This window comes from Sulfitobacter sp. TMED3, from assembly GCF_002167505.1.
In the GTDB taxonomy this organism is placed as follows: Bacteria; Pseudomonadota; Alphaproteobacteria; order Rhodobacterales; family Rhodobacteraceae; genus Sulfitobacter; species Sulfitobacter pontiacus.
Genome location: NZ_NHBI01000012.1, coordinates 1 through 57,671 on the forward strand (window position 1 = coordinate 1; position 57,671 = coordinate 57,671).

Annotated in this window: 49 protein-coding genes (1 of these 49 running past the window's edge); 25 read left to right on the forward strand and 24 right to left on the reverse strand. The window is 61.1% G+C overall.

Features of this window, described 5'->3' with window-relative positions:
* The coding region (locus tag CBB63_RS04150; RefSeq protein WP_286698254.1) for an aldehyde dehydrogenase family protein at positions 1 to 1,024 on the reverse strand (1,024 nt) is incomplete at its 3' end.
* 71 nt (positions 1,025 to 1,095) lie between these two features.
* Positions 1,096 to 1,842, reverse strand: coding sequence for an SDR family NAD(P)-dependent oxidoreductase (locus CBB63_RS04155; RefSeq protein WP_005848946.1), 747 nt, complete (start codon positions 1,840 to 1,842; stop codon positions 1,096 to 1,098).
* Positions 1,843 to 2,213: 371 nt separating this feature from the next.
* Between CBB63_RS04155 and CBB63_RS04160 the strand changes: the two genes are divergently transcribed.
* Positions 2,214 to 2,561 (forward strand): cupin domain-containing protein, encoded by a 348-nt coding sequence (locus CBB63_RS04160; protein WP_286698255.1) that lies wholly within the window; start codon positions 2,214 to 2,216, stop codon positions 2,559 to 2,561.
* A gap of 4 nt (positions 2,562 to 2,565) precedes the next feature.
* Here the strand turns inward: CBB63_RS04160 and CBB63_RS04165 are convergent, their stop codons facing one another.
* The 5 genes from CBB63_RS04165 to CBB63_RS04185 all read right to left on the reverse strand — a co-directional run bounded on the left by CBB63_RS04165 (position 2,566) and on the right by CBB63_RS04185 (position 6,940).
* Positions 2,566 to 3,309 carry a FadR/GntR family transcriptional regulator gene (locus CBB63_RS04165; RefSeq protein WP_286698256.1) on the reverse strand — a complete coding sequence of 248 codons (744 nt, stop codon included), beginning with the start codon at positions 3,307 to 3,309 and terminating at the stop codon, positions 2,566 to 2,568.
* A complete protein-coding gene (locus tag CBB63_RS04170; RefSeq protein WP_286698257.1) occupies positions 3,285 to 4,001 on the reverse strand; it encodes a ribonuclease activity regulator RraA in 717 nt (238 codons plus the stop codon). The genes CBB63_RS04165 and CBB63_RS04170 overlap by 25 nt, the downstream gene beginning before the upstream one ends.
* A 58-nt stretch (positions 4,002 to 4,059) precedes the next feature.
* Positions 4,060 to 5,340 carry a TRAP transporter large permease gene (locus CBB63_RS04175; protein ID WP_286698258.1) on the reverse strand — a complete coding sequence of 427 codons (1,281 nt, stop codon included), beginning with the start codon at positions 5,338 to 5,340 and terminating at the stop codon, positions 4,060 to 4,062.
* A gap of 2 nt (positions 5,341 to 5,342) precedes the next feature.
* Positions 5,343 to 5,852 (reverse strand): TRAP transporter small permease, encoded by a 510-nt coding sequence (locus CBB63_RS04180; protein ID WP_502695855.1) that lies wholly within the window; start codon positions 5,850 to 5,852, stop codon positions 5,343 to 5,345.
* A 92-nt stretch (positions 5,853 to 5,944) separates the two neighbouring features.
* Positions 5,945 to 6,940, reverse strand: a complete 996-nt coding sequence (locus CBB63_RS04185) for a TRAP transporter substrate-binding protein (protein WP_286698260.1) — start codon at positions 6,938 to 6,940, stop codon at positions 5,945 to 5,947.
* Positions 6,941 to 7,179: 239 nt separating this feature from the next.
* Here CBB63_RS04185 and CBB63_RS04190 point away from each other — a divergent pair, with 239 nt between their 5' ends.
* The 3 genes from CBB63_RS04190 (at position 7,180) to sorU (ending at position 9,955) form a co-directional block, all read left to right on the forward strand.
* A complete protein-coding gene (locus tag CBB63_RS04190) occupies positions 7,180 to 7,716 on the forward strand; it encodes a redoxin domain-containing protein (RefSeq protein WP_009824388.1) in 537 nt (178 codons plus the stop codon).
* 267 nt (positions 7,717 to 7,983) lie between these two features.
* The gene (sorT, locus tag CBB63_RS04195) at positions 7,984 to 9,168 is read left to right on the forward strand and encodes a SorT family sulfite dehydrogenase catalytic subunit (RefSeq protein ID WP_114865674.1); all 1,185 of its coding nucleotides are present in this window, start codon (positions 7,984 to 7,986) and stop codon (positions 9,166 to 9,168) included.
* 55 nt (positions 9,169 to 9,223) lie between these two features.
* The gene (gene sorU / locus CBB63_RS04200) at positions 9,224 to 9,955 is read left to right on the forward strand and encodes a SorU family sulfite dehydrogenase c-type cytochrome subunit (RefSeq protein WP_286698261.1); all 732 of its coding nucleotides are present in this window, start codon (positions 9,224 to 9,226) and stop codon (positions 9,953 to 9,955) included.
* A 1-nt stretch (position 9,956) separates the two neighbouring features.
* On the opposite strand, the gene CBB63_RS04205 is transcribed toward sorU, so the two are convergent.
* The 10 genes from CBB63_RS04205 to CBB63_RS04250 all read right to left on the reverse strand — a co-directional run bounded on the left by CBB63_RS04205 (position 9,957) and on the right by CBB63_RS04250 (position 22,229).
* Positions 9,957 to 10,697, reverse strand: coding sequence for a hypothetical protein (locus CBB63_RS04205; protein ID WP_286698262.1), 741 nt, complete (start codon positions 10,695 to 10,697; stop codon positions 9,957 to 9,959).
* Positions 10,694 to 11,197: an RNA polymerase sigma factor gene (locus CBB63_RS04210; RefSeq protein WP_286698263.1), complete on the reverse strand. Its 504-nt coding sequence runs from the start codon at positions 11,195 to 11,197 to the stop codon at positions 10,694 to 10,696. Before CBB63_RS04210 ends, CBB63_RS04205 begins: the two co-directional genes overlap by 4 nt.
* Before the next feature lie 333 nt (positions 11,198 to 11,530).
* Positions 11,531 to 11,896, reverse strand: a complete 366-nt coding sequence (locus tag CBB63_RS04215; protein WP_005848967.1) for a response regulator — start codon at positions 11,894 to 11,896, stop codon at positions 11,531 to 11,533.
* A 9-nt stretch (positions 11,897 to 11,905) separates the two neighbouring features.
* Positions 11,906 to 13,558 carry a PAS domain-containing sensor histidine kinase gene (locus tag CBB63_RS04220; RefSeq protein ID WP_009824382.1) on the reverse strand — a complete coding sequence of 551 codons (1,653 nt, stop codon included), beginning with the start codon at positions 13,556 to 13,558 and terminating at the stop codon, positions 11,906 to 11,908.
* A 135-nt stretch (positions 13,559 to 13,693) separates the two neighbouring features.
* Positions 13,694 to 16,870: a CHASE domain-containing protein gene (locus CBB63_RS04225; protein WP_286698264.1), complete on the reverse strand. Its 3,177-nt coding sequence runs from the start codon at positions 16,868 to 16,870 to the stop codon at positions 13,694 to 13,696.
* Between the two features lie 207 nt (positions 16,871 to 17,077).
* Positions 17,078 to 18,340, reverse strand: a complete 1,263-nt coding sequence (locus CBB63_RS04230; RefSeq protein WP_286698265.1) for a glycerate kinase type-2 family protein — start codon at positions 18,338 to 18,340, stop codon at positions 17,078 to 17,080.
* Positions 18,341 to 18,398: 58 nt separating this feature from the next.
* A complete protein-coding gene (locus CBB63_RS04235; protein WP_286698266.1) occupies positions 18,399 to 19,376 on the reverse strand; it encodes an NAD(P)H-dependent flavin oxidoreductase in 978 nt (325 codons plus the stop codon).
* A gap of 101 nt (positions 19,377 to 19,477) precedes the next feature.
* Positions 19,478 to 20,638 (reverse strand): acetyl-CoA C-acetyltransferase, encoded by a 1,161-nt coding sequence (locus tag CBB63_RS04240; protein WP_286698267.1) that lies wholly within the window; start codon positions 20,636 to 20,638, stop codon positions 19,478 to 19,480.
* A 24-nt stretch (positions 20,639 to 20,662) separates the two neighbouring features.
* The gene (locus tag CBB63_RS04245; protein WP_286698268.1) at positions 20,663 to 21,424 is read right to left on the reverse strand and encodes an SDR family NAD(P)-dependent oxidoreductase; all 762 of its coding nucleotides are present in this window, start codon (positions 21,422 to 21,424) and stop codon (positions 20,663 to 20,665) included.
* Between the two features lie 124 nt (positions 21,425 to 21,548).
* A complete protein-coding gene (locus tag CBB63_RS04250) occupies positions 21,549 to 22,229 on the reverse strand; it encodes a DnaA N-terminal domain-containing protein (RefSeq protein WP_286698269.1) in 681 nt (226 codons plus the stop codon).
* 504 nt (positions 22,230 to 22,733) lie between these two features.
* On the opposite strand from CBB63_RS04250, the gene CBB63_RS04255 reads away from it, so the two are divergent.
* The 4 genes from CBB63_RS04255 (at position 22,734) to CBB63_RS04270 (ending at position 25,868) form a co-directional block, all read left to right on the forward strand.
* Positions 22,734 to 24,035, forward strand: coding sequence for an AAA family ATPase (locus CBB63_RS04255; RefSeq protein ID WP_286698270.1), 1,302 nt, complete (start codon positions 22,734 to 22,736; stop codon positions 24,033 to 24,035).
* Positions 24,035 to 25,180, forward strand: coding sequence for a ParB/RepB/Spo0J family partition protein (locus CBB63_RS04260; protein WP_286698271.1), 1,146 nt, complete (start codon positions 24,035 to 24,037; stop codon positions 25,178 to 25,180). The genes CBB63_RS04255 and CBB63_RS04260 overlap by 1 nt, the downstream gene beginning before the upstream one ends.
* 164 nt (positions 25,181 to 25,344) lie before the next feature.
* Positions 25,345 to 25,566 carry a type II toxin-antitoxin system CcdA family antitoxin gene (locus CBB63_RS04265; protein ID WP_286698272.1) on the forward strand — a complete coding sequence of 74 codons (222 nt, stop codon included), beginning with the start codon at positions 25,345 to 25,347 and terminating at the stop codon, positions 25,564 to 25,566.
* 8 nt (positions 25,567 to 25,574) lie between these two features.
* The gene (locus CBB63_RS04270) at positions 25,575 to 25,868 is read left to right on the forward strand and encodes a CcdB family protein (RefSeq protein ID WP_009824373.1); all 294 of its coding nucleotides are present in this window, start codon (positions 25,575 to 25,577) and stop codon (positions 25,866 to 25,868) included.
* A 13-nt stretch (positions 25,869 to 25,881) separates the two neighbouring features.
* Here CBB63_RS04270 and CBB63_RS04275 read toward each other — a convergent pair whose 3' ends face one another.
* The gene (locus tag CBB63_RS04275; protein WP_286698273.1) at positions 25,882 to 26,517 is read right to left on the reverse strand and encodes a glutathione S-transferase family protein; all 636 of its coding nucleotides are present in this window, start codon (positions 26,515 to 26,517) and stop codon (positions 25,882 to 25,884) included.
* 96 nt (positions 26,518 to 26,613) lie between these two features.
* On the opposite strand from CBB63_RS04275, the gene CBB63_RS04280 reads away from it, so the two are divergent.
* Entirely contained in the window at positions 26,614 to 27,363 is a 750-nt protein-coding gene (locus CBB63_RS04280) for an SDR family oxidoreductase (protein ID WP_286698274.1), read from the forward strand.
* Positions 27,364 to 27,434: 71 nt separating this feature from the next.
* Here the strand turns inward: CBB63_RS04280 and CBB63_RS04285 are convergent, their stop codons facing one another.
* Positions 27,435 to 29,120 (reverse strand): thiamine pyrophosphate-binding protein, encoded by a 1,686-nt coding sequence (locus CBB63_RS04285; RefSeq protein ID WP_286698275.1) that lies wholly within the window; start codon positions 29,118 to 29,120, stop codon positions 27,435 to 27,437.
* Between the two features lie 284 nt (positions 29,121 to 29,404).
* Between CBB63_RS04285 and CBB63_RS04290 the strand changes: the two genes are divergently transcribed.
* The 12 genes from CBB63_RS04290 (at position 29,405) to CBB63_RS04345 (ending at position 46,963) form a co-directional block, all read left to right on the forward strand.
* Positions 29,405 to 30,943 (forward strand): AfsR/SARP family transcriptional regulator, encoded by a 1,539-nt coding sequence (locus tag CBB63_RS04290; RefSeq protein WP_286698300.1) that lies wholly within the window; start codon positions 29,405 to 29,407, stop codon positions 30,941 to 30,943.
* Positions 30,944 to 31,627: 684 nt separating this feature from the next.
* A complete protein-coding gene (locus CBB63_RS04295; protein WP_502695856.1) occupies positions 31,628 to 35,860 on the forward strand; it encodes a cytochrome P450 in 4,233 nt (1,410 codons plus the stop codon).
* 193 nt (positions 35,861 to 36,053) lie between these two features.
* On the forward strand, positions 36,054 to 37,046 hold the full coding sequence (locus CBB63_RS04300; protein WP_254655097.1) for a transferrin-binding protein-like solute binding protein: 993 nt from the start codon (positions 36,054 to 36,056) through the stop codon (positions 37,044 to 37,046).
* 164 nt (positions 37,047 to 37,210) lie between these two features.
* A complete protein-coding gene (locus CBB63_RS04305) occupies positions 37,211 to 38,491 on the forward strand; it encodes a surface lipoprotein assembly modifier (protein ID WP_286698277.1) in 1,281 nt (426 codons plus the stop codon).
* Between the two features lie 220 nt (positions 38,492 to 38,711).
* The gene (locus CBB63_RS04310; RefSeq protein WP_286698278.1) at positions 38,712 to 40,199 is read left to right on the forward strand and encodes an aldehyde dehydrogenase family protein; all 1,488 of its coding nucleotides are present in this window, start codon (positions 38,712 to 38,714) and stop codon (positions 40,197 to 40,199) included.
* Between the two features lie 30 nt (positions 40,200 to 40,229).
* Positions 40,230 to 41,111 (forward strand): NAD(P)-dependent oxidoreductase, encoded by an 882-nt coding sequence (locus CBB63_RS04315; RefSeq protein ID WP_286698279.1) that lies wholly within the window; start codon positions 40,230 to 40,232, stop codon positions 41,109 to 41,111.
* An 88-nt stretch (positions 41,112 to 41,199) separates the two neighbouring features.
* Entirely contained in the window at positions 41,200 to 42,180 is a 981-nt protein-coding gene (locus tag CBB63_RS04320) for a TRAP transporter substrate-binding protein (protein ID WP_286698280.1), read from the forward strand.
* A 52-nt stretch (positions 42,181 to 42,232) separates the two neighbouring features.
* Positions 42,233 to 42,754 (forward strand): TRAP transporter small permease, encoded by a 522-nt coding sequence (locus CBB63_RS04325; RefSeq protein ID WP_286698281.1) that lies wholly within the window; start codon positions 42,233 to 42,235, stop codon positions 42,752 to 42,754.
* A complete protein-coding gene (locus CBB63_RS04330) occupies positions 42,747 to 44,030 on the forward strand; it encodes a TRAP transporter large permease (protein ID WP_286698282.1) in 1,284 nt (427 codons plus the stop codon). The genes CBB63_RS04325 and CBB63_RS04330 overlap by 8 nt, the downstream gene beginning before the upstream one ends.
* A gap of 162 nt (positions 44,031 to 44,192) precedes the next feature.
* On the forward strand, positions 44,193 to 44,828 hold the full coding sequence (locus CBB63_RS04335; RefSeq protein WP_286698301.1) for a sigma-70 family RNA polymerase sigma factor: 636 nt from the start codon (positions 44,193 to 44,195) through the stop codon (positions 44,826 to 44,828).
* A gap of 871 nt (positions 44,829 to 45,699) precedes the next feature.
* Positions 45,700 to 46,278 carry a flagellar hook-length control protein FliK gene (locus CBB63_RS04340; protein ID WP_286698283.1) on the forward strand — a complete coding sequence of 193 codons (579 nt, stop codon included), beginning with the start codon at positions 45,700 to 45,702 and terminating at the stop codon, positions 46,276 to 46,278.
* 13 nt (positions 46,279 to 46,291) lie between these two features.
* Complete coding sequence (locus CBB63_RS04345) at positions 46,292 to 46,963, forward strand: flagellar hook assembly protein FlgD (RefSeq protein ID WP_286698284.1); 672 nt, start codon at positions 46,292 to 46,294, stop codon at positions 46,961 to 46,963.
* A gap of 479 nt (positions 46,964 to 47,442) precedes the next feature.
* On the opposite strand, the gene CBB63_RS04355 is transcribed toward CBB63_RS04345, so the two are convergent.
* The 4 genes from CBB63_RS04355 to CBB63_RS04370 form a co-directional block, all read right to left on the reverse strand.
* On the reverse strand, positions 47,443 to 48,180 hold the full coding sequence (locus tag CBB63_RS04355) for a flagellar basal body L-ring protein FlgH (RefSeq protein WP_286698286.1): 738 nt from the start codon (positions 48,178 to 48,180) through the stop codon (positions 47,443 to 47,445).
* Positions 48,177 to 48,860 carry a flagellar basal body P-ring formation chaperone FlgA gene (gene flgA, locus CBB63_RS04360; RefSeq protein ID WP_286698287.1) on the reverse strand — a complete coding sequence of 228 codons (684 nt, stop codon included), beginning with the start codon at positions 48,858 to 48,860 and terminating at the stop codon, positions 48,177 to 48,179. Before flgA ends, CBB63_RS04355 begins: the two co-directional genes overlap by 4 nt.
* A 12-nt stretch (positions 48,861 to 48,872) precedes the next feature.
* Positions 48,873 to 49,658, reverse strand: a complete 786-nt coding sequence (gene flgG / locus CBB63_RS04365; protein WP_286698288.1) for a flagellar basal-body rod protein FlgG — start codon at positions 49,656 to 49,658, stop codon at positions 48,873 to 48,875.
* 21 nt (positions 49,659 to 49,679) lie between these two features.
* The gene (locus CBB63_RS04370; protein ID WP_502695854.1) at positions 49,680 to 50,549 is read right to left on the reverse strand and encodes a flagellar hook-basal body complex protein; all 870 of its coding nucleotides are present in this window, start codon (positions 50,547 to 50,549) and stop codon (positions 49,680 to 49,682) included.
* Positions 50,550 to 52,476: 1,927 nt separating this feature from the next.
* On the opposite strand from CBB63_RS04370, the gene CBB63_RS04380 reads away from it, so the two are divergent.
* The 3 genes from CBB63_RS04380 to CBB63_RS04390 all read left to right on the forward strand — a co-directional run bounded on the left by CBB63_RS04380 (position 52,477) and on the right by CBB63_RS04390 (position 56,313).
* On the forward strand, positions 52,477 to 53,778 hold the full coding sequence (locus CBB63_RS04380) for a flagellar hook protein FlgE (RefSeq protein ID WP_009824353.1): 1,302 nt from the start codon (positions 52,477 to 52,479) through the stop codon (positions 53,776 to 53,778).
* Between the two features lie 26 nt (positions 53,779 to 53,804).
* Positions 53,805 to 55,223: a flagellar hook-associated protein FlgK gene (flgK, locus tag CBB63_RS04385; protein ID WP_286698291.1), complete on the forward strand. Its 1,419-nt coding sequence runs from the start codon at positions 53,805 to 53,807 to the stop codon at positions 55,221 to 55,223.
* A 10-nt stretch (positions 55,224 to 55,233) separates the two neighbouring features.
* Entirely contained in the window at positions 55,234 to 56,313 is a 1,080-nt protein-coding gene (locus tag CBB63_RS04390; protein WP_286698292.1) for a flagellin N-terminal helical domain-containing protein, read from the forward strand.
* Here CBB63_RS04390 and CBB63_RS04395 read toward each other — a convergent pair whose 3' ends face one another.
* Positions 56,314 to 57,018, reverse strand: coding sequence for a response regulator transcription factor (locus tag CBB63_RS04395; protein WP_286698293.1), 705 nt, complete (start codon positions 57,016 to 57,018; stop codon positions 56,314 to 56,316).
* A gap of 174 nt (positions 57,019 to 57,192) precedes the next feature.
* On the opposite strand from CBB63_RS04395, the gene CBB63_RS04400 reads away from it, so the two are divergent.
* On the forward strand, positions 57,193 to 57,671 hold the beginning of the coding sequence (locus CBB63_RS04400; protein WP_009824349.1) for a flagellar basal body P-ring protein FlgI. Its footprint extends 679 nt past the window's final position; only the first 479 of its 1,158 coding nucleotides appear in the window; the start codon lies at positions 57,193 to 57,195; the stop codon falls past the right edge of the window.

Consider the following 57,671-nt stretch of genomic DNA (forward strand, 5'->3'; position numbering starts at 1 on the left):
CGAAATAGGCATCGGCGATCCCCGCCGTTAGCGTTGTTTGGGCAGGGCTTTCGTGCAACGCGGCGACCGCGGCATCGCGGAAGGCATCGGCACCGGGACCGTCGGTGATCACCACCACGCCCGGGTTCGTGCAGAACTGCCCTGCCCCCATCGTCAGCGACGCGGCCCACCCCGCGCCGATCTCTGCGCCACGGGCGGAGGCTGCGGCGGGCAGGACAAAGACCGGATTGATCGACCCCAGCTCGCCAAAAAACGGAATGGGTTCGGGCCGCTGCGCGCATAGATCAAACAGCGCGCGTCCGCCGCGCAGTGATCCGGTAAAGCCGACGGCCTTGATCAACGGATGCTGCACCAGCGCCTGCCCGACCTCTAGCCCGCCCCCCTGGATCAACGAGAATACTCCCGCGGGCATGTCGCAAGCTGTAATGGCGGCGGCAATCGCTGCGGCCACGACCTCTGCCGTGCCGGGGTGCGCGTGGTGCCCCCTGACAACCACCGGACAGCCCGCCGCCAAAGCCGACGCCGTATCCCCGCCTGCCGTCGAGAAAGCGAGCGGGAAGTTCGACGCCCCGAAGACCGCAACAGGACCAATCGGGCGCTGGATCATCCGCAAATCGGATCGCGGCAAAGGCGTGCGATCCGGCAAGGCCGCATCATGGCGCGCGTCCAGAAANCTGCCTTCAAGGATATGCGTCGCGAACATGCGCAGCTGACCGGATGTGCGCCCNGTTTCACCGCGCAAACGCGCGTCNGGCAGGCCGGTTTCCTGGGTGCCNATCAGGGCCAATGTGTCGATACGGGCGTCAACCTCGTCCGCGATCGCATTCAGGAAGGCCGCGCGATCCTGCGCAGTGGTGGCGCTGTAGGCGTCAAACGCATCCTCGGCAGCCTGCGCGGCGCGGTCTACCAGATCAACGGTGCCGGCGGCGAAAATCCGTGGCTCCCCGTCGGCGGGGTCGGATGAAAATTGTTCTGCCGCGCCGGTCCATTCGCCTGCGATCAGGTGTTTGCCCATCAGTTCCATGCTGCGCTTCCTTTAGCTTCTGTCAAAAATCCGGCGGCCACGTGCATCCGCAGCCGCCGGTCGTGTCGTTGTCAGGAAAACAGCATGCCGCCGTTGATATCGACGTTGGCACCTGTGATGAACGCCGCATCATCCGAGGCAAGGAACACCGCCAGCTTTGCCACATCTTCCGAAGTCCCCTCGCGTTTCACGGGCGAGACATTGGCCACATGGGTGCGCACTTCGGGTTTGGTAAAGATGTTGTGGAAATCGGTATCGATCATCCCCGGACAAAGCGAATTCACGCGGATTTTCGGACCAAGCTCTTTCGCCAGACCCCGCGTCAGCGTCATCAGCGCCCCCTTGGATGCGCCGTAAGCCGAGGCACCGGGCCCGCCGCCATCGCGACCGGCCTGCGACGCGAGCCCGACAATCGACGACCCTTCGGTCATATGGGGCAGACATTCACGCACCATCAGCACAAAGGATGTCAGGTTCACGTCCATGACCGACTGCCAGTGATCCAGCGTCATCTCCGACATGGTGACCCGCGCGACCAGCCCGCCCGTGACGTGGACCAGCGTATCGACCTGTCCGAATTCCTTGACGGTCTTTTCTACCAACGCGGCAACATCGGCCTCTTTGGTCATATCGCCCTGCAGCGCGAAGGCATTGCCGCCCGCCGCCTTGATTTCGGCGACGGCGCTGTCGGCCCCTTCAGAGCTTGCCATATAGTTGATCGCCACATTCGCGCCCCGCGCCGCGAGCTCAAGCACGCAGGCGCGGCCGATATCGCGGCCACCGCCGGTTACAATTGCGGTTTTCCCTTTGAGGTCCATGATCGTCTCCTGAATATAAAATTCTGCGGAGGAACCTGACCGAGCAGTGCTCTCCGCGTCTCCCTTCGATGCACAATGGGGTTCAAGGGCGGCGATGCACGCCCAACAACTGCATTATCCGTCCCCTTGCTTAGGGCAAACCTCAGGGCGCGACAATACAAATTATTACAAATATNGAGATTGGTAAGTCGAGAAGGTNTTTGACCCCAGCGGAAAAGNCCGAAAAAACAGTAGAATATNCGTNNTATCANGCACAAAACNCGATGAAAATCGCTGCGGNCTACGGCANNCCTCTCACCCAAATCTGTTGACAACATCCAATAATAGTTACAAATTATTACATCTGATTAAAGCCGGGGGGAGGCATACCAATGGACACCACAGNAGACGCATCACAGGGTTGGATGACCTCGGGCCCCGGCGCGCAGCGGCGCATCTTGTGTCAGGACAAAGCGCTGATGATGGTAGAGTTCANGTTCGAAAAGGACGGCGTCGGCGTGCCCCATTCGCATCCCCATGTGCAGACGACCTTCGTGTCCTCTGGCCAGTTCGAATTCACCGTTGGGGGCGACACGCAGATCCTGAACCCCGGCGATGCGTTGATCATCCCGTCGAACGTCGAACANTCCTGCCTGTGCTTGCANGCGGGGAAACTGCTCGACAGTTTTGCACCGCGGCGGGATGATTTCATGGCGGCCCACGGGCTACCGCTNGAGTAAGCGGTTAGCCTTCGAACACACGGTTCTTTGCATTCTCGACATGGGCGCGCATGGCGGCGCGGGCTTCGGCCTGATCCCGCGCGATGATCGCGGCGAGGATGCGGCGGTGTTCTTGCTGGACAAGCTCCATCCGCTCGCGCGGTTTGCTGAGCGACAGGTTCCGCGTCAGGTTNAGGCCNGTCAGGATGTTCGACTTCATCGAGGTGCGCGCAGTTGCGAAATACTGGTTGCCGGACGCCTCGCAGATCGCCTGATGAAAGGCCTCGTCTGCTTCGACGCCCAACTCCCCTTCGCGAATNCAGCGGTCCAGNTCCTTGAAATGCGCGCGCAGCTTGGCCAGATCNGCNTCNGTATGNCGCACGGCGGCAAGGAACGCCGCCTCCCCCTCGATCGCGGCGCGGAATTCGAAGGTGCGCTGGATATCGGCGATGGACCCCACGGGCGCAAAGGTCAGCACCGCCGTATCGGGGCGGCGCTGCACGAATGACCCTGACCCCTGCCGCGACACGACCACGCCGTCTTCGCGCAGCTGCTTGAGCGCCTGACGCAGCACCGGCCGGGACACCTCCAGCATCTCGCTCATGGCGTGTTCCGTCGGNAGCTTATCCCCGACGGCNGTCTCCCCGCTGGAAATCATCGCGAGGATTTTCTCGTAAGCGTGATCCGCGAGCGTGCGTTCCTTGGCGGGCTTGCCCATGGCGGAACGGCTCGCATCTGCGCCTGCTACCGGTTGTTTTGTTCCCGCCATGCTTTGAATTCGTCCTTCGTTGCCGGATCTGTCGGTGGGTAAAGCCCAAAAATCGAAGCACCATTTTGCACCATTTCCAGAACGAAGTCTTCGAAAACGGTCATCTCTTCGGTTTCTGACGCTATTTCTGCCACCAGATGCTTGGGGATGCAAACGACGCCTTCATTGTCGCCCACGATAATATCACCCGGAAAGACGGAAACACCGCCACATGCGATAGGNTCATTGATCGCGACGGCGTGGTGTTTGGTCAGGTTTGTCGGCGCACTGGGGCGGGTGTGATAGGCGGGCATCTCGAGCGCCGAAATCTCGGGCGTGTCGCGGAACCCCCCGTCGGTGACGATCCCCTTGCAGCCGCGCTTCATCAATCGGGTGGCCAGAATACACCCCGCCGANGCCGCCGTTGAATCGCGCCGCGAGTCGATCATGAAGACGGACCCGGGGGGGCATTCCTCTACGCCCTTGCGCTGCGGGTTGGCACGATCCGCGAAAGACTCTAGCCCGTCCAGATCCTCGCGCGCGGGAATATAGCGCAGGGTNTAGGCCGGCCCGACCATATTCGGNCCGGGGTTCATACGGTACGGCCCCTGAATAAAGACGTTACGAAAGCCGCGCTTGAACAATGCGGTGGTCAGCGTTGCCGTGCTGACATGCATGAGCTTTTCAAGGAGTTCTGGCGTCGGTTCAGTCATGGTGAANACTTTCTANTATGGTATTTCGGGCGTTTTGAAAGGCGTGNAAAAGGTCGGCTCATTCNAGCAATGAGGGTAGGAACAGCGACACCGCAGGGACATATGTGACCAGCAAGAGCGCCATCAGAATGGCCAGGTAGAAGGGCCATATGGTCCTGAGCGTTTCCTCGATCTTGACCCTGCCGACGGCACAGCCCACGAACAGACAGGTGCCAACGGGGGGCGTGCACAGACCAAGCCCGAGGTTGACCAGCAGCATGATCCCGAACTGGGTGGGGTCCATGCCAAGATCGCGTACAATGGGCAGGAAGATCGGGGTGCAGATCAGGATCAGCGCGGCCATATCCATGATCATCCCCAGCACCAGCAGCATGATGTTGATCATCAGCAGAACGGCGATCTTTTCTTCCGAGATGCCAAGCATGAAGCTGCTCAGCTTTTCGGGCACCTGATACAGCGCCAGAAGATAGGCNAATGAACTGGCAAAACCGATCAGCACCATGACCATCGCGGTTGTGCGCACGGCAGAGACGACGGCGGTCTTGAACCCGTTCCAGTCAAGGCTGCGATAGACGAAATAGGTCAGCAGCAGCGCATAGATCGCGCCGAAGGCACCGGATTCAGTCACNGTGAANATACCCGACAGCACCCCGCCTACGATAATNACAGCCGTCACCAGACCCGGCAGCGCATGCAGCGATGCAACGCCGACCGCACGCCAGCCGGGGAAGGGTTCCGCCGGATAGTTGCGTTTGATCGCAATGACATAGGCCGCCACCGCAAGGCACAGACACATCAGCATGCCGGGCACCACCCCCGCGAGGAACAGCTTCGAGATCGAGATCCCCCCGCCTGCGGCCACCGCAAAGATAATCATGTTGTGGCTGGGCGGGATGACGATGCCTGCAATCGATGATGTAACGGTCACGTTCACCGCGTAATCGGAATGATAGCCCCGTTCCTTCATGACAGGGATCAGAATAGACCCGAGCGCCGAGATATCAGCCACAGCCGATCCCGAAATCCCGCCGAACAACATGCTGGAAAAGATGTTCACCGATGCCAGACCGCCGCGCACGTGACCCACAAGGGCCGAGGCGAACTTGACCAGACGCATGGCGATACCGCCGTGCAGCATCAGCTCGCCTGCGAAAACGAAGAACGGGATCGCCAGCAGCGAGAAGACAGAGATGCCGGAAACCGACCGTTGAAAGGTGATCAGCAGCGGAAAACCTTCGTACCAAAAGGCGGTCAGGGCTGCGATACCCATTGCAAAGGCGACGGGGATACCGATCACGACGGAGACACCGAAAATGCCAAGAAGGATTGTCAGACCCATGATTAAAACAGACCTTTTTCATGATAGGGGATACCGCGCAGAAGACAGGCGATCCGAAACACCGCGCGCAGTCCGGCAAATANAAAGACAAGCCCGCCGCACATCGCAGCCGACAAGGACCGGAANCTNTCNGGGATGTTCAGCATGGGGAGCATTGTGCTCCACCCGAATTTCACCAGTTCAATACTTGCGACCAGCATGATCAGGCCAAAACCGGCAAGGACGATATCAATGACGAGCTTCAGGAAATTACTGACCCGCCAGCCCATCATGTCGCGNAANAGCGTCACCCCGAGATGNGTGTTNTCNTGGATCCCGACCGCCGCGCCCAGATAGGTCACATAGCAGATCAGCAAAAGCGCCAGCTGTTCGACCCATGTCGGTGTGACGTTCAAGACATAGCGCCCGAACACCAGCCAGCCAAAGGTCGCGATCAGCACGACGATGGCGATAGAGGCCGCGAGCATGCAAAGAAAACTCAGCCCGTCGAGCGCACGCTCGGTATGCTTCATCCAGAGGGGTGCGTGTTCCACGGCCCTATTCCTTTGTGAGAGAAGGGGTGCGCCCCGTTGCAACNGGGCGCANGATTGTCCNGCCGCGCTGATCAGTCAGCGTTNCGGAACAGATTGACGAGATCCGTCATCTCTGGATTGGCCGCCAGATANTTTTCGTANACNGGCACCATCGCTTCCTGGAACGCCGATTTGTCGGCGATCTCGTTCACTTCGACGCCACCGTCCATGATGATCTTCATCGACGCCGCCTCGCGTTCGCCCCANAGNTTNCGCTGCAGATCGGTGGAGTTTTTACCNGCGGTTTTCACGATTTCCTGCTGNTCTGGTGTCAGACCGTCAAAGGTCTTNTTGCTCATGCACAGNCATTCGGGAATGATCAGGTGCTGGGTCAACGAATAGTATTTCGCGACCTCGAAGTGGCTGGTGGATTCATAGGAGGGCGGGTTGTTCTCTGCCCCGTCCACAACGCCGGTCTTGATCGATTGGTAGACTTCCGCAAAAGCCATCGGGGTGGCGTTGCCGCCCATGGATTCGATCATGCCGACGAACAGGTCGTTGTTCATCACGCGCACTTTCATGCCTTGCACGTCTTCGGGCGTATTGATCGGCTTGACCGAGTTATAGAAAGACCGCGCGCCGGCGTCATAGTAGCCAAGGGCGACGATCCCCTTTTCCTCTAGCGCTTTCCCAAGTGCGGCCCCGGGTTCGCCGTCCATCAGCTCATACATCTGTGGCACGCTTTTGAANACGAAGGGCAAGGACACGACGTTGGTNGCAGGCACGGCCTGACCCATCGGCCCAAGGCTGAAGACGCCAAAATCCATGATCCCGAGACGCAGCTGTTCAATCGCATCGGGCTGCGAGCCCAGAACGCCAGCGTGGAACACCTTGCCCTTGATCTCGCCCCCTGTCTTTTCGGTAACCTCTTCCATGAAGGCTTCCATACCGTGCGATACGGGGTAATCCTCGACGTGGATATTCCAGCCGCGCCAGTCCTTTGCCTGCGCCGTTACCGGCATGACAGCCAGCGTCGATGCCGCGGCAATCGCAAAGGCACCACGGGTGATGATTTTATTCAGTTTCATATTTGTTTCCTCCCAAAGACAAATTATTGCAAAAGTGATCACATGACTTACAAATATTTACAAGTACTATTTTTCGAGTTTTAATGGGGACGTGCCTGACCCTGTCGTTTTGATCTTCACTGCGCCGACCCAAATATTTAGATTTTAAAAGGGATTAAGGTCTGCGAAGAGACGACTAAGGCGACGGAAATTTCGCCCCTGCTGCACGGGCGGGTCAACACATAGGAAGAGGTAGATACATGACAAATTCGCATTCCAACCAGACAACCAAACTACAGGCGGGCACCGCCTTCCCCGTGTTCGAGGTGCCTAAATTCGGCGGCGGCACCATGACGGTGGGCGGCGCGACCGACGGCTGGACACTGCTTATCGTATACCGTGGCAAGCATTGCGGACGCTGCAAGACCTACCTGGGCAAGCTGGAACACAGCTATGCAAAGTGGGAAGACGCGGGTTTTGCGGTGAAATGCGTCTCGGCCGACCCGCTGGAGAAAGTCAGCGATGATGTCGCGCGCTTCGGGTGGACCTTCGACATCGGCTACGACCTGCAAGAGAGTGACATGCGCGCCATGGGGCTTTACGTCAGCGACCCGCTGTCTTCGCAGGAAACCGACCGTCGCTTTGCAGAGCCCGGTATTTTCTGCCTGCGCCCCGACGGTACGACGCAGATCATAGCCATCTCTAACGGCCCGGCGGCGCGCCCCGATCTGGATGAACTTCTCGACGGGATGATATTCACGATCAACAACGACAAACCTGTCCGCGGGAACGCCTAAACCCGACCTGATCCTACCAACCGCAAGACAGCCAAAAGGAGCACCCCGATACAACACAACGCCTCCCGCTACGCGACAGACCCGGGTTCAGCCAAACCGCTGGATACAGCGGGCCTGCGCGAACGGGCACCGATCCAGCGGGTGCTCGCAAACTTTATCAAAAGTTATTTTGTCACGCGGGAATAAACCGCACCCCTCGGACGTCACTTGGTCATAGAGCCTTTGCCCACCATGCAGAGCAAAGGCCCGGAACCACGGGAGGAAGACATGAAAGTCATTGAAAACGTTAAGCGTCGGCACTTTTTGATCGGATCGGCAGGCACGATGGCAGCCGTCGCGGTCGGGGCACCGGCTTTGGCACAATCAGGCGGAGAGCCTTTGCCGGATTACGTCGCCTGGAAAGACGCCGAGGACATGATCGTCCATTCCAAGCAGACGCTCGAGACGAAACGCGCCGCACAGGGGTCAGAGCTGATCACCCCCACAACCGAACTTTACATCCGCAACAACTTGCCCGCCCCCTCGGACAAGATCGTTGCCGATCGCGATGCCTGGGAGGTCGAGATTGACGGTGTTGCAAACCCCGGCAAGATGACCGTCGGTGCGTTGAAAACGCTTGGCGTCGAAACGGTCGTCTGCGTGCTGCAATGCTCGGGCAACGGGCGCGCTTTCTTCGATCACGAGACGAGCGGGTCGCAATGGTCTGTCGGGGCGGCGGGCAATGTCGTGTGGACAGGCGTGCCCGTGCGCGCCGTTATTGACGCAATGGGCGGTGCCGATGCGGATGCCGTGTATCTGACCGGCACCGGCGGAGAGGATATTCCCCAAGGGCTGCCGCCTGAATCGATCCAGGTTGAACGCTCTGTCCCCAAGGCTGCGATGGATCGCGCGATCCTCGCTTGGGAGATGAACGGCGAACCGGTGCCGCTGGCGCACGGTGGCCCCTTGCGGCTGATTGTCCCGGGCTACTACGGGGTCAACAATATCAAGTATCTCAAACGGTTGGCCCTGACGGTCGAGGAATCGCCCAATAAGATCCAGCAGACCGGCTATCGCGTCCGCCCCGTCGGCGAAAAAGGTGATCCCTCGCAACCCTCCATGTACGAGATGTCGGTGAAATCATGGATCACCGGGCCGCTGGTGGATGCCGCAACGGGCAAGGTGCAGATCCACGGCGTCGCCATGGGCGGTGTCAGCGGGCTGGAGAAAGTCGAAGTGTCCACCGACGGCGGGCAGAATTGGGCCGATGCGCAGTTTCTGGGCCCTGACCTGGGCCCCTACGCGTGGCGACCCTTTGTGCTGATCACCGATCTGACGGAAGGCACGCATATGCTGGCCAGCCGGGCAACCAATGCCGCAGGCGACGCCCAGCCAGAGAACTTTCCGCCAAACGAACGCGGTTATGGCAACAACGGATGGCGGGCACATGCCGTCGACGTGACTGTCAGCTGACCCCAAAGACCGGCGGCCTTGGCCGTCGGTCCGACCCTTACCCGGAGACATTGAAATGACCCCATCCCTGACGCCGCGCCTTGGCGGTGCCCTTTTCCTTGCGCTGATCGGCAGCGCAGCAGCAGCCGACGCCTCTCTTGACGCCGGGCGCGCCCTTTTCAACGAGACAGCGCAGCCGCAATGTGCCCTTTGTCACAGCTTGAAAGATGCAGGTGCCGAAGGCGAGATCGGCCCGAACCTTGACGACTTCAAGCCCACCGTCGAACAGGTCCGTGCCGCCGTGACAAGCGGGATCGGCATTATGCCCGGCTTTGCCGAAACGCTGACTGACGCAGAGATCGAAACGATATCGACCTATGTGGCGACGGTCGCGGACGGATCAGACGCCGCGGCCCAAAGCGACGCCAGCGCGCCGACCGAAGACGCCACCGCAGCAGAGCCGGAAACCTCCGGTGCCGAGATTCTGGCGCAAGGCGACCCCGCCGCGGGCGAGAAGGTGTTCAGGAAGTGCAAAGCCTGTCACACGGTCGAAGAAGATGGCCCAAACCGCGTCGGGCCAAATCTTTATGGGATCGTCGGTGCCTCTGTCGCGGCGGTGGACGGGTTCCGCTATTCCGGCGCGCTGACCGACCATGGCGGCGACTGGACACCCGACCGGCTTGCGACTTTCCTCGCCAACCCCCGCAAGGCCGTGCCCGGCACCAAGATGAGCTTTGCCGGGCTGCGCAAGTCGGAAGATCAGGCCGATGTGATCGCCTATCTCGCCAGTTTGTCAGACGCCGACTGACCTAACCGACGCAAGGCCGCGCCGAACGAACCGTCTTTGAAAGTGCTGCCATCGCGCTTTCAGAGGCGCGTTCGCGCGTTTCGAGCCTAAGATAGCGGGCAATGGCATCGAACCGGGTGCGGTCCATCCCCGTCGCGACGATAATATGGCGCTGTTGGTCCCGTGAGCCCCAGCTCGCGATCTGCTTTTCTGACGTGCTCTTACCCTCTGGCAGGGCAAACCCGCCGCGCATGTAGGTCAGGCGACATCCATTCTGGCCCGCATAATGCATGATATCGCCCTCCTCTGCCACGCGGGACGCAACGGCTGTCAGGTTCGCGCCCCCAAGATCCGGCACACCCGCCAGCCCACCCCCCGCCACGGGACGCAGATCGCCAGAGCCTAGATCATAGGTCTGTGCTGCAAGTTCGGTGTGAATGTCGAAAGCCGTAGGGGAGGCGACGAAGCCAGTCCCGAACACCATCGCCAAAGCCACCACTGCGGCGACAGCGCCGCCCCAGAGCCAACGTCGCGGGTGCCGGTTGCTGTTTGCAGCCCTCGTTTGCGGCGTAGCGTCTGGATATTCCAGCACCGGACGCATCAACGCCAAACCGCGCGAAACGCGCCGCACATCCTCAAGCGCCGCAGCCAGCGCGGGTTCGGCTGCCAACCGCGTCTCTAAGGCGCGCATTTCCGACGCGCTCAGCGCGCCATCATGGTAGGCGTTGACCTGTTCCCAGTCTTTGTCGTTCAGCTCGCTCATGTCTTCCGCGTCACTTCCTGTTTTGCCGTTCCGGCCCCATCGACCACGTCCAGCAACGCCCGACGTGCCCGGCTGATCCGGCTCATCACCGTGCCGTTTGGCACATCCATCACTTTCGCCGCCTCGGCGTATTTCAGGCCCATAATGTCCACAAGGCACAGCACCTCGCGGGTCTCGGGCGGCAGCTTCTCGAACGCCAGCCGGATCAATACATCCCGCGCGGTATCCGGTCCGCCTGCTTCATCAGATAGACGTTTCTCCTCCGCCGAATATTCACGGCGCACGCGCCTTTTTCTCAGCTCGTCATAATGCAGGTTGCGAATGACGCGGAACATCCACGGGCGCAATTCCTCCAGCAGTTCGGGTCTGCGATCAGACCGCAACCCCCGCTCCACCGCGTCCTGCACCAGATCCTCTGCCGCGTCGCGCGATTGGCTGATGGCCGTGGCATAGGCCCTCAACTCAGGCAAAAGAATCTCGATAAGGGTACGCTGCGCCATATCAATCCGTACCGCGTTTTCAGACCGGATCAAAGCCAACACAGACCGCTGTCGGCATTCTTCGTGCGGGATCGGGCGTAGCGGTTGCGTCGAGAATATCCGTGATGCTTGCCGGAAAAATCGCAGCCCGCGCGGCTGACTCTGAAACGGTAGTCAGGTGGCTTCACCGGCTGGGTTTAAGCCGTGACGTTATTTAACATAACGTTGATTAAAAATTTCTAACTCGCAGACAATCGTCCCACCCGCATCAACGTGACAGACCGCGAGACCCACAAAACAAAAAAAAACCGCAGCATTTCCGCCGCGGTTTCTTCATCTAACGTCTGACCCTATTCAGGCGATGGCTGCCTTGATCTGGTCGGCGAGCGACATGGGATCAAAGGGTTTGCTGATCACCTCTGTCGCGCCGATGCCGCGCAGTTCTTCCAGTTCGTTCGGCTGCGCACGGGCGGTCATGAAGATCGCGGGCACATTCGCGAAATCCGGATTCTCGCGCAGTTTCTCAAGCGTTTGACGACCGGTCATGCCGGGCATCATCATATCCAGCAAAAACACGTCGGGGATATAGTCCAGCGTCTTTTCAAGCGCCTGTTCGCCGCAATCGCATTGCTCAACCACGAAATCACCCGACAGTTCGAGTGACATTTTGGCGATTTCGCGAATATCGGCGTCGTCTTCTACGTGAAGCAATTTAATCATACGGGACTCTTATCCAACGTTCTCTAGTCTTTCAAAATCATTCTCTGGCCCAGAATGGCGCGTTTTGACAGGTAAAGTGAAGGTGAAAGTTGTCCCCCGCCCTTCTTTACTGACAAAATCGATCGTACCACCCAAACCTTCAACAATTGCTTTACAGATGCTCAGCCCCAAACCGGTACCGCCTTTGGTCGCCCGGTCGGAATTCGCCATATCTGCAAACCGCTGAAAGATCTTATGCTGGTCTTCGGGCGCAATGCCCATACCCTCATCGCGTACAGACACACATACGTTTTCGGGCGTTTTTTCGACGGAGATCTCCACCGTGCCGCCCGGCTTGGAAAACTTCGCAGCATTCGACATCAAGTTGGTTAAAACTTGAATGATACGGTTGGCGTCGGTCTCGATATAGGTGGGCGTATCCACCCCGTGGCATTTGATCTGCAAGCCGAACCGCTGATGCGCGGTCGCATTGGCGCGCAGGGATTCGGCCACCAGTTCTGACAGGTCGGCGGTTTCCAGTTCGAAATCCAGACGCCCGGAGGAGATCTTCTCCATATCCAGAATGTCGTTGATGATCAGCACCAGACGATCGGCATTGCGATGCGCGATCTCCAGCAGGCCCTCGGCCTTGGGCGGCAGCTGCCCCGCGGCTTTCGACAACAGCAGCCCCATCGACCCTTTGATCGAGGTCAAGGGCGACCGAAGTTCGTGGCTGACCATAGAGATAAAATCCGCCTGCAGACGCTCTTGTTCAAGCCGTTCGGTGACGTCGTGCAGCATGATCAGCAGACGCCCGTCGACTGTCCCCTTGTTGAGCCACTTGATCGACCCTTCAAAGTTCGTGCCCGATATCGTTGCGCTGAACGTCATATAGGTGTCGCCGATATCCATCATCCGTAGACAGGCGTCGAGCACATCCTCGCAGCCGCGCTCGGCCGCCATATCGCGCACCGTTTGCCCGTTCTTGGGCCGTGTCGACCAGCCGAACCGCGCCTTGGCGGCAAGGTTCATATAGCGCAACTCAAGGTTGTCTTCGGACACGATCCAGATGTCGTCGCGCAGCTCGTGCAAGGTCATCGCCGTGTCGCGCCGCGCGATCAGCTTGGTGGTAGAGGTGATGTCCGTCCGCGCCGAGATCGACCCGATCCAGCGGCCATTCGCATCCAGCAACGGGGTCACTGTCGTCTGTGTCACGCAGGTGGACCCGTCGCGATTGCGCAGCGTCGTTTCACCCTGCCAGCTTTTGCCCTGCCGCAGCAGATCGCGGATTTCAGTGGCGGTGGTTCTATTGTCCTTGGAATACAGCATCGCGACCGGTTTGCCGATCAGCTCTTGGCGGGTATAGCCGGTTGCCTCTAGCAACAGGTCGTTCACCTCGACCAACAGGTTATCGGTATCGACCACGTTTACCATCGTGTGCATCTTTAGAACACGCAGCTGTTGGGCAACGCTGTCATCAACCGTCGCACGCGCCGGCGTGGCCCGCACATTCGCGGCGATCAGCGGCACCAGACTTGCAATGGCGATGGCCCCGATAACCGGAACGGTTTGCGCCGGTGCGCCCGACAGCAGCGCCGAGGTCGCGGCGTACCACCCCCCAGCCAAGGCCGACCCGGCGGCGAAACCGGTGGCAATATGGCGCTTCTTTCCGTTCCAAGACATATCGCGTCCTTACTTACAAAAAGAAGGCACCATCCCTAGCCAAGCACCCTCTCCATCCCTTGCGCCATCATAGACAAAAGTATCTAGACATTTTTAAGGCGATTTTTAGCAACTTTAGACACAACCATAAGGAGATCAACTCGCTCTTTGTGTCGGACCTACAATACTTTCGATAATGTGGTTCAGATCGGTCTGTGACTTCACCAGATGGGTGCCCACCCGACTATCCCTCGCGCGCGCCGCGTCAGAGGTCAGCCCGACCACCCGCGCCGTTGGCTGAAGCTCAGCGATATCGTCCAGGACGGCAGCGGCGTCGCCATCTGGCACGGTCCAGTCAAGGATGATCACATCCAGCGGCCCCGCGCTCAGCGCATCGTGGACCTCGTTCAGCCGCGTGACGTTTTGCACATCGGCAAAGGGTCTCAGCCCTTCGCGCAGCACCTCTGCAAATTCTTCGTCATCCTCAAGGTGCAACACCCTAAGGTTGTCCTTCGTGCCGTCGATCACTTCGAACGTGCGGGCATCGGGCAGCACGTCATACCCTTCGGCATCGGTGGCCAGCGGGCAGGTGAACCAGAAAATCGTGGTCCCGCTCGGCTTGCTTTCAAAGCCGATGTTGCCGCCCTGACGCCAGACGATCTGTCGCGTGATATTCAGCCCAAGGCCCGTCCCGCCCTTGGCCCGCGTGTCCGATCCATCGGCCTGAGAGAACGCCTGAAAAATCCGGTTCTTGAAATTCTCGGGCACACCGGGGCCGAAGTTCTGAACGTAAACAATCGCCATGTCGCCAATCGTCTCGGCCTTGATCGTGACGTCGGTGCCTTCGGACGAGTACTTGCACGCATTCGACATCAGGTTCGCCAGCACTTGCATCATCCGTGACCAATCGGCGGTTACATTGATGTCGGTGTCGGGCAGATCCATCACCAGTTTGGTGTTATGGGTGACGGCAAAGGGCATCATCTCTTGCACGGCCGAAGAGATGACCTCGTTCAGGCTCATCGGGCTGAGGTCAAAGTCGATCTTGCCCGACGATATCTTTTCGAGGTCGAGAATATCGTTCACGATGGTGGTCAGACGGTCGGCGTTGTTGCGCGCGATCTCGATCAGGCGCAGCGCCGAGGCCGGCATGGTGTCACGCGCCGACATCTCGATCAGGCCAAGCGCCCCCTTGATAGAGGTCAGCGGCGTGCGCAATTCATGGCTGACGGTGGACACGAATTCATTCTTGATCTCATCGATCTTCTTCTGGTCGGTGATATCGTTGACCTGCGCGATAAAGACATAAGCCCCTTCGTTTTTGTCGAAGGTCCATGTGATGTTAAACAGCCCCCACCGCTGGCCGCCGTCCTTGTGCAGGATCGGATGTTCGCCGCGGTAAACCTCGTTCGATCCGCTTTCGGTGAACTTGGTCACGATATCACGCATCAGCTTCACATCGTCCTCGGGGATGATCTGCGCAAGGTTGAACCGGTCGGTCATTACCTTTTGCGAATATCCCGTCAGCTCGCACATCGCGTTGTTCACGCTGGTGAACTGTCCGTTGCTGTTCAGGGTCGCCATGCCAACGGGGGCCGCGTCCAGCACAGTGCGGAATCGCTTCTCGCTCGCCTCAAGCGCGTTGCGGGCGTGACGCAGCGCGGTAATGTCGCTTTGCGTCCCAACCATCCGTATCGCCGACCCGTCGTCGGCGCGGTCCACGACCACGGCATCCGACCGCATCCAGCGCCAGCTTTCGCCGAACTGCATCCGGTATTCGGTCCGCGACCGTTCTGCCTTGCCGGTGATACAATCCTGATCCGCCTCGATCAGACGGGGCAGATCGTCGGGGTGGATACGGCTCAGGAACTCTTCCTGCGTATCCTCGACTTCCGGACCGACATCCATGATCTTGCGCCACGTCGGCGAGACCACCGATGTGCCCGACATCAGGTCGATCTCGAACACGCCAATTTCCGACCCCGCGAGAGCATGGTCATAGCGCTCCTTGATCCCGGCCAGTTCCCCGACGGCCCCGACCTCGACCGACACATCCCGCACAATGGCGGTGATGCGTTGGACGCCATTCAGCGTTTCCCATTCGTTATAATGTAGATCGAGGTGCAGCGTGGATCCGTCCTGTTTGGTGCCCGTGGCGTTATAGCCTGCCTCTGCGGGCAGCCACCCCGCCTCTGTCACGAATTTCGTCAGGGGCAACCCGCCCATCCCGTCTTCATGCTTGTCGAAAATCTCGAGCGCGGCGTGGTTGGCAAACAGGATCTCGCGGCGTTCATCCAGAATGAAGATGCCCACGACACTGTTCTCGATGATCGACCGGTTTTCCTCTTCGCGGGCGCTGATCTGCTGTTCGCGCAGCGCGGCCACCTCGGCCAGAGAATCCCCGCGTTGGCGAATGGCGCGCAGCACCACGATCAGCATCGCGGTCAGGGCAATCCCTGCGATCAACGCAAGCAGCGGCGTGCCACCGGGGAACAACGCCTCGAACAAGGGGGTGCTTTCATATTGGACGGTCCAGGTCCGCCCGAAGAATTCGGTGGTATAGACCTCACTATACTTACCCGCCGCATGTTCGTGATCCTGACTGGCATAGATCAGAGCCTCGGGGTCGGTCGTGTCGCCGTCAAAGACGTGGAAATCATACACATTGTTCTGGTTCGGCGTCAGATCCTGCAACAGGTTGCGGCCGATGAACGGCGCATAGACCCAGCCGCGAAACGTCCCCTCGCGCGGGCCGGAGGCATAGAACAGCGGCCGCAGCAGCAAGAACCCCGGTTCCTTCATCGCGTCCTGCACCAGCAGGATGCGCGGTGTCAGCTGCGGGGTGTTGGTTTCTCGCGCCCGATCCGCCGCCTCGCGCCGCCCTTTTTCAAAGCTGATGTCCAGCCCGACTGCTTCCTTGTTGGGCAGCACGGGCGCGATATATTTGATCACATATTTCTGGTCATGGTTCGTTTCTGGCCTGATCTCGAACCCCGGCGTCCCATTGGCGCGCATATCGCCGACGAAAGCATCCTCGTCCACCTTGGCCACGGGCTCGATAAACCCGATCCCGTTGATGCCGGGCAGGTAGTTTTCTAAATCCAGGCTTTCGACAAAGATCTCGAAATCGTCGTATTCGATATTCTCCGCCGATTGCATCATCCCTGCGGCGCCGTTCAGACTTTGCAGATAGATATTCATCCGACGATCCAGCGCCTGAAGCCCATCCTCGGTGATGCGGGCGAATTCGGCCTTGGCCGCGGCGCGGTTCATCCGCGCGCCTTCAGCGTAGATCCCGAAGGTCACGAGAAGGCAGACAACGACCAAAATCAAATCTAAGCGCTTGAACAAAACTATACTCTCACATTTCGCAAAACTGAAAAGCGCCTAATCGATGAAAGCCACCCGCTGATCATGTTACCGGCATCCCTCACTTATAAGTAGCACCGGTTTCCCTGCCAACGTTAATTATTACTTGCGCACAGGATTAAGACAGAAACCTCAACAGAATCTAAAGACACCCCAACTCAGGGTTGTTAATCATACGGGATGCACAATCATAGCACGGAAGTCGTTGACGTTCGTCAGCGTCGGTCCCGTCACCACCTGACCGCCGATCCGGCCAAAGAAACCGTGGGCGTCATTTACCGCTAACGCCGATTCTGCGTCGAGGCGCGCGGCACCCGCCCGCGCCAATGTGTCGGGCCCGATGATCGCCCCTGCGACCTCTGCCGCGCCGTCGACGCCGTCGGTATCGCAGGCCAACCCCCAGATACCCCCCGCCCCGTTCAGGGCCAGCATCAGCGCCAAGGCATATTCCGCATTCGGTCCACCAACGCCATCCCCGCGCCGCGTGACCGTCAGCTCGCCGCCCGACAGGATAACAATCGGCGCATCGCCGGGGTGGAGACGCGCCTGTTCTTGCAGGGCCAAGGCGGCATGGGCGCGGGCGACCTCGCGGGCCTCGCCCTCTAGGTCATTGCCCAGACGGATCACGCGAAACCCCTCTGCCTCGGCCAAAGCCTGTGCCGCATCCAGCGATTGCTTGGGGGCCGCATAAATCCGGTTCATCACACGCGACAGCCGCGCATCATCCGGCGGCACGACCTGCGACCCCGCAGCCAGCGCCCGCGTGACCGAAGCCGGAACCGCCACGCCCCACTGCGTCAAGATCGCCTGCGCATCGCGCGAGGTGGAGGCATCGCCCACTGTGGGGCCCGACCCGATCATCGCCATATCATCCCCCGGCACATCCGAGATCATCAACGTATGCATCGCCGCCGGATAGGCCGCCGACGCCAGCTGCCCGCCCTTGACCTGCGACAGATGCTTGCGCACCACATTCATCTGCGTGATCGGCGCGCCAGAGGCCAGCAACCCCGCGTTCANCGCCTGTTTCTCGGCCAGCGTNATCTCCCCCAAGGGNGCGGTCAGCAGCGCCGACGCCCCGCCCGAGATCANCGCCAGCACAAAGTCCNCCTCGCCCAAGCCCTGCAGCAGNTNTAGCATCCGCGCGGTTGCGGCCTGTCCGGCGGCATCGGGCACGGGGTGGGCGGCCTCGACAATCTCGATCCCCTGACAGGGGCGGGCGTATCCNTAGCGGGTGATCACCAAACCGTCGCAGGGGCCCCANGCCGCCTCGACCGCCTCGGCCATNCGCGCGCTGGCCTTGCCCGCACCGATCACNACCACACGCCCCGCCGGTTTCGGCGNCAGATGCGCGGCCAGCGATTGCATCGGATCGGCCACGGCNACCGCGCGGTCGAACAAGCGGCGTAAAGTCGTCTCCGGCGCGGTGTGCATGGCNATCCCTATCCCGTCATCAAAAAAGCCGCCCCCGAAGGGACGGCCTGTTTTACACTCACNCGGTCTGATCGAACAGNCNTTTGCGNGCCGCGGCGTATTCTGTCGCCATCCGCTCGACCACCTCGGCGGCGGGGCGCACATCCTTGACCGCNCCGATGCCCTGACCGGCCCCCCANATCTCTTTCCAGCTTTTGGGCTTTTCGCGATCGGCACCGAAGTTCATGTTCGACGGGTCGGACCGTTCAAGGTTGTTCGGNTCCATGCCCTGCGCCTCGATCGAGGCTTTCAGATAGTTGCCCCAAACGCCGGTGAACAAGTCGGAGTACACAATATCCGAAGCCCCCGAATCCGCGATCATCTGCTTGTAGCGTGCGTCGGCATTCGCCTCTTGCGTGGCGATAAACGCCGACCCGGCATAGCCCCCATCCGCGCCCATGGCCTGCGCCGCAAGAATGCTGTCNCCCTTGGCAATCGCCCCCGACAGGAACAGCGGCCCGTTGAACCATTCGCGGATNTCCTGGATCAGCGCCAGCGGCGACAAGGCACCGGCGTGCCCCCCTGCCCCNGCGGCCACNGCGATCAGACCATCGGCCCCTTTTTCAATCGCCTTATGGGCAAAGCGGTTGTTGATGATGTCGTGCAAGACAACACCGCCCGCGCCATGCGCCGCATCGTTCAGCCATTCCTGCGCCCCAAGCGAGGTGATCCACAGCGGCACCTCGTGCTTGACGCAAATCTCTACGTCCCGTTCAAGCCGCGCGTTGGATTTATGCACGATCTGGTTCACCGCATAGGGGGCGGCNGGATTGTCGGGGTTCGCNTGGTTGTGACGGTCCAGCTCTTCCTTGATGCGCGTCAACCAGCGGTCCAGCTCAATCGGTTCGCCTTCCGCTTCGCGTGCGTTCAGCGCTGGAAAGCTGCCCACGATACCGGCCTTGCACTGTGCAATCACCAGATCAGGGTTCGAGATAATGAACAGCGGGCTGCCAATCAGCGGGATACGCAAATTGTCGAAAAGGGCGGGTAGCGTCATCTTGTTCCTCCGGGACGTATTATTTTCCTGCAACTTGTCAGGATGTGCGCGCTTTGGAAATGACGAACGTTGCGTCCGTCACCCCCTTCTTGTGATCGGGACTACAGCGCCTCGATGATGGTGACATTGGCGATGCCGCCGCCTTCGCACATGGTTTGCAACCCGTATCTTTNGCCGCGCGCATGCAGGCTGTGCACCAGCGTCGTCATCAGCCGCGCACCAGANGCCCCCAGAGGATGCCCAAGCGCAATCGCACCGCCATTCACATTCAACTTGGCCGGATCGGCCCCGGTGTGTTTCGCCCANGCCATCGGGATCGGCGCAAAGGCTTCGTTGACCTCGAACAGATCGATGTCNTCGATCTTCATACCGGCCCGCTCCAGCGCGCGGTCGGTGGCGGGCAGCGGTTCCTCCAGCATGATCACCGGATCGCCCGCGGTCACCGTCAGGTTCACGATCCGCGCCTTCGGGGTCAGNTTGTATTTCTTGAGNGCGGCTTCGGACACGACCAACACGCCCGCCGCCCCATCGCAAATCTGCGANGCATTCGCGGCAGAGATCATGCCNTCCGGATCAAGCAGTTTAACAGAGGAAATCCCGTCAAGCGTCGCATCATCGCGGATGCCTTCGTCGCGGGTGTGCATCCCGCCCTCGATGGCCAGCGGAATGATCTCTGCGTCAAAGGCCCCACCATCCCGCGCAGCGGTGGCGCGGCGGTGGCTTTCCAGCGCATAGGCGTCCAGTTCNGCGCGGGNNAACCCGTGCTTTTGCGCGACCATTTCCGCGCCGATGAACTGGCTGAAATTCTTGGTGCCGTAGCGCGCCTCGATCCGGTCGCTGAACGGGCCCTCGCCCAACCCCGCCTTGGCATAAAGNGANACATTCGACCCCATCGNCACCCGTGTCATGCTTTCGACACCCATGGCGACAACCACATCCTGCGTGCCCGACATCACCGCCTGTGCCGCGAATTGCACCGCCTGTTGCGAGCTGCCGCATTGCCGGTCGATGGTGACCGCGGGNACCGATTGCGGCAGGTTCGACGCCAGCACACAGTTGCGCCCGAAGGCAAAGGATTGCTCTCCGCCCTGGCTGACGCANCCGACGATCACGTCATCAATNACCGCGCCGTCGATCCCGGACCGCGCCACCAGCGCGTTCAACACCTCGGCCCCCAGATTGGCAGGGTGCCAGTCGCGCAGCGCGCCGCCACGGCGCCCCCCTGCGGTNCGGGCTGTCTCTACGATATAGGCATGTGCCATAACGCTTTCCCCTCTATTCAGTCTCTATTTCGGTGCCATGCGGATCGCGCCATCAAGGCGGATCGTTTCNCCGTTCAGCATCGGGTTGTCGATAATCGCCCCGACCATCTTGGCGTATTCCGACGGATCGCCCAAACGGCTGGGGAAGGGCACCTGCGCGCCGAGCGAATCCTGNGCCTCCTGCGGCAGNCCCTCCAGCAGCGGNGTGAGNAACAGCCCCGGTGCAATCGTCATCACNCGGATGCCATAGCGCGCCAGCTCGCGGGCGACGGGCANGGTCATGCCNACGATCCCGCCCTTCGATGCCGCATANGCCGCCTGCCCGATCTGNCCGTCAAACGCCGCNACCGATGCCGTNTTGANGATCACGCCGCGNTCCTCGCCCANNGGCTCTGCCTTGTGCAAGGCNGCGGCGAATTTCGACAACACGTTGAACGACCCCAGCAGGTTCACATTCACGACATTGGTAAAGCTTGCCAAGGGCAGCGCCGCGCCGTCACGATCCACGACTTTGGCGGGCGGGCCGATGCCCGCGCAGTTTACCAGAATACGCGCCTTGCCGTGCAGCCCTTCGGCCTCTGCGATCGCGGCCTCTACCGCGCTTTCGTCGGTGACATCAACGCGCAGGAACTTGCCCCCGATGGCGGTGGCTTTTTCCTCGCCCAGTTCAACGTTCATATCAAAGATGGTGACCTTGGCCCCGGCCTGCGCCAGAAACGCTGCCGTGGCCCCGCCCAATCCCGAAGCGCCACCGGTGACGATGGCGGCNTGTCCGTTCAATTGCATGGTATCCTCCCCTTCCCTGCTGACGCAGGGGCAACAGTTTAATTGCGGGGAATGTCGCCTGCGGTTTCGNGGATTACAATGGCAAAGCGTGGGNCNNGCGGTNCCCCCGTTCAGCCGATCCGGTTCAGGCNGTGATCACGACCTCGGACACGTCACTATCTACGGCCTGCAATGCGGCCANNACGCGGGTGGTNAGATGGGTCTGCACATAGGCCCCGTGAAANCGGCTGGGGGCCTGAAGCGTGACACGNCCCCCTGCCCGATCCTGCCGCGTGAGATTATGCAGCCAACTGCCATAGACACCAGCATCTTCGGCATGGAGCACAGCCTGCGCCAACGCCCATTCGCTGCCCCCTTCGACAGGCGGCGTCGGGGCGGTGCCACGCACGGGCAAAGGCACCACCCGCGTCGGTTCCGGCGCGCCCTGCATNCGCAGATCGAAGTCCGGCCCGACCTGCGGCCATTGCGGGCGCGTCTTTTCAAGGATCGCATCAAGGTCGAGCCCGTATTCCGTCACCCGNCCGCGTGCGCCNTGACGTTTGACCACCAGCCAGCCACAGCCGCGCAGCTTTGCCATCTCGCGTTTGACGGTGCGTTCATCNACGGACCAGAGCTGCGCGATCTCGCGCTGACCCACGGCCAGTTCATTNCGCGCCCAGTTGTAGCGCGCCGTTACAAGTGTAATGAAGCGCAGCACCAGACGGTGATCATGTTTCCCGCCGGCAAGGGCATAGGCCCCCAAGGCGGTGATGATATCATACTTGCGCGCGGCGGCGTCACGCCCCACGGGTTTCGGTGAAAGCATAGCTGCTCCGATCTGGCACGGTGTGAATGTGCAGCCTCAGTTCGATCTCTTGATGGATCCTCGGGGCGTAGACAACGTCTTTTCCGCCTCTTCCCTGATTTGCGTCCGGAAACCCGATTCTGTCAAGGATTGGTTTTGCNCCGACCCTCTTTCTTCCCCATTCAAATTTGAAAGTTGAGGTATCANTGGTATAGGGGGTCATGCAGAGCGTCCCCTATTACAGCGTTTTTGTCCCCCAATATGTCGCGGGGCCGATCCTGCTGTCCCCCTATATTTCCGCCCCGGAGCTATAGAGCCGCGCCTATCGCCCGAATCGCGCNGAGGCCCTGTGGTANAAGGGATATTGAAAACCTGTTTATAGAATAAATGTCTTTCCATNAGATGCAAATTCAGCGTAAATCCAAATTGAGTAGTAATTAGCGTTCTCTTTCGGGTTTTCCGGTGCCGCCACNGCGTGCGGGGCGNCGGTTCCCCGCGGGGAACGGGTAGGGAAAAGGACAGCTTATGTTTACCTATGCGGACCTGGCAAAGCTTCAGGCGCAGTCGCTCAAGATGCAGGGGCACATCCGGCATCAGACCTATTCGCCCGAGATGGAAAAGACCCTGCGCCGGTTCTCAAGCTGGGAAGTGGCGGAGCTGATCTTCAAGACCAACCCGTCGACCCTGCGCGGCCGGCTGGCCGCCGACCCGTCCCTGCCCGAGGGGCAGGTGGAAGAGGAAGGCCGCCAGCGCTGGTATNCNCTGGAAGAGATCAACGAGCTGCGNCGCAAGCTGAAGATCAAGAACCGGTCGCTGATGCCGCCNCGCCCTGCGGGCAAGCGGGCGGTGCGTGGGANCGNGATTGCCAACTTCAAGGGCGGCGCTGGCAAATCCACCGTCGCGCTGCATTTCGCCCATGCGGCCGCGCTTGACGGCTACCGCGTGCTGGCCGTGGATTTCGATCCGCAGGCCACGCTCAGCCATTCGATGGGGCTGTCGGATGTCTCGGAAGAGGTCACCGTCTGGGGCATCATGGCCCGCGACCTGATCCGCGAGACTGAGAGGATGAACGCGGTGCAAGGCGGCGCGGAAAGCGGGGCCACCCTGCCCCAACGCAAACTGCCTGCCTCTGTCACCGGCATGGGGCTCAGCGAATTGCGCGCCACCGATTTCATCAAGCCGACCAGCTGGCCCACGATCGACCTGATCCCCAGCTGTGCCAACGCCGCCTTCGTCGAATTTGCCAGCGCCCAGTACCGGCACCTGAACCCCGAATGGTCGTTCTTTGCCGCCGTGTCCCGTTATCTTGATACGATCCCGCCGGACGCCTACGACCTGATCATCTTCGACTGCCCGCCCGCCATTGGCTACCAGTCGATGAACGCGGTCTTTGCGGCGGATGTTTTGTATATCCCATCCGGCCCCGGCTATTGGGAGTATGACAGCACCACCAGTTTCATCGGCCAGCTTTCTGAAGCGCTTGAGGATCTGGGCCGCTTCCGCGGGCGGCTGCCGTCGGGCACTGATCCGGTCAAGGCTTTTGCTGACATCAAGTTTCTATTGACCCGTTTCGAGCCTAATAACGATCTGCACCGTGCGATGCAGTCAGCATTTAATCAGGTCTTTAAGCCACATGTAGCAGAGCACCCGATTGAAATGACCCGCGCGGTTGAACAGTCAGGCCGGTTCCTGTCGTCGATCTACGAGATGGACTACCGCCAGATGACCCGCGAGACCTGGCGCCGCGCGCGGGCCTCCTTTGATCGGGCCTATGATGAATTCCGTGCCACGCTTGTCGATGCGTGGGATAAACTGGAGGATGAATAATGGTTAAGAAACGCTCTGTTTTCGATATCAACTTCGATCTGGATGAAGAGGAAGACGCGGGGTTCCCCGCGGGGAACGCACCTGCCGAACCGCCCGTTGTGAAAGAGTACAACATTCAGGGTCACCCGTTGCAGAACTCTGATCCTGTGCCCAACCCCCCTGCCCCGTCGCGACGCGGCCCGATGGCAAGCGCGATCTCGGAAACGCTTGAAGCCACTTCCGAGCGCGCCAGCGCAGAGGCCGCCATTCGCGCGGAAAACGACGCGCTGGCACATGAGCATGTGCGGCTGAAACGGCTGGGGTTGATCACCGATCTGATCCAGACCTCGGACGTGCATACCGACAAGCTGACCCGCGACCGGTCGGCCAATGTCGACCCCGAACTGGCAGAGCTGAAACAGTCGATCCAGTCGGTCGGCCTCTCCAACCCCATTCGGGTGGAGCAGACGGATAATGGGTATGAGCTTATTCAAGGCTTCCGCCGGCTCACCGCCTTTCGCGAGCTTGCGGCCGAAACCGGCGACCCGCGCTATTCCCGCATCCCCGCCGCGCTGGTTCCCCGCGGGGAACCCCTTGCGGATCTGTACCGCAAGATGGTGGACGAGAACCTTGTGCGCAAAGATCTGTCCTTTGGCGAGATGGCGCGGCTGGCCCTGTCCTATGCGCAGGATTCGGGCGTCGAGGTGAGTGACGCGGTAGGCACGCTCTATGCCTCTGCGCTGAAACAGAAGAAGACCTATATCCGGCAGTTCGCCCGTGTGCTTGCCGATCTGGACGGCGCGCTGCGCTACCCCGAGGCGATCCCGCGGGCGCTTGGGCTAGATGTCTATCGGTTCCTTGATGCGCAGGCGGGCAATGCGATGACGCTGAAAAAGGCGTTGATCAAGCAGCCTGAACGGGATGCCGATGCCGAGCTTGCAGTTCTACGGGCAGGGATCACGGCAAAGAAAGCCGCGCCAAAACCCGCCGGGCGAAGCTCTGCCAAAACATCCTTGCGGCTGGGGTTGCCACAGGGGGAGATGCGGGTGATCGCGTCGGACGGGAAGGTAGAGATGCGCTTGCCGCGCGATTTCTCGGCTGTCAGCAAGGCGCGATTACAGCGCGGGATCGAGGCGTTTCTTGCAGCGCTGGATCAGAAAGACTGAAACTCGAAGGGGGCAGGGCGGATCACCTTGCCCCTTCTTCTTTGCGATGGGTCGGGCCTAATGCGCGCGATAGGCCCACATATACGCGCCACCCCGCGCCGCCTTGCCCGAATCCTCATCCCCACCTATACTCCTGCCCTATACGCATAGTGCGAGAGGGTGCCATGGGGCGTGTCAAAGTAAATCTTACACTGGATGCCAGCGTCGCCGAGACGGCGCGCGCGCTAGGGCTGAACATGTCGCGGCTGGCCGAGGCTGCGATTTCGGATGCCGCCAAGACAGAGCGCAACCGCCGCTGGCGGATCGAGAACCAGCAGGCGCTGGATGCCTATGCGCAAGAGGTAGAGTCCGAGGGCCTGCCGCTTGAACGCTTCCGCAGTTTCTAGGGCGAGCTATGGCGCAGTTTGATGTGTACCGGCTTGCGGGCGGGCAGCTTGTGGTGGATCTGCAAACCGACCTGATTGGCATCGACGCCTCGCGCGTGGTGGCACCGCTGCGCGAGGCGGGGCGGTACGCTGCCTTTCCCGGTCTGACCCCGCAGGTAGAGGTCGACGGCACCGCATGGATCGTGCGGGTGCAAGAGCTGGCCGCCGTGCCCGGCACCGCGCTGCGCGACAAGGTGACCTCGCTTGAGGCAGAGCGCGATGCGTTGAAGCGGGCCTTGGATATCCTGATCGACGGGCTGTGATTGTGCCCGCGGCTTACGGTTCCCCGCGGGGAACCTCGCCTACATCTTTCGGCACCTGATACCCTTTGATCACCGCGTCGCGGGCGCGCAGGGCTTTGTACCAGCGCAACACATTGGGGAAGTGCGTCAGGTCCACCCGCTGCCATTCATAGCGCGCGACCCAGGGCCAACAGGCCATATCCGCAATCGAATAGTCACCGCAGATGAAGTCCTGCCCCTCGAGCTGTTTGTCGAGCACGCCGTAAAGCCGCTGGACCTCGGTCGCATAGCGGGTTTCGGCGTAGGGGGCCTTGCCCGGGTTGAACTGCAAGAAGTGATGCGCCTGTCCGGCCATCGGACCCAAGCCGCCCATCTGCCACATCAACCATTCATGCACCTTGGCACGTCCGATCGCATCGCTCGGCAGGAATTTCCCATATTTATCAGCGAGATACCACATGATCGCGCCGGATTCCATCAGGCAGAGGCCATTGTCATGGTCCTTGATCGCGGGGATCTTGTTGTTGGGGCTGATTTTCAGGAAGTCGGGCGCGAATTGGTCGTCCTTGGTGATGTCGATGGGGTGGGCGGTATAGGGTACGCCCAACTCCTCTAGCAGGATAGAGACCTTGCGGCCNTTNGGGGTGGTCCAGGNATAGAGGTCGATCATTGCGGCGTCCTTCGGCTTGCGTCAGGGGGGAAAACGGGTTGCTATGCCCTTGGTATAAATCAGCTTGCGCGGATCACAAAGGCGCAGATCGGGGGGATGATGGAGAGGAAGATTGCACTGGTTACCGGCGGGGGCAGCGGCGTCGGGCGCGCCTGCGCCGCAGCGCTGGCAGAGGCGGGGTTTACGCTGGTGCTGACGGGGCGCCGGCTGGCCCCGCTAGAGGAGGCCTGCGCCGCGTTGGCGGGGGAGGGGCATCTGGCCATCACCGCCGATGTGGGGGTCGAGGCGGATGTGCTGGCGCTGTTTGACCAGATCGAGGCGCAGTTCGGGCGGCTGGATCTGCTGTTCAACAACGCGGGCGTCAACGCCCCCGCGGTCGAGATTGACGACCTGTCGCTGGACGACTGGAACGCCATCGTGGCCGCGAACCTCACGGGGTCGTTTCTATGCGCGCGCGCGGCCTTCGGGTTGATGAAACGGCAGTCGCCCAAGGGTGGGCGGATCATCAACAACGGGTCGATCTCTGCCCATGTGCCGCGCCCGTTCTCGGCACCCTATACGGCGACGAAACATGCGGTGACGGGGCTGACGCGGTCGCTGTCGCTGGACGGGCGGGCCCATGACATCGCTTGTGGTCAGATCGACATCGGCAATGCCGCCAGCGAGATGACAGAGCAGATGGCCCAAGGTGTGCTGCAACCGGACGGGTCACGTCGGGCAGAGCCGCGCATGGATGTAGAGGATGTGGGCCGCACGCTGGTCTATATGGCAAGCCTGCCGCCTGCTTCAAACGCCATGTTCGTGACGGTGATGGCGACCAAGATGCCTTTTATCGGGCGCGGCTAGGGGAGGGGCCCCGCCCGCAAAAAATTAGAGGGCGGGGTGCTGTTATGTGGCTCTAATCCGCTGTTTAGAGCCTACTTCTTTGCCGCATCGCGCAGTTTCGTGATCGTGGTGCGGGTAGAGATCTGTTCGGGGTTGGTGACCAGTTCGATCAAGGCCGGTCGACCGCTGGCGCGGGCACGTTCAAACGCGGCGGCGAAGTCGGCGGTTTTGGTCACGCGTTCCGCATGCGCGCCGTAGCCCTCGGCCATTTTGCAGAAATCCTGATTGATCAGCGTGGTGCCTGAAATGCGTTCGGGGTGGTCGCGTTCCTGATGCATGCGGATGGTGCCGTAGATGCCGTTGTTGAACAGCAGCACGATCGGCGTTGCCCCGTATTGCGCGGCGGTGGCGAGCTCTTGCCCGCTCATCATGAAACCGCCATCGCCGACGAATGACAGCACCAGCTGATCCTTATGCGCCAGCGCCGCAGAAACGCCCGCCGGAACGGAATACCCCATCGCGCCACAGGTCGACCCTACGATGCGCCCCGGGCGGCCAAAACGTAGATAGCGTTGCGCCCAGCCGGTGTGGTTGCCCGCGTCCAGCGTCACGATTGTGTCTTGCGGCAGGCTGTCGCGGATCTGGCAAAGGGCGACGCCCATGTCGAGCTCCCATTCCGCGCCATTGGGGCTGTCGGTGTCGGTCAGGTAATCGCCATGCAGCTTTGCGCACCAATCCTGCCAATCGTCGGCGCGGCCCAGATCAAGGTCACCAAGCGCCGATGCCGCAGCGGCGGGGGAGGCGGCAAAGCCGAGGTCGGGGGAATAGACGCGGCCGATCTCGTCCGCGTCAGGGTGCAGGTGCACCAGACGGGTATCGGGGTTGGGCGATTGCAGGGTGGTGTAGGTCTTGGTCGTCATCTCGCCCAACCGGGCCCCGATGACGATCAGCAGGTCGGCCTCTTTCTGGTGCGCAAAAAGCGTCGGCGCGGTGGAGGTGCCGAAATCGCCCGCAAAGACGGGCGACAGGTTGTGCACGATATCCTGTCGCCGGAAGGAGGTGGCGACGGGGATGTTGTTGGTCTCGGCAAAGCGGGTGATCGCGGCGGCGGCATCCTCGGTCCAGCCGGAGCCGCCAAGCAGCATCAGCGGGCGTTTTGCTTGTGCGATCTCGTCCTTCAGCGCGTCTACATTTGCTGTCGAAAGCTGAGCCTGCGTGGCGGTATAGGGCCGCGCATCGGCGACTTCGACGATATCGGTCAGCATGTCTTCGGGCAGGGCGATGACAACCGGACCGGGCCGGCCAGAGGTGGCGACGCGGAAGGCGCGGGCCATATATTCAGGCACCCGCGACGCATCATCGATCTGGGTCGCCCATTTGGCGATCGGGCCGAACATGGCGCGGTAGTCGACTTCCTGAAAAGCTTCGCGGTCGGTGGTGTCACGGGCGATCTGGCCCACCAGCAGGATCATCGGCGTGCTATCCTGTTGCGCGATATGCACGCCAATGGCGGCGTGGCAGGCACCGGGGCCGCGGGTGACCATGCAGATGCCGGGGGTGCCGTGCAGTTTGCCGTAGGTTTCGGCCATATTCGCCGCACCGGCCTCGTGGCGGGCGTTGATCAGGGTGAACCGGTCTTGCACGTCATGCAGCGCGTCCAGCACCTCGAGGTAGCTTTCACCGGGCACGCAATAGGCGGTGTCGGCCCCGTGGATCAAAAGCTGGTCCACAAGGACCTGTCCGCCGGTCCGGCGTTTGAGGGGGGCGTTCTGGGTCATTGGTCGGGCTCCGTCCATGTCATCTGGTATTTTCGATTGCCGAAGATGCAGCACGCCGGGGCGGGTTTTGCAATGCCGTTAGGGAAACATCGGCAGTGAAAAAAATTGACGGATGGAAACGTATCCCGCACACTCAACCATGACGAAAGTGGTGGGTAGTTTTGGCGGATGGTTCTCATAAAACTCTAGGATTGCAGCTAAATGTCATCGGGCCGTTCGATTTGCGGCGCACCGATGGGTCACGTGTCACCATCACCTCGAAGAAGGCGCGCGCTGTGCTGGCGATGTTGGCGGTCGCCCCCGGTGGCAGGCGCGAAAGACGTTGGTTGCAATACAAGCTATGGAGCGAACGCGGAGAGCGTGAAGGTGCGGCCAGCCTGCGCCAGACGCTGTCTGCCCTGCGCCGTGCGCTTGCCCCGATGGGCGATGTGCTGGAGGCGGATCGCACCACGGTCACCCTGTCGCTGAGCGAGGTCGCGGTAGATGCGCTTGAGCTTTCGTCGGTGGCGCAGCGGTTGCCGGGGCAGGCGGAGTTTCTTGAAGGGCTTGATATCAGGGACCCCGAATTCGACAACTGGCTGCGCGAGCAACGCGCTTTCTGGTCCCGCCAGCTAGAGACCTCGCAGGGCGGTCCCGACCCATCAGAGGTTGACTTCGCCCCGCCGCTGGATGTGCCCTGCGTGACGCTCATGCCCTTTGCCAGTGCCGAGCCGCTGACCCCTCAGGCGCAAGAGCTGGCAGAGCAGGTGTTGGACCAGCTGGCGCGGCATCGTTGGATCAGCCTTATGGATTGGGCCGTGCACAGTGGACGCAGCGCCGCCGGTGCCGCGCGGCCTGCGACGGCGAATTACGTGGTGACCGGCCAGTTGCGCCAGAGCGGCGGGCGGTTGGTCTTGATGGTGGAGCTGACGCATCTGACCACAGGGCAATCGGTGAAACGTGCGCAGTTTACCGCGCCGCTGGCCGGTGCTGCCGACATCGGGGCGGGGTTTGCCACAGTCGCGCGGGATATGGCGATTGAGGTGGCGGGGAATTTCAGCTGTGCTTTGGCGCAATCCTACGAACAGCGGTCGCAGTCGCGGCCCGCGCAGAGCGACGAGGCGCTGGTGTGGCAGGGGCGCTGGCATATCAACCGCCTCACCCCCGAGGATTTCGAGAAGGCGCAGGCGATCTTCGAGGATATCATCGCGCGCAACCCCGGTCATATAGAGGCGCATGTCTATCTTGCGCTGACCACGCTGTGGCGGGTCTGGACCTGCCGCGCCGATCCGCGTGACATCAAGCTGGCGCGGCGACAGGCGCAAAAGGCGATCAAGCTGGATGTGTCGGACGGGCGGGGCTATTGGATCGCGGGCTGTGCGGAATGTTGGCTGGGCAACAAGACGGCGGCTGTGCATTACACGGACGAGGCGATCCGGCTGTGCCCCTCGCTGGCCTTTGCCCATGACCAGCGCGGCACAAATCTGGCCTATGATGGCAACCCCTTGGCGGCGCTGGAGGCGCTGGAACATGCGATCCGCCTGTCGCCCCACCACCCGCAGCGCTTTTGTTTCGAGGGGGAGACAGCGCTTGCCGCGCTGCTGGCCGGGGATCTGTCGGCCGCGTTGCAGCACGCGGATCACGCCTTGTTGCTACGCCCTGCCTATTGGTACGCCCATATGGTCAAGGTCCTGGCGCTGCACCGCATGGGCCGCCCCGACGCCGTGGCGCGTGCCAAGCGCGACCTGTACGAGTTCGAGCCCCGTTTCAACCGCAGCTATATCAACTGGCTTCCCTTTTCGGACCGGTCGCTGAACGCGCGTATGATTGAAGAGATGTTCTAGGTACGGCGCGCCGGCTGGTGACCCCGGGGGGCCTTTGCAGAAGGCATCCGACGCATGACGAAATATGCAGACAACTACGCTGGTATCCGGCAAGCGCAGGCGGAGGAGCGGGCGCATCCCTCTGATCTGGGAACGCGGCATTTCACGCTTGATGCGCTGAACGGCAGTTGGGTCGCACAGCTGCGTAGCCGGATCACGCAAGGGCTGATGAAACATGGCGGGCTGCGCCTGATGCAGCGGATTGCGCCGGTGGTGCGCTTGGGGCCGTACCACTTTGTCACGCGCCACGCCGATATTGTCGCGGCATTGCATCGGCCCGATGTGTTCGGCGTGCCCTTTGGCCCCGAGATGGAAGAGATGGCAGGCCCGCCGGTNTTTGCCTTGGGCGATGATGCANAGACCCATGCCGCGCAGATGGCGATTTTGCGCGATCCNTGGGCGGCGATTGATCCGGTNNCNCATGTGCGCCCNGTGGTGCGNCGCGTGACCGAAGCCTTGCTGGAGGATAGCGGCGGGCAGATCGACATGGCGCGCGATGTCTTTATGCGCGTNACGGCAGAGGCCTGTCTGAAGACCTTTGGCATCGCGGCACCAAGCGCGGAGAACTTTGCCGCGTTTTCGGCGGCNTGTTCCTCGCTGATCTTTGCCGACCCCTCGGGCACGCCTGCGGTGCGTCGGCAGGCGATGATCGGNGCCAAGCGCATNTGCGATCTGCTGGATGCCAGTATCGACGCCTATGCCAAGCTGTCCGCCGACGAACGTGCGGACCCCGCACAGGCGGGTTTCTTGCAAGGGTTGATGGATCAGNTCGCGCGGCAGGGCGATGNNGGGCCGGTTTGGGANCAGTCGGACAAAGACACCGTGCGGGTGATCCTGTTCGGGGTGATCACCGGCTTTGTGCCCACCACCGCGCTTGCGGCGGGCAAGATACTCGANCAGATGCGCCGCAAGCCGGACCAGTTCCATCAGGCGCTGCGCTGTGCCGCGCGGGCCGAAGCCNCCCCNGATGACCCNCAGGCCCGCTTGGCNCTGCGNGACATNTTGTTCGAGATCGCCCGCTTTAACCCGTCGCTTTTTCCCGGCCAGTTCCGCCTGCGCAAAGAGGCCGGCGATACGCAGGGCCTGCCCGAGGCGCTGCGGCGGATCAAACCCGGTGCCGTGGTCATTCTGGCAACAGCGCAAGCCCTGCATGATCCGCGGGTGGTGAAACACCCCAACCGCTTCATGCCCGGCGAAGGGTTCCTGGCCAAGGACGGCACCGCGCTGCCGGATCTGTCCTTTGGNTTGGGGATGCATCACTGTCTGGGGCANGAGATGGCNCATGAGATCATNACCGAGGCATTCCAGATCATNCTNTCGCGCCCCGGCATCGCCTTTCTNCCCGAGCGGCCAAAGTTCTATGGCCCCTATCTGGGCCGCTTGCGGATGCGGTTCGACATGGTGGAAGGCCACGCGGCACAGTCGACGATCGTGGCACCAGTGCCCTTGAAAGAGGGGGTGGANATAGAGGCGCTGCGCGCGGTCCTGGCGGGNTTGCAGGAGGATACATCGGATTTGAAGCAGGGGCTNNAGGGCACGGGGATCGTGCATTTCGCAAGCCTCAATCTGGTTAATCTGGGGGCCGAGACGCGGCTTGATGCGCGGCCCACNCATNTGCTGGCAGAGTTCAACACCGATGGCATGCCGCGGGACGCGCTGGCGCGGCTGGCNCAACGGATCGANGCGCCCTGTTCGACCGTGCTGCCGTTTCTGAAAGANGCGCAGGGCGGGTTTATCGCGGCNGTGCGCGCGCATCTGCTGCANCCCGATACCAANCCCTGGGGCACCATCGGNGTGAACTTCAACGGCACCGAACATATGCCCGTGCGCCAGATCGAGGCGGAGAAAAACCTGTATGACTGGGCCGAGNCGCAGGTGCGGCAGCGGTCAGCCGAGGGCNCCACGGACCCTGCCGATCTGGTGGCCGATATCCGCAAACAGATGCAGGAGGACCCTGCGAAAGCGGCGCTGCTGTACCGCCCGTCGCATCGCTATCCGCGCTTCTCGCGGCACAAGGATTTCCCCTTCTCGGGGTTTATCGCGAAATATGCGGGGCTGGGGCTGAAGCCCTTGGCGGTCTTTGCGGTGCTGGCGCTGTTGCTGCCTGTGGGGCTGGTCGCCNTTGGNNTTGTCAGTCTNCTGCAGGCGGCGGATGTCTATGTCTCGCTTTGGATGGTGCCGCTGTTGCTGGGGCTNACGGTGGCGGGCGGGGTGCTAGCGTGGTTGCGGCGGGTCGAGACGCGCGAGACGCCGGATGACCGCTATGCGCCTCATGATCACGTCGCCGCTGTGCAAGCGATGGAGGATCTGCCCGGNTANGCGCAGAACCANATCACCTCGGTCAGTGCCTTGAAGCCCGGNCTGCTGCGGCGGCTGACCACGGCGCTGGCGTTCCACATCATCAAATANATGAAAATCCTGTGGTTCCGCCCCGGCTTTGTCACCGATTTCGCCACNATCCATTATGCGCGCTGGTACTGCCCCAAAGGCAGTCAAAAGCTGATCTTTCAGGGCAATTACGACGGCAGCTGGGAAAGCTACCTCGAGGATTTCATCACCAAGGTGCACCGTGGGCAGACGATGGCGTGGAANAACTGCGTGGGGTTTCCGCGCAGCCGGTGGTTTTTTCTGGATGGGGCGCAGGACGGTGACAGGTTCAAACGCTGGGTGCGGCGCCAGCAGGTGCAGACGCAGGTCTGGTACAGCCGCTTTCCGCAGCTGACCACAGGGATGATCCGCACCAATGCACTGGTGCGCGACGGGCTGGCGCGNGCGCTGACCCATGACGAATATCGCGCATGGGCCACNNTNTTCTACACCGCGCCGCGCCCCGCCGANGCGATCGAGACGGACCAGGTGCAGACCTTGCTGTTCAACGGGCTGGGGCGGCATCCGTTGATGACCGCGCGGGTGCTGCGCTTTGACACGGGCCAGGGGGGTAAACGCCTGATCGCGCAGTTGCTGCAAGAGGCGCGCAATGCCGAAACCCCCGGTGCGCCTTGGGATGCGCGGCTGAGCTTTGGCGACGCCTATCCCGATTATCCGGCGCATTTCATTGCCCTGTCCTCTGGCGGGCTGTCGCTGCTGGGGTTTCCCGACACGCCCCACGACGGGCGCGCGACGTTGCCCCANGCCTTTGCCAGCGGCATGGCGGCACGGGCGCGGGTGTTGGGCGATGCGGGCACGCNCGCCGATCCCGCCCGCTGGCGNTGGAGCGACGGNGCCGCGCATGCTTTGCTGCTGTCCTATGCCCGCGATCCTTCGGAGCAGGCGGCAACCGACGACACGCTGACCGTGATGTTCGAGCAATATGGCATCGCGGTGGACAGTATCGTGCGGGCGGATCTGCAACGCCGCGGCTTGGCCCATAGCGACGGNTTCGGCACGCGTGACGGTATCTCGCAGCCGATCATGCGCCANACCCAGGCCTTTGCCAAAGGCAAGGCCGCGCCGGATGATGTGGTCGGCGCGGGGGAGTTCATCCTGGGGTATCCCGATTCCCGGGGCTACCTGCCGCTGGCGATCACCGTGCCCGCCGATACGCCGGCGGCGCAGGGGNTGTCGGCGGTCGAGCGGCCGGTGACGGATCTGGTGCCGCGCTTTGGGCGGCTGCATCTGGGGGACCAGCGTGATTTTGGCCGCGGCGGAAGCTTTCTGGCNGTGCGGCAGATCTTGCACAATGACAAGGCNNTGAAGGAGTTTGTGGCGGCCAAGGCGCGCGGGCTTGAGGCGCGACATCTGCCGCAAAAGGGCATCGCGGATGCGATCCGCGAGGATATNCAGGCCGACATCAGGATCCGGCAGGGCGACCGCATGCCCGGCGACAAGGATATCGTGCTGGGGGATATGCAGCGCGGGCAGATGGATCAGTCGCCCTATGGCGATGTGCCTATGGGGCCGGATGCACGGCAGATCTGGATGGAGCAATGGATCACCGCCAAGATCATNGGTCGGTGGGCCGACGGCAGTTCACTGGCGCGCAACCCTTCGGTGTCGCGCAGCCTGCGCAACCGCGCGCGCTATCACGCGGTCGTGCGTCGCTATGTCGGGCTGCGCCTCAAGGCATTGCAGGCCGCCACGGACCAGCGCTCTACGACCGAGGGCCATCTTGTTGCGCTGCAGCNGTTCCTTGACCGGACACGCACGCCAAGGGGCAGCGGCCGTTTGGGCGTGCATGGCGGTCTGAGCATGGATGAGACGATCTGGACGACGCAGGGCTGGGCCGCGTTCAACGATGCCTTGTCAGANCTGGAGCATGAGGTCGGCCCCCTTGGCATACCGCGCGATCTGCTGCGGCCGGTGATCCCCGACAATGATTTCCGCCATGGCGAGGACGACCCCTTGGGGCTGTATTGCCCGATCGGGTCGCATATCCGCCGCGCCAACCCGCGCGACAGTTTCCGCCCCGGTCACGAGATCACATTGCAGATCAACAACCGCCATCGGCTGTTGCGGCGGGGCCGGNCCTATAGCAGCGCGTTTGACGCGCCGCAGGANGCAGGCTTGNTCGACGCGGGCTGGGTGCGGCGCGATACCGAGACCGTACCGCCGGTTGAGCAAGAGGAAGGCACCTTCTTTATGTGCTTTAACGCCAATATCGAACGGCAGTTCGANTTNGTGCAGCAGACCTGGATCAACGCAGACGGGTTCCACGGCGGGCGGCATGGGCCGGACCCTTTGATCACGCCGAAACAGAAGGGTGATACGTTCATTATTCCGGGGTCGGAGGANTCGCTGGCGCTGGATATGTGCCCGATGTCNCGNGCGGAAGNGGAGGGGGTCGCACAGCCTGCGCCGGTGGATTTCACCCGAACNGTGGCGGGGGGNTACTTCTTTATGCCAAGCAAACAGGCGNTGGCATATCTNTCGCAACTATAGGTTAGGCCCNCTGAGCGTTTAGCGATGAAAAACCGCCTGATGCGNTCTTTTTTCACGNTTTTTTCACGGAGCGCCGCGCAAAAAATTACGGTACNTTTACGGTCGATTTTTAACCTTTCTTAACCTGCTGCGATTTCNGCAGGCACCCGCCCGCTTGGGGCTATTTAGAAAGGGCATTGAAATGAAACTTTACATGCAATTGATGACAACGACCGCGCTGGCGCTGAGCGTCGCGGCCTGCGGGTCATCGAACGGGGTCGACAAGGTGATTGATGTGACAGACATCACCGAAGAGGCACAGGCCAAACGGACCTTTGCAACCGACGAGGACGGTGATCCGGTCGATGCCGGTGCTGCGATTGCGTCAGGCAAGACACTGACCGCGCGCGCCGTGGGCGTCGCCTTGCAGAACCTGAACTATCACACCGGGGAAACCAGCACGACCAATAATGTCACCGCGTCGATCAAGCGCAATGATGACGGCGCGCTGACCGTGACCATCGACGGCGAAGAGCTGTCGTTCACCCCTGCCGATGTGAATGGCGACGGTGACGGCTACGAGGTCGAAGTGGATGGGAAATTCGCGGGCGTCTACAACTATAATGGTCCGGTTGAAGATCTGCTGACGGCGGGCAACGGCTTTGCCCAGGTGGTGCAGATTTTCCGGTCGTCCGAGAACGCCGAAGGTCACGTGTCCGGCGACAGTACCTTTGCGATCTTTGGTACCGAGACGGCGGATGAAGATCTGAAAGATCTGCCAAAAGCCGAATATACGGGCCGGTCGCGGATCAATGTTGTGCCAAACAGCGGCTTCGAGTCGAACAGCGAAAGCCGGTACAAGGTGCGCAGCGAGATCGCGATGACGGCAGACTTTGGCGCGGGCGAGATCTGGGGCACCATCGGGAACACCACCATCGAAGACCCCGAAGACGGTGTACGTGATGCCGTTGAAGGGACCATCGCGATGGATAAAACCACGTTCGACAACAACGGTTTTGCCGGGACGTTGACGGCTGATGCGGATTTCATCAGCGATATCGACGTCAATAGTGCCGAAGGGACGTATTCCGGTGCGTTCTATGGGCCAAATGCCGAACAGGTTGCCGGTGCGCTGACATTTGGTATCGGCGCTGACGACGGGTCGCTGAACGGGAACGGCTACTTCTCGGCCGACAAAGTCGACTAAGGTCGACGACAACGGGATAGAGAAGCGTCGATCAAATTACGGGTCCCGCTTCTCTGGGCGTGGGCATGACCTCAAGCCATGCCTGCGTCTCCCCATTATTTCATGTGGGAGACGCAGTGCAGAGTTCAGGGTTCACGCCGATTTAACTGCTTGAGGGTTAATCCATGAAACATCTGCTTTTTGCCGCCCTGATGGGCGTTCTTTTGGCGTGCCAATCGCCCGGACAGGCGCAGGCCGCGACACCACAGGGCTATCTGGAACAGGGAAACTATGATGCCGCGCGGGCCAGTCTGGCGCAGTTGGTCAAGGGCGATCCGAACGGGCCGTTGCATCAGGCCTATCTGGAAGGTCAAATCCTGATGCGCCAGAACCAGCCCGCGGCGGCGGTTGATCTGTTTCGCGATCTGGTACGCATCGCGCCCGATTATGAACCCGCCAGACGCGAGTTGACCCTGCTGTTGGCCTATCGCGGTGATGTGACCGCTGCGCGCTATCATGCGGAACGGTTGGTCGCGGAAACCGCCGACGAACAGCTGCGCGCCGGGTTGCAGACCTTTATCCTGAACAACACCTCGCGCAAGCCCGGCGGCTTTGCCCTGCGGTTCGCGCTGTTGCCGTCGTCGAACCAGACCCGCGGCAGTGCCGAGCAGGAGATTCTGATTGGCGGGGTGCCGTTCACGCTGAACCCTGCGTCGCGGGCGTCTTCCGGGGTGGGGCTGGCGATTGGTGGCACCGCGTGGCGGCGCTGGCAGTGGAATGAAAGATGGTCGGGCGTGGGCACCGCCAGTCTGGATGCGAAATTCTACGATTCCGCGCTGAACACGGAAACCACGGCCGTTGCACGCTTCGATGTCATTCGTGGCGGGCAGCGGGGGCGGTTCTCTTTCGGGCCGATTGCCGAGCTGAGCTTTTCTGATTCAGACATCGTGCGACGACGGTGGGGGGCGGAGCTGCGCGGCGCCTATCAGCTGCGTCCGCGTGATCTGGTGTCGGGTGCGCTGCGGTTTGACCGGCAGACCTATGACCAAAGCCCGTTTCGTGACGGGCACCGGATGCGGGCTTCGGTCTCGTACCAACATCGGTTGATGCCGACGCTCGGGCTATCCTTCGGCCTGTCGCAGCTGCGCGAGACGACACAGCGCGCGCATCTGGATCACCATGAAACCGGCGTGTCGATGGGGATCGACAAACAGTGGAAATCCGGCCTCTCGACCGGAGCGATACTGGCATACGAACAGGACAGATACGACGGGATCTTCCCCGGCACCACGACCCCGCGCGAGGATGACACCACCAGCCTCACCTTCACCGTGCAGCACAACAAGGTGCAGATCGGGAAATATGTGCCGCGCATCACCTATACCTACACGCGGGCGAAATCGAATGTGGCGTTGTTCGACTATGACAGCCACGACATCGGGGCGAGTCTCTCGCTCAAGTTCTGACGCGGGGCGGGCAGCCTGATGGGGTGCCCCTTCCCGCAAACACAAAAGAGACGGCCCGAATATCCTGACAAAACACAGGTTTGCGGGCCATTCGGGCATACCCTTGCCGTAAAACTTTCAAAAAGTTGGATTAATTCGCCTGCCTTACCTTGCGGCGCCTCGATCCGAGGTGCAGAAAGACGCCATCTACGCGGTGGTCTGCAAAGCAAGGGAGACACGTATGAACGACTGGAACGCTTTGGCGNGCGCGCTGTATGACGGCAGCTTTCGNCCGATGTTCATCAACGGTAAATGGTGNCCGGCCCAATCGGGCGCNGAGATGGATGCGCGCAATCCGGCGAACGGGTCTTTGCTGGCGACTGTACCGCAGGGGGGCGCGGCGGATATTGATGCCGCAGTGAAAGCCGCCCGCGCGGCGTTCGAGGGGCCTTGGGCCAAGTTCACCCCGTTCGAGCGTCAGGCGTTGCTGCTGCGCATCGCCGACAAGTTCGAGGCAGAATGGGAACGCCTGTGTCTGTCGGACACGTTGGATATGGGGATGCCGATCCAGCGCACGCTGGCCAACAGCCGTCGCGTGTTGGGGATGTTGCGGTTCTATGCGGGGCAGGCGGTGATGATCCACGGCCAGACGATCCCGAACTCCTTCCCCGGCGAGATCTATTCATCCACCGTGCGTGAACCCGTGGGCGTGGTCGGGGCGATCATCCCGTGGAATGCGCCAATCGCCGGTTCCGTCTGGAAGATCGCGCCCGCGCTGGCGACCGGCTGCACCGTGGTGTTGAAACCGTCCGAGGAGGCGTCGCTGACCGTGCTGATGATCGCACGGTTGATGCAAGAAGCGGGGCTGCCCGACGGGGTGTTGAATGTGGTGACCGGATTGGGGTCTGATGCCGGTGCCGCGCTGGCGGCGCATCCGGATGTGGACAAGATCGTGTTCACCGGTTCAACCGCCACCGGTCAGGCGATTGCCCGCGCGGCGACGGGCACGTTGAAACGCGTCTCGCTTGAGCTGGGGGGTAAATCGCCGGTCATCGTCTGCAAGGATGCGGATATCGACAAGGCGGTGCCGGTCGCGGCCATGTCGGTCTTTGCCAATTCGGGTCAGATCTGCATCGCCGGATCGCGGCTGTTTGTGGCGCGCGAGATCCATGACGAATTCACCCGCCGCGTGGCGGAGTTTGCCGCAGGGCTGAAGATCGGGCAGGGGATTGACGAGGGCACGGATATCGGGCCCATCATCTCGGCCCGTCAGGCCGAACGGATCGCCGGTTTCCTGTCGGACGGTCCCGCCGAGGGCGCAACGGTTCTGACCGGCGGGCAACGTGCCGAAGGGGCGGCGCTGGAGGGCGGGCATTTCATCCAGCCCACCGTTTTTGGCGGCGTCACCGACGACATGCGCATCGCCCGCGAAGAGATCTTCGGCCCCGTGATCTCCGCGCTGCCGTTCGATGAACTGGACGAGGTCGTGGCCCGCGCCAACGACACGCCCTATGGGCTGGCTGCTGGTGTATTCTCGACCAATCTGGGGACGGCGCACAAGCTGGCACATCGGCTGAAAGCAGGGTCCGTCTGGGTGAATATGTATCACGCCATTGATCCAGCGGTGCCTTTTGGCGGGGTCAAGATGTCGGGGTATGGCCGCGAAGGCGGGACCGAGCATCTGGAAGAATATCTGGACACCAAAGCGATCTGGATCAACGCGGATTAAACCGCGCCGCGGGACAAAGGGAGGAACGCGATGAAAGTTGGCATTATCGGTGTCGGTCTGATGGGCCACGGCATTGCGCGGAACGTCTTGCGCAAGGGCAAGTTCGAACTGGGCTTTCTGGATCACCCCGGCAACCAGCCGGTAGACGAGATTACGGGCCTTGGCGCTGTGGCGTATGACACGCCTGCCGCGCTGGCGGCGGTGAGTGATGTGATCATACTCTGCGTCACCGGATCGCCTCAGGTGGAGGCGATTGTCACGGGCGATCACGGGCTGGTGTCGGCGTTGAAACCCGGTGCGGTGGTTGTCGATTGTTCGACCGCGCTGCCCGACAGCACCCTGCGTATGGGCGACGCGGTGCAGGCCGCGGGCGGGGCCTATCTGGATGCGCCAATGACGCGCACGGCGAAACACGCCCATGACGGGGCGTTGAACCTATTGGTGGGGGGTGACGCCGCGGTGCTGGAAAAGGTTCGGCCCGTGCTGGCAAGCTTTACCGATACGGTCGACCACGTCGGTGCGCGTGGTCACGGGCACCGGTTGAAGTTGCTGCATAACTATGTGTCGGTCGGTTTCATGACCCTGCTGGCCGAGGCCGCAGCGCAGGCCGCCGATGCACAGATCGATCCGCAGGTCTTTGTGGATGTTCTGGNCGGTGGNGGCGGGGCCAGTGTCGCGCTNGANCGNNTNGCCCCCTATATCACGCAAGGCGACCGCGAAGGGCTGCCCTTTTTCGTCAGCAATGCACAAAAAGACATCGACTATTACCGTGCCATGTCGACCGCATCGGGGGCGCAACAGACCGTCGCCGATAACGTCTCTGCCGCGCTCGCTCGAACGGTCGAGGCGGGGCATGGTCAGGCCTATGTGCCCGAGCTGGTAAAGTTGTTCCGGAAATCCGCGCAGGGCTAAGCCAGCGTTGCGCGGTACCACGAGGGCTGCATCTTGTCAGCTTTGGTGGGTTTAGATAGCACATCCACAAGGTTACTGGGAGGTTACCATGAAATTCAATCTGACATATTTTGCGGCCGCAAGCGCCTTTGTCGCGCTGGCCGGTTCCGCCGCCGCGCAGACCGAGATCAAGATCGGCTATGCTCTGGCCCCCGACAGCCACTACGGCGTCGCGGCGCAGAAATTCGAAGAGGTGGTGCTGGCGGAGACCGGCGACCAGTTCAGCTTCAAGCATTTCCCGTCTTCGGGTCTGGGCGGCGAACGCGAAGTGATCGAGGGGCTGCAACTGGGCACCATCGAGGCAACAATCGTGTCCTCGGGCACGCTGGCGAACTTCGTCCCCTCCACCGGTGTTTTTGACATTCCGTTCCTGTTCAGCGGGTTGGACCACGCCCGCGCTGTGCTGGACGGGCCCATCGGTCAGGACATTCTGGGCGAGTTCGACACTGTCGGCCTGCACGGTCTGGCATGGGGCGAACAGGGCTTTCGCCACATCACCAACAACCGCAATGCGATCCATACGCCTGCCGATGTCGAAGGGCTGAAGATCCGCACGATGGAAAACCCCGTGCACCTCGCCGCCTTCGACGCCATGGGGGCCGCCCCCACGCCGATGGCCTGGCCCGAGGTGATTTCGTCGTTGCAGCAAGGTGTGATCGACGGTCAGGAAAACCCGCTGTCGGTGATCGTTTCGGTCAAGCTGAACGAAGTTCAGAAATACCTGACCCTGTCGGGCCACGTCTATTCGCCCGCGATGCTGCTGGTGTCCAAACCTTTCTGGGATGGGCTTGACGATGATCAGAAAGCCGCGATGGANAAAGCCGCNACNNAAGCGGCTGCCGCGATGCGGGGCTATGTCGACAATGTNGAAACCTCGGGTGTGGAAACGCTGAAAGAGCGTGGCATGGAAGTNAACGCCCTGTCCGCCGAAGAGAAAGCCGCGTTTCAGGCGTCGATCAAATCGGCCTATGAAGGCTACTATGACACCTACGGCCAAGAGCTGGTCGACTCGATCGTAAACTTCGAGTGAGCAATACCGCCGGCATCCAANGGGTGCCGGCGACATCGGGCGAGGGGAAGCCGTGAAGAGACTGGAAACCATTTTCGTGGCGTTGAACGGTTGGGCGCTGATCCTCATGCTTTCGGCAATGACGCTGGTCGTCGGTGCCAATATCACCCTGCGCTATGTGACCGCCCATTCGCTGCCTTGGGCAGATGAGGCGGCGCGCTATCTGATGATCTGGATGACCTTTGGCGGCGCGGGTCTTGTGTTGCGCACCGGCGGGCATGTCGCGATCACCAACCTACAGGACGCGCTGCCCAGCATGGGGCAAAAGCTGCTGCGGGCGGGGATTGCCTTGGGGCTTTTGGTCTTTTTCGGATTCATGGTCTACGTCGGCATCCAGTATGCGCAGCGCATGCAGTATCAGGTGACCCCCGCACTGCGGATGCCCTTCCTGTATGTCTACGCNGCGATGCCGGTCGGGTTTGCGCTGCTGATCGCCCACCTGCTGCTGATTGCGCNCCCCTTCATCATGGCGGGGGANTATAAACGTATGGACGGGGCCACCGCCGATCCGCTGCCCGGAGGCGCAAATGGCTGAGATCCTTTTTCCCGCGCTTTTCGTNCTNCTCGCCCTTGGTCTGCCCGTGGCCTTTGCNATGGCGATATCCGTCTTTGTCGCGCTGAGCTTCGGGTCGTCCTACCCCAACCTCGTTGTGGTGAAAGAGATGTTCTCGGGCCTTGATAGTTTNCCGCTGCTGGCGGTGCCGTTCTTTATCCTCGCGGCGGAGATCATGACCGGCGGGGCGGNGACCCTTGCGATGCTGCGCTTGGCACAATCGCTGGTGGGGCATCTGAAAGGGGGCTTGGGTCATGCGAATGTCGTCAGCTCTGCCATGTTCGCGGGGATCTCCGGCTCGGCGCTGGCCGATGCTGCGGGGCCGGGGACGATGATGATCCGCATGATGGAGAAGGGCGGCTATGGCCGTGCCTATGCCGGAGCGNTNACCATCTCGAGCTCGGTCGTGGGGCCGATTATCCCGCCGTCGATCACGATGATTATCTACGCCATGCAGGACCAGCAGGTATCGGTCGGGTCGCTGTTCATGGCGGGTGTGCTGCCGGGTATNCTGATCACCGCAGCGGTGCTGCTGGCCAATGCGCGGGTCAGCCACAAACGCGGCTATGCCAGCGGCGCGCCGATGCCCCCCTTGGCAGAGATCGCGCGGATCGCGCTATACGCGCTGCCCGCGCTGATGTTGGTGGTGCTGATCGTCGGCGGTATCCGTTTTGGCGTGTTCACCCCGACCGAGGCGTCGGTGATCGCGGTCTTCTACGCGCTGTTCGTCGGCATGTTCGTCTACCGGTCGCTGCGGGTCGCGGATCTGCCCGCNATCATCCTGCGCGCGGCCCTGGTGTCGGGGGCGGTGCTGTTGATCCTTGGCGCGGCGCGGGCCTTTGCCTGGGTGTTGATCATCGAAGGCGTGCCNCAGTTTCTGGCAGAGACGATCATTGCCTGGGATCTGTCGCCGATTGTCTTTTTGCTGGCGGTGAATGCGCTGTTGCTGGTCTTTGGCCTGTTCATGGACCCGCTGCCCGGGGTGATGATCCTTGTGCCGATCCTTGCGCCGATCAGNTTTGCGCTTGGGATNGACCCGGATCATTTCGCGATTATCGTGATTGTGAACCTGACCCTTGGTCTGACCACACCGCCGGTGGGAAGCCTGATTTTTGTCGTCTCGTCGGCGGTGAACATCAAGCCATCGGCCCTGATCAAGGAAATGCCGCCGTTCTTCATCGCANTGATGGGGGCGTTGCTGTTGATCACCTTTATCCCTGCGCTGTCCACGTGGTTGCCGACGCTCAGCGGGTTCTAGGGGGAACTGTCCTTTGATATCGGGTTGTTTGCCAAGGATAAAACCCAATTTAACCGTGCCTTAAGCAAAATAAACTTTCCCAGATTCGTGAAGTGTGGTCATGTTGGGGAAAAAGTTGGGCAGGCAATGACAATAACTTATGCAGCAGCGCGCAATGCGCCGATGTTGGCGTTGGAAGATGAACGTGTCCTGTTNAAGGATTGGCAGGTCAGCAAAGATAAGTTCGCNCTTGAATCCTTGGTGCTGTCNCATGCGCGNATCGTGTTCTACTGGGCGCGCAAGCTCAGCGATGATCAGGCCGAACGCGAAGACCTGATTTCCGAAGGGATACTGGGGCTGATCCACGCCGCCGATCTGTTTGATCTGGANCGGGACGTGCGGTTTTCGACCTATGCGAAATGGTGGGTCAAGAATGCCACGATGACCGCCCGCAACCACCTGCGCGCCATTGTCGAGACTCCGGCGGGCGTGCAGAAAACAGTGCAGCATTCCATTGATGATGATGACAGCTTCGCGCTGCTTGCGTCGGAAGACCCCAACCCCGAAGAGGCCGTGATCGCGCAGTCGTCGCAAACCCTGATCCGCGCGCGATTGCTTGAGGCGATGGAACGGCTTCAACCGATGGACCGCGAGGTGTTGCGGGCGCGGACCTTGCAGCAGCCCCCCGAAAGCATTCAGGATCTTGCCACGCGGATGGAGGTCACCCCCGCCAAGCTGCGCCAGATCGAACGCCGCGCGATGTCGCGGTTGAAGTATGAGCTCGCGGCGCGNGGCGTCATGACAAGCAAGATGCACTGAGATGAATGTCGCTNTATCCGCATTGATGACGGGGCAGGCTGGCGTGAAAACCGGCAAGGGCTCNAGCGCCGTGCCGGAAGGGTTCGCCGCGCTGATGGGAACCGTCGCAATTGGCGAGGCAGGTGCTGCGGTGCCGCCCTTCACCCTCGGCCCCGATGGTGAGCCTATTCTGCTGGGTAGTGACGATNCNACCNCCGAAGGGATGGCAGATGTGCTGGGGCTTTCCCNGACCACAGAGCAAGCGGGCGATCCGACGGCCCTGTCGATGGAGGCGTCCTTCACCGGTCTGATGTCGGCCGCCCAACCGACGGGCGAGGGGGCTACCGTTCAAGCAACTGGGCAAGTAACCACCGCAACCACGGTCAGCGCCCCCGCAGTCGCTGTGCCACAGNCNNTCGTGCAAGGTGTCGCGGGCGACGCAGACCCCCAGTTGCCGTTGGCCGCGCCACCATTGGCCGCTGACGCGGTAGCGGCCAATGTAACGCAGGGCCCTGTTAAGGTCGCGCCCGAAACGGCTGCACCTACGGTGCCATCCCCTGTCGAAGCGAAAACCGATGTTAAAATCGCGGCNCCCGCACNGCAAACCTCTGGCGTGCCGCAGCCCGTTNCNGCCCCCGCGACAGCAGTAGCGGCACAGCAACCAATCGCTGCTACGGCAGATGTTCAAAGCGTTGCGCAAACGCAGGGGGTGGCGGGGGTNCAACCTGTCCCTAAACCGCAGNTTAGTGACAAGGTTNCGACCCCGCCGCGTGCAGCACCCCAAGCCGNGGCCGCNGNTGAGGGANCCGCNCCGCCNGAACCATCAATCGACGCGGATACNCCCGTCGCGCCGTTGCGNCAGGCCGCTTTCGGGGCAGAGCCGCCGACCTTCTTGAACGCAGGTCAGAATGGCGCAGCCGCACAGGGCAAGACACCCGTTGATGTTACCGCGACCTTCCGGCCTGCCGAGGTGGTTCAGGCGCAGCCCGTGGAAAGCAACGCGCTGATCCTCGCCGACCAAGCGAGCGATCTGAAAGCCGCCGCGCCAAGTGCCGAGACGCAGGCCAAACCTGCACCGAAACCCTTTGCCGATGCGCTGATCTCGCAAGTGAAGGCCGTGGAGGCGAAAGAGGGCCGCACCTCGGTCAGCTTGCATCCGCGCGGGTTGGGGCAAATCGAGATCGAGGTCGTCACCGACAAGGACAGCGGCACCCGCGTTGTGGTCCGTGTCGAGAACCCTGCCGTACTGCAAACGCTGCGCGATGAACGCCAGCTTTTGGCGCAGGGGCTTGGGTTTACCGACGCGGGCAGCTTTGAATTCCAGCAGGGGTTCTCGGACGACGGTGCGCGCGATCAACAACGCGCTACCGCGGGGTTCGGTGGGGGCATTGATGACGGCGCAGGCCCTGTGACCGCTGGCGTTCAGCACAAAAATGTGGTGGATGACGGACAACTTGATATTCTCACCTAAGGGGGTGTGATCCATGCTGACAAGCCAGACACTGTTGAACAATTTCACAAGCACGAACCAAAGCTCGGCGCAGGATTCACTGGGCCAGTTGGGCGAGGATTATACCAAGTTCCTGACCCTGCTGACCGCGCAGATCCAGAACCAGGATCCGCTTGAGCCGGTCGATAGCACGCAGTTCGTCGCACAGCTTGCGCAGTTGTCGCAGGTGGAACAAGCGGTGCAGACAAACACGCAGCTAGAGACATTGACCAGCCAGATCAGCGGCTTGCTGAATCTGGGGGGCACCGATCTTTTGGGGCGCGATGTNACAGTGCAATCCGATGTGGTGATGCTGGAAGATGGCACGANNTCGACCTCCTANGAGGTGGGGGCCGGCGCAGCCGAGGTCANCGCGAAAATCTANGATCCGCTGGGGCGCAATGTGCGTACGATCAACGGTCTGTCCACNGTATCNGGCACNGCGAACCCGCTGGGGTGGGATGGCAANGACGATTACGGCAANGCGCAGTTGGCGGGGAAATACACCGTGGTGCTGACGGCGAAAGATGCCGCTGGCAACAATATCGCGATCCAGCCGTCGCGCAGTGCCCGCGTCGAAGATGTACGTTTCCGCGAGGGAGAGATCATCTTTGGTCTGGACGGCGGCGAAACGGCATCGTCGATCACCGTGAAATCGGCGAGCTGATCGGGCCTGTCAGTTGCGCAGGCTGGTATTGGCGTAAAAGCTGTTCAGCCGNGCCGTACGTACTGCCGGGAAATTAACGTAGAGCTTNCGNACGATTTGCGCGGCAAGCTCTGCTTTGCGGGCTTCTTCTTCGATCGGTTGGGCGAGGCTCAGGTCGGTTTCCGCAAGCTCGGCGATCGCTGACACGGTGGCGTCACGCAAACGGGCGCGCCCGACGGCACCGTTGATCTCGTGAAACGACGAAGCCCCCATGACATAGACATCCATGTCAAACACCAGATGCAGGATTTTGCGGCTCTGGATGATTTGCATGGTGAATTTGCCCAANGGCATCTTGAACATCANCTCTTGCGTGGCCGCCTGATCCGAGGGGGCNGATGTCGTTGGCCGCATAAAGCGTTCCCCGACATAGCCCATGGCCCCCGCACCAATCACGCAAACGGCGATGATGATGTATTTGATCACACCCGCGTCCCGCCTTAGTAGGGCAGGAACACTTCAAGCGCGTCCTGACCGTAGCGCGCNGTTTGCACCGTCGAAATCTGCCCGCGNCCGCCATAGGTGATCCGCGCCTCGGCGATTTTGTCNTAGTCGATGGTGTTCCCGACGTTGATATCGGACTGGCGGATGATGCCGGCGATGCGCAGCTCGCGCAGTTCGTTGTTCACCTTNACCTCTTGCCGTCCGGCGATCACGAAATTCCCGTTGGGTAGGGTCTGGATCACAAGGGCGGCCACCCGCAAGCGTATGGTCTCGTTCCGGCGGATCGACCCTTCGCCTTCGCTGGACGAACTGCTCGACAGGCCAATCAGCTGCCCGCTGTCGGTCGAGGTGTCGAAGTTCAGGATATCGGGGTCGTCCACCCCAGTGGAGGAGGACCGGCTGCGCCCTGTGGCATTTTGCAACTGCGCGCGGTCATCGATATCGATCAGAACGGTGACCAGATCGCCCACGTCGCCGGCGCGCCGGTCCTGGAACAGACGCGGTGTTGAATTGCTCCAGAGGCTGGCCTGATCCGCGCGTTTGGGCTGTTCAGGCGCTTTGGGCAGGGGCATCGGGATGCTCACGCGGTTGACCTCGCCCATGTGGTCGGGGCTCAGCGTCAGATCGCTGACTGTGGGGTTGTGGGTTTCCTGAAAATCACCACAGGCCGCCAGAAAAAGCGCCGAAGCTGCAAGCAGGCANCCGAGCCGNGCGGGAAAACGAAGGGATGTCATTGTACGACCTCGACGACGCCTGCTGCCATCGCGATGGTCGACAGGGCCTTGTTGCTGGAAAGATTGACGACGCGCAATTCCTGACCCTTATGGGCATCATCCAGGGCACGTCCTTTGGCCGTTAGCTGCAGCCCGCCATGGGTCAGACGGATTTTGACCTTTTCACCGCGGCTGATGATACGGGGCGGCATGACCGAATTGCGCGGGACGGGGCGGCCGGTGACCAGCATACGCCGCACCTGCTGGCCGACGAGTTGATCATATTCATTGATCGCATAGCTGCCGACCCGCTGCATCGGCATTTCAACCAGCGACACGTCCTGGGCGCGGACGATTTCATCGGGCACGATGCGCCGGTTGGGAACAGGCACGGTNAATGTCACCATCGCCAGACCCCATACGCGTTGCGGGACACCGCTGTCGGTNACCACATTTGCGATGAATTGGCCCGAGTCAGGGTCGATCCAGAACTCCTGCACGAAGTTGCCCTTCTTGATCATCCCCTCGGCCATGCGGATATCCAGCTTGGCTTTCGCGGGCAANGTNGCCCCCAGTTCGGCGACGGCGCGTTCCTCGATCAGGTCGGTCACGGGCACGGCTTGTGCAAGCNCAGGGCCCGCCACCACAAGAGCGGCGGCAAGCTGGAACAACACGAAAAGGGCAATGGCAACACGTTTCATCGGTTCAACCCGTTACTTGATCTGGTTCGTCGTGGTCATGATCTGATCGGCGGTCTCGATCGCCTTGGAGTTCATCTCGTAGGCGCGCTGTGCCGANATCAGGTCGGTGATCTGCTGGATGATGTTGACGTTCGACTGTTCAAGATATCCCTGCCGNGTGATGCCGACGCCGGGGGTGCCGGGGACGTTCTGTACAGGCTCACCCGACGCGGCGGTCTGCTCCATCAAGTTATCACCGACGGGTTTCAGGCCCGCTTCGTTCAGGAAGGTCGCAAAGTTCAACTGGCCCAGTTCCACCGGTTCAGGGGCGTTTTCGACATAGGCCATGACCACGCCTTCCTGATTGATTTCGACCTGACGGGTCAGTTCGGGCACGATGATCGCGGGCTCTACCTCATAGCCGTTCAGGGTGACNAGCTGGCCTTCGGCGCTNAGCTGGAAGTTCCCGTCGCGGGTAAAGNCCTGTGTGCCATCGGGACGGTTCACGGTGAAATAGCCGCGCCCCTCGATCGCGAGGTCCANCTGGTTTTCNGTNTGNNNCAAGCCGCCCTGGATGTTGTGACGGATCACGCCCGCCGCNTGCACGCCCAAGCCGATATCAGTGCCTACGGGCCGCGCAGTGCCTTCTTCGGATGTCAGCGATCCGGCGCTCGCAAAGCTTTGATAGACCAGATCCTGAAACGCGGCGCGCCCGCTTTTNAAGCCGGTGGTATTGGCGTTGGCGATGTTGTTGGCGATGACGTCAACGTTGGTCTGTTGCGCCAACATGCCCGTGGCCGCGATCCCGAGTGCTTTCATCTTATGCTCCTTCCGGCGGCGTTATACGCGCCCAAGTTTCTGGATGGCCGTGCGGGTCAGATCATCGTCNGACCCCATCAGTTTGACCGAATTCTCGTAGGCCCGCTGGATGTCGATCAGACGGGTCATTTCAAGGACGGCGTTCACGTTGCTGCCCTCNATAAAGCCCTGCTTGACCTGCGGGTTCTCCATCTGCTGCGGCTGGCCTGCGTTCGGGGGCAACTGGTACATGCCCGCGCCCATGGGCAGCATCTGCGCCGCCTCGTTGATCGCGACAACGCTGACCGCGCCAAGCACCGCGCCTTGGGGGTTGGTCACGGTGCCGCTGGTGGTGATCACCACCTCGTCCCCCACATCATCGGGCAGCACGACAGGCCCGCCGCCCACGCCAAGCAGGGGCATACCACCTGCGGTTTTCAACTGGCCGTCGACATCGACCACAAGACGCCCGTGACGGCTGTACCCGGTTTCGCCGCCGGGGAGCTGGAAGCTGAGCCAGCCATCACCGGCCACGGCGATGTCCATCGGGTTGCCGGTCTGCATCAACGGGCCGTCGGTAAGTTCAAGGTACGTCCCGCTTTCGCGCACATAGTTGATCGCATTATCGCCGCTGCCATCGGGTATGGATTCAAGCACGGGGTGGATCGCCTTGTAGCCCGAGGTCGTGGCGTTGGCGAGGTTATGCGCCGTCGTGTCCATGTTGCGGGTCAGCACGGTTGCCTGAGAAAGCGCCACATAACTGATATTGGTCATCTCATCCTCCGGCGGTGCTGAAGCATCACGAAAAAACGCATTGTACATGTCATTGCAAATACAAATTTTCATGAATACAAGGATAAGGCAAGTTCTATTTACACTCTCAAGGATAGGTGTGCGCCAGTATATTTGCATATCGGTGGTTAAGGCGTTGCTGGTTCTTGCGGTTCCGGCGGGTGTNCTTGTGGCCGCGCCCTCTGANGTGGTTGATACGCTGGATCACAGCGCGTTGGACGCAGGGCAGACATGGCGGCGGGATCTGGATTTGCGGCGCTGGTCTCCGGACGGGTTGCGCGATGATTTGCGGCNCAGCATNGCCAAGCTCGGCAGCCAGCGGGGCAATGACCAGACGCGGGTGATGATGGATGTGGCCGAACTGTATATGGCCCATATGCTGCTGTTCGAGGCGGGCTCTATCCTTGCCGAAGTGACCCCTGATACGCCGGTCCATAAACGCCGTCACCGTGCGCTGTCCGACGCGGTGCGTCTGCTGGCGGGGGANGCACCGACNGCGGTAACGCCACCTTTCAACACGTCTCCGCTGGCAGGCAACCGACCGGATCGCGCCTTTTGGGCCAGTCTGGACGCGATTGCCACTTCCGACGTTCGGCGCTTGTCGGATANTATCGAGCCAAGCTTTGGCGGGCTGAGCACGCAGCCGGAATCCGTCGTGCGGGCCGTTCTGCCNGTGCTGCTTGANGCGGCGATTGAGCTGGANAAGCGCGAATATGTCGACGCGACCCTGCGCCTGCTAGATGAAATGCCAGAGCTGGCCGGGGCCGAATCCGGTACATTCCTGCGCGCACGGGCCGCGCAAAAGCGGGGGGACGCGGCGACCGCGCTCAAGATCTATCTGGAAGCGGCAGAGGGCTGGGACCAATACGCCGTGCGCGCCCGTTTGGCGGTGGCGGATATGGCGCTTGCCGATGGCGGAAGAGGCGCGCTGCTGGCGGCACAATCGACCCTAGAGGGCGGATCAGAGGCGTGGCGCGGCGGGCGGTACGANCTGGAAGTATTGCGCCGGCTTGANCGGGTGTACCACGCATTGGGCAATGATCCCGAAGCCGTGCTGACCCTTGGCCGTATTCTGCTGCGGTTCCCCGAACGTGCCGAAGCCGCCCCGATTGAGGCGCAGGCGCAAGAATTGCTGGCAGATATCTATAAGGCAGGGGGCGAGGGGCAGTATCCGCTGTCGGCTTGGGTCGCGCTGCATCTGCGTTTGCTGCCCTATTTCCGCTATACCGANGGGTTCACGACGCAGATTGAAACNCTGGGNGANTANGTCCTGAAGNTGGGGTCGACCGATCTGGCGGCCAAGGAATACCGTCGNGCCGTGCGTATCTTGCAAGAAAAGCAGGAAGAACANGGCACCTCCCGCGNGGCCGAGATTTTNCGCCTGAACATGAAGCTTGCGCAAGCGCAGGTGCAGGGGGGGCAATTCGCCGATGCNCGGCTGACGTTGGAACTGATGGANGTAAGCGTCGCCCCCGAGATGGAGGANGCGCATCAGAGTTTGCTGGCGCAAACCCTCTCTAAACTGGGGGATAAGCCTGCGTTGCTGAAGGCGTCCGTCGATGCACCAACGGCGCAGCATTTGCGCGATGTGGGGCTCGCGCTGTCGGAGGAGGAGCGCTGGCCGCAGGCGGCGGACGTTCTTACGCAGCTTTGGCGGACATATCCGCAGGATTTTTCCTTGCAGGATGCCACGCGCCTGTTGATCGCGGCCTATCGGTCCGAAGATCAAGAGACGCTACAGCAGGTGACGCGTTCCTTCCCCAGTCTCACACCGTCTAAAGATCTGATTTCACTGGCAAACAGCATATCTGAGGTGCGCGATAACGTGCTGCCGCTTAGCGCGGGCGGGGCGGCGAAGCGGCTGGAGCAGCTAGAGAATGCCTTTGAAAGCATCGCGAATTCAGGGATATCTCCATGAACTCGGCTGCAAATTTCAGCTAAACCAAGGTTAGACAAAAATAAATCGCGAAAATTTAACCTTCTTTAAACCAATTCGATTATTTGTCCTGTTAGGCAAGAATACCAAGAACGACAACGAGGTAGGAAAATGAGCATTTCAAGTGCGCTTCAGACGGGTGTCAGCGGGCTGCGCGCCAACTCCAAGGCGGTTGGCAGCATCTCCGAGAACATCGCAAACTCGAACACGGTGGGGTACCGCCGCGGGTTCGCGCATATGGTCACGACCACTGCCTCGGGCGGGAATGGCGACGGGGTCTTGTCGGTCAACGCTGTTGAAGAGCTGGACATTTCGACAGCAGGCGGCCTGATCTCGACCAACTCCTCTACCGATCTGGCGATTGGCGGGAACGGTTTTTTCGCGGTGTCGATGAACCCGAACGAGACTGTGCAGACCAACTACATGCTGACCCGCGCGGGGTCGTTCCTGCCGGATGAACAGGGCAACCTGAAGAACGCGGCGGGATACTATCTTGCGGGCTACCCCTACGGGCTGGAAGGGGACATCGGGTCGGTCGACCGGACGTCCTTCAAGGATATGGAAACGGTCAACATCGGCAATCTGAACATCTCTGCCGGCGTGACGTCGACCATCACCGCCTTTGGCAACCTGCCATCGCAGGACACAGGCCAAGCCGATCCCGGCGCACCTTTTGTCACCTCGTCCGAAGTGTTCACCGCCTTGGGTGAAAGCCAGCGCGTGAGCTTTTCCTGGGCACCTGGCACCACGGCGAACACATGGGATCTGGCAATTGCGGATCAGAATGGCAATGGGCTCGGCAGTGTCACGATCGAGTTCAACAACGCCGGGCCTGCGGCGGGCTCTCCGCTGAGCTATAGCAACATCAATTCCACCGCGACGGCACCTGCCGCCTTTACCGTGGACCCTGCGACAGGCGTGGCGACGATCACCCTTGATAACGGGGTTGTCCCGCAAGAGATCGACATCACCCTTGGCAAGCCCGGCGCATTTGACGGGATCAGCCAGTTCGCGGGGGATTTCAGCCTCGCGTTTGATCGGGACGGGTCCAGCGCGGGCGAGCTGGTGCGCACCGAGATTACCGAAGACGGCACATTGTTCGGCGTTTTCGATAATGGCATGCGCCGCGCGCTTTATGACATTCCCGTCGCTGTCGTCGCCAACCCCAACGGGCTGGTCGAAGTGAAGGGCAACGCCTATCGCCTGTCGGGTGAAACAGGGTCGTTCTCTGCTTTGCAAGCCAATTCTTCGACCGTGGGGTCGATCAACGCCGGGGCGCTTGAAGGGTCTAACGTGGACATTGCGCAAGAGATGACCGACCTGATCAAGGCGCAGCGGGCATTTTCGACCAATGCCAAAGTGATCACCACCGTCGACGATATGATGGATGAAACCACCCGTCTGAAACGATAAGCCAGACGGTCTGACCGGAGCATGACATGAGCCTTTCGGGCGCGCTGAATTCGGCCACAGCCGGTTTGCATACGACACAGGGTCAGTCGCGGATCGCGGCGGATAACGTGTCGAATGCGATGACCCCCGGTTATGTCCGGCGCGAGGCGGTGCTGGTCACGGCCAGCGGCGGGCAGGGCGGGGCCGTCATCAGCGAGGTCCGCCGCGAGGTCGATGCGACGCTGCAACGGATGTCGCGGCTCGAAAACAGCCGGATGACGCAGTATCAGTCTATTCAGGAAGGTTTGACCACCTATACCGCCTATCTGGGGCAGCCCGGTGACGGCACATCGCCTGCAGACCGGTTTAACGAATTCCAGAACAGCCTGACAACGTTGGTCAATATGCCGTCGTCGAACGGGGCGCAGACATCCGTTGCGCTGGCGGCAGAGGATCTGGTGCGGTCGGTCAAAGGGGCGGCGACAACGCTATCGACGACGTTAAATGACGTGAATATGGAAATCCGCTATGAAGTCGCGGACCTGAACACGGCCCTATACCAGTTGCGCGATCTGAATGCCTCGGGCAGCGGCTTTACCCCCGGTTCGCTGGAGGCCGCGCAGTTTGATGAAAAGGTCGACACGATCCTTGACCAGATTTCCGGGATCNTTGACACGCGGATACATCGGTCTTCGAACGGGTCGATCAGCCTTTATACGGTCAGCGGGGCCGCATTGCTGGAGGGGCGCGTCGTNCAGGATGTGACCTTTAACCCCAGCGACGGCACATTGATGGCGGGNAATCAGGANATCACCCCGTTCAAAGACGGTGTGCGTGGTATTCAGCACGGCAGTCTTGCGGGGCTNTCCGANCTGAAGAGAGAGACTATACCGCAGTTTAGTCAACAGTTGGACGAATACGCGCGGGGGCTGATCCAGACCTTTGAAGNGGCCGATGCCAGCCTTGCACCGGGNGANGCGGGGCTGTTCACAGATAANGGGATCGCGTTTGATCCGGCAAATATCACNGGTCTGGCGAGCCGTTTGCAAATAAACAGCAAGATCTCCTCTACCGGCGATGCGGAGGTTTGGCGTATCCGCGATGGTCTGGGGGCCACTTCCCCCGGTGCAGGGTCTGAAACGGTGCAGATNAACGCNTTTCTGGCAGGGCTCGACACGGCGATGAATGCAGCGACGGGCACGGGTATTCCCGCCGAGGTCACTTTGCGCGATTTTTCGGCAGAGATGATCACCAGCCAAGCGGCCACGCGCGCACGGGCAGAGAATGACTTTAACGCCGCGGCCTCTGCGGCAGAGGTCGTTATGTCCGCGCGGCGCAATTCTGAGGGCGTGAATATTGATGACGAGATGCAGCAACTGCTGTTGATCGAACAAAGTTATGCGGCAAACTCCAGAGTGCTTACAGCNGTGTCAGAGATGATCGACACGCTGATCGCAGCGGTATGAGGCAGGGACAATGGTTCTAGGTATCAGCAGTTTTTCGTCGTTCCAGTTTAACCTTTTCAACCGTCAGAACGTGCAGCGNACGACGCTGGAATTGCAACGGGTGAGCGAAGAAGTCTCTACCGGAAAAAAGGCCGACATCTATNCCGATCTGGGCCCGCGCGCGGCCTCGGTGATGAAGCTGCACGGGCGTGAGGCGAATACCCAGACCTTCATGACATCGAACGACGTGCTGGCGAGCANGCTTGACGCGATGCTTGCGTCCGTCGATGCGGCACGCACGCAGGTACAATCGGTGCTGGAAAGCGCGCTGGTCAATGCCACACGCNATGGCAACGGGGCCGAGGTGTTGCAGATGCANGCCCGCGCCGCGCTGGAAAGCCTCGTGTCGACGATGAACACGTCGTATAATGGCGAGAACCTGTTTTCGGGGCTGGAATCCAACAAGACCTCGCTGACCCGCTGGCCNGAAACCAGTGCCGACACAGGCCGTTCACCGCAATCGGTGGTCGAAGANATNTTTGGNNCCGGTCCAACCGACCCAGCCAGCGCCCAAGCCATCGCGGATCAGCTAGAGACCGTGTTCAACTCGCAAGACGCCGACGCCAGCCGGAATTTTCAGGGCACCTTCTATCAAGGCTCGCCCGAGCGTGATGCCAGTNGNGCCGAGACAAAGCAGATCAGCGCCTGGGTGAATACCGGACAAGAGGTCGTCTACGGTGTGCGCGCCAACGACCAGTCTTTCCGCGATGCCTACAAAGGGTTGGCGATGCTGGCCGTGACCGACGTGAGCCAGATGGACGAAGCGGCCTATAGCACCTGGATGTCAGANGTGGTCGATAGCCTGTCGGCGTCGCAAGAGGGTATGTTGGATATCTCGGCGCGGATCGGGTTCAACCAGCAGATCGTCGAGAAGACCCAANCGCAGCTGANCGATCTGTCGCTNGTGCAGCGGACNCAAATCTCGAACTACGAAAGTGTTGATCCCTACGAGGCGATCACGCGCATGAATAGTCTGGAGACACAGTTGCAGGCGAGCTATCAGGTTTCCTCGCGGCTTTCGAGCCTGTCGATCCTGAATTACCTGCGCTGATCAGCCGGCTTTCGACGTCACTTCGGGCGAGCTTAGCTTGTAGCCGCGGCCATGCACGGTCTCGATATACTGCCAGCCTGATTTNGACGCGGANGCGAGCTTTTTGCGCAGTTTGCAGATGTAGACGTCGATGACCTTATCGAAGGGCTGATCGATGCTGCTGCCNTAGATTGCGTCATAAATCGCGTCTTTAGAGATGACTTTGTTCGAGTTCAGCGCAAGATGCTGGAACACCGAATATTCGCGTTTCGACAGTTTGATGCGGCTGCCCGATACGATCGGATCGCGCCCGTCGAAATAGGCGGTCAGTTCTCCGACGATCACGCTTTCNGAGGCATGGCCATAGTGNCGCCGGATGATCGAATTGGTCCGCGACAGCACTTCGGCCCCACGGATCGGGCTGACGATCACATCATCNGCGCCAAGGTTCAGCAGGTCCGACGTATCCTTGGCGTTGCGGAAATCCTTGAGCACGATCACCGGNTTGACGCAGCCTGCGGTACGCATCGCGCGGATATATTCACGCGTATCGTCNCATTCACCGATCAGAACNGCATTNGTCTGATGGCCGGGTTGCAGCAAAGGGCCAAGGCCNGTCGTGAAAAACTCGGCGGTGACGAACTGAAGCTCGATACCTGCGCTGCGCAGCTCTGCCGTAAGGCCGGCGCATCGTTCTTTNCGCTGTTCGAAAATATACATGCGCATGTTTGTGTGCCCTAAACCCTGACTATTCCTATCGGTAGCAAGTATATTCTGCGGTAGCAACAATTAATAGATGATTTAACTTGTATAAATCCGGTTATTACGTGATTATGCCAAGGATAGTTGAACTGTTCTTGTACCGGAGATTTCGCAATGGCGCACGGCCAGCGACGCCCCATGACCCGCCTGCTGCGTTGCCTGCAGGCCCTTGCCGCCGCAGCGCTTTTGGTTGTGCCCGCGATGCCGTCCTGGGCCGAGGTCCGGATCAAGGATATTGCGCATTTTGAAGGTGTGCGGGAAAACCATCTGATCGGGTATGGCCTCGTCGTTGGGCTTTTGGGGACGGGGGACAAGCTGAACTCCAGCCCGTTCACCCGTGAATCCATTCGGGGGATGCTTGAACGGCTTGGCGTTGCGAACCTTGATGGCGAGGCGCTCAAAACCAAGAACACCGCCGCCGTGATGGTGACGGCCAAGCTACCCCCTTTTGCGCGGCGCGGCTCGCCCATCGATATCACGGTGTCGTCGCTAGGAGATGCGACAAGTCTGCGGGGAGGTACCTTGTTGATCACCCCGCTGACGGGCGCGGATGGTGAGGTCTATGCCGTGGGGCAGGGCGCGGTTGCGGCGTCGGGCTACCGCGTGGATGGCAATGC

What these genes read in the sequence shown, in the direction of transcription:
- CBB63_RS04155 (WP_005848946.1), bottom strand. Translation starts at nt 1,842, where the DNA reads ATGGACCTCAAAGGGAAAACCGCAATTGTAACCGGCGGTGGCCGCGAT.
- CBB63_RS04190 (WP_009824388.1), top strand. Translation starts at nt 7,180, where the DNA reads ATGACAAATTCGCATTCCAACCAGACAACCAAACTACAGGCGGGCACC.
- sorT (WP_114865674.1), top strand. Translation starts at nt 7,984, where the DNA reads ATGAAAGTCATTGAAAACGTTAAGCGTCGGCACTTTTTGATCGGATCG.
- sorU (WP_286698261.1), top strand. Translation starts at nt 9,224, where the DNA reads ATGACCCCATCCCTGACGCCGCGCCTTGGCGGTGCCCTTTTCCTTGCG.
- CBB63_RS04205 (WP_286698262.1), bottom strand. Translation starts at nt 10,697, where the DNA reads ATGAGCGAGCTGAACGACAAAGACTGGGAACAGGTCAACGCCTACCAT.
- CBB63_RS04210 (WP_286698263.1), bottom strand. Translation starts at nt 11,197, where the DNA reads ATGGCGCAGCGTACCCTTATCGAGATTCTTTTGCCTGAGTTGAGGGCC.
- CBB63_RS04215 (WP_005848967.1), bottom strand. Translation starts at nt 11,896, where the DNA reads ATGATTAAATTGCTTCACGTAGAAGACGACGCCGATATTCGCGAAATC.
- CBB63_RS04220 (WP_009824382.1), bottom strand. Translation starts at nt 13,558, where the DNA reads ATGTCTTGGAACGGAAAGAAGCGCCATATTGCCACCGGTTTCGCCGCC.
- CBB63_RS04260 (WP_286698271.1), top strand. Translation starts at nt 24,035, where the DNA reads ATGGTTAAGAAACGCTCTGTTTTCGATATCAACTTCGATCTGGATGAA.
- CBB63_RS04265 (WP_286698272.1), top strand. Translation starts at nt 25,345, where the DNA reads ATGGGGCGTGTCAAAGTAAATCTTACACTGGATGCCAGCGTCGCCGAG.
- CBB63_RS04270 (WP_009824373.1), top strand. Translation starts at nt 25,575, where the DNA reads ATGGCGCAGTTTGATGTGTACCGGCTTGCGGGCGGGCAGCTTGTGGTG.
- CBB63_RS04280 (WP_286698274.1), top strand. Translation starts at nt 26,614, where the DNA reads ATGATGGAGAGGAAGATTGCACTGGTTACCGGCGGGGGCAGCGGCGTC.
- CBB63_RS04285 (WP_286698275.1), bottom strand. Translation starts at nt 29,120, where the DNA reads ATGACCCAGAACGCCCCCCTCAAACGCCGGACCGGCGGACAGGTCCTT.
- CBB63_RS04290 (WP_286698300.1), top strand. Translation starts at nt 29,405, where the DNA reads ATGTTGGCGGTCGCCCCCGGTGGCAGGCGCGAAAGACGTTGGTTGCAA.
- CBB63_RS04300 (WP_254655097.1), top strand. Translation starts at nt 36,054, where the DNA reads ATGCAATTGATGACAACGACCGCGCTGGCGCTGAGCGTCGCGGCCTGC.
- CBB63_RS04305 (WP_286698277.1), top strand. Translation starts at nt 37,211, where the DNA reads ATGAAACATCTGCTTTTTGCCGCCCTGATGGGCGTTCTTTTGGCGTGC.
- CBB63_RS04380 (WP_009824353.1), top strand. Translation starts at nt 52,477, where the DNA reads ATGAGCATTTCAAGTGCGCTTCAGACGGGTGTCAGCGGGCTGCGCGCC.